Origin of the sequence: Actinomadura formosensis NBRC 14204, assembly GCF_001552155.1 — a bacterium.
GTDB lineage: Bacteria > Actinomycetota > Actinomycetes > Streptosporangiales > Streptosporangiaceae > Spirillospora > Spirillospora formosensis.
Window position 1 is genome coordinate 1 of sequence record NZ_BCQQ01000052.1, and the last position, 42,183, is coordinate 42,183.

The 42,183-nt window shown below is 69.8% G+C and carries 40 protein-coding genes; 18 read left to right on the forward strand and 22 right to left on the reverse strand.

Annotated elements, in window-relative coordinates; translation table 11 throughout:
* The coding region (locus AF1_RS15565; protein ID WP_303621240.1) for a type ISP restriction/modification enzyme at nucleotides 1–1,248 on the forward strand (1,248 nt) is incomplete at its 5' end.
* Between the two features lie 236 nt (nucleotides 1,249–1,484).
* Here the strand turns inward: AF1_RS15565 and AF1_RS34425 are convergent.
* Complete coding sequence (locus tag AF1_RS34425) at nucleotides 1,485–1,751, reverse strand: hypothetical protein (protein ID WP_131732840.1); 267 nt, start codon at nucleotides 1,749–1,751, stop codon at nucleotides 1,485–1,487.
* A 660-nt stretch (nucleotides 1,752–2,411) separates the two neighbouring features.
* On the opposite strand from AF1_RS34425, the gene AF1_RS15575 reads away from it, so the two are divergent.
* The gene (locus AF1_RS15575; protein WP_131732841.1) at nucleotides 2,412–2,921 is read left to right on the forward strand and encodes an Lrp/AsnC family transcriptional regulator; all 510 of its coding nucleotides are present in this window, start codon (nucleotides 2,412–2,414) and stop codon (nucleotides 2,919–2,921) included.
* On the opposite strand, the gene AF1_RS15580 is transcribed toward AF1_RS15575, so the two are convergent.
* The 7 genes from AF1_RS15580 to AF1_RS36385 all read right to left on the reverse strand — a co-directional run bounded on the left by AF1_RS15580 (nucleotide 2,900) and on the right by AF1_RS36385 (nucleotide 11,508).
* Nucleotides 2,900–3,628 carry a gamma-glutamyl-gamma-aminobutyrate hydrolase family protein gene (locus AF1_RS15580; protein ID WP_067798775.1) on the reverse strand — a complete coding sequence of 243 codons (729 nt, stop codon included), beginning with the start codon at nucleotides 3,626–3,628 and terminating at the stop codon, nucleotides 2,900–2,902. The two genes, AF1_RS15575 and AF1_RS15580, sit on opposite strands and share 22 nt — an antisense overlap.
* A 38-nt stretch (nucleotides 3,629–3,666) precedes the next feature.
* Nucleotides 3,667–5,139: an APC family permease gene (locus AF1_RS15585; RefSeq protein ID WP_067798778.1), complete on the reverse strand. Its 1,473-nt coding sequence runs from the start codon at nucleotides 5,137–5,139 to the stop codon at nucleotides 3,667–3,669.
* Nucleotides 5,140–5,164: 25 nt separating this feature from the next.
* Nucleotides 5,165–6,442 (reverse strand): YlbE family protein, encoded by a 1,278-nt coding sequence (locus AF1_RS15590; RefSeq protein WP_207394142.1) that lies wholly within the window; start codon nucleotides 6,440–6,442, stop codon nucleotides 5,165–5,167.
* A 10-nt stretch (nucleotides 6,443–6,452) separates the two neighbouring features.
* Nucleotides 6,453–7,796: a hypothetical protein gene (locus tag AF1_RS15595; RefSeq protein ID WP_067798783.1), complete on the reverse strand. Its 1,344-nt coding sequence runs from the start codon at nucleotides 7,794–7,796 to the stop codon at nucleotides 6,453–6,455.
* A 382-nt stretch (nucleotides 7,797–8,178) separates the two neighbouring features.
* A complete protein-coding gene (locus tag AF1_RS15600; protein WP_131732842.1) occupies nucleotides 8,179–9,480 on the reverse strand; it encodes a hypothetical protein in 1,302 nt (433 codons plus the stop codon).
* A gap of 109 nt (nucleotides 9,481–9,589) precedes the next feature.
* Nucleotides 9,590–10,264 (reverse strand): LuxR C-terminal-related transcriptional regulator, encoded by a 675-nt coding sequence (locus AF1_RS15605; protein WP_242608943.1) that lies wholly within the window; start codon nucleotides 10,262–10,264, stop codon nucleotides 9,590–9,592.
* Nucleotides 10,261–11,508, reverse strand: a complete 1,248-nt coding sequence (locus AF1_RS36385; RefSeq protein ID WP_067798795.1) for an ATP-binding protein — start codon at nucleotides 11,506–11,508, stop codon at nucleotides 10,261–10,263. Before AF1_RS36385 ends, AF1_RS15605 begins: the two co-directional genes overlap by 4 nt.
* A gap of 142 nt (nucleotides 11,509–11,650) precedes the next feature.
* On the opposite strand from AF1_RS36385, the gene AF1_RS15615 reads away from it, so the two are divergent.
* Nucleotides 11,651–12,280: a hypothetical protein gene (locus tag AF1_RS15615; protein ID WP_067798797.1), complete on the forward strand. Its 630-nt coding sequence runs from the start codon at nucleotides 11,651–11,653 to the stop codon at nucleotides 12,278–12,280.
* A 116-nt stretch (nucleotides 12,281–12,396) separates the two neighbouring features.
* On the opposite strand, the gene AF1_RS15620 is transcribed toward AF1_RS15615, so the two are convergent.
* Nucleotides 12,397–13,188, reverse strand: coding sequence for an SAM-dependent methyltransferase (locus AF1_RS15620; protein WP_067798800.1), 792 nt, complete (start codon nucleotides 13,186–13,188; stop codon nucleotides 12,397–12,399).
* 687 nt (nucleotides 13,189–13,875) lie between these two features.
* Between AF1_RS15620 and AF1_RS15630 the strand changes: the two genes are divergently transcribed.
* Nucleotides 13,876–15,237, forward strand: a complete 1,362-nt coding sequence (locus tag AF1_RS15630; RefSeq protein ID WP_067798806.1) for a M28 family peptidase — start codon at nucleotides 13,876–13,878, stop codon at nucleotides 15,235–15,237.
* A 126-nt stretch (nucleotides 15,238–15,363) separates the two neighbouring features.
* Here AF1_RS15630 and AF1_RS15635 read toward each other — a convergent pair whose 3' ends face one another.
* From AF1_RS15635 to AF1_RS15680, 11 genes are all read right to left on the reverse strand, one after another.
* A complete protein-coding gene (locus tag AF1_RS15635; RefSeq protein WP_067798809.1) occupies nucleotides 15,364–16,524 on the reverse strand; it encodes an MFS transporter in 1,161 nt (386 codons plus the stop codon).
* Between the two features lie 126 nt (nucleotides 16,525–16,650).
* Nucleotides 16,651–16,932: an HAD family hydrolase gene (locus AF1_RS15640; RefSeq protein ID WP_131732843.1), complete on the reverse strand. Its 282-nt coding sequence runs from the start codon at nucleotides 16,930–16,932 to the stop codon at nucleotides 16,651–16,653.
* Nucleotides 16,892–17,779, reverse strand: a complete 888-nt coding sequence (locus AF1_RS15645; protein WP_067798816.1) for a YdcF family protein — start codon at nucleotides 17,777–17,779, stop codon at nucleotides 16,892–16,894. Before AF1_RS15645 ends, AF1_RS15640 begins: the two co-directional genes overlap by 41 nt.
* 19 nt (nucleotides 17,780–17,798) lie before the next feature.
* Nucleotides 17,799–18,623 (reverse strand): NAD-dependent epimerase/dehydratase family protein, encoded by an 825-nt coding sequence (locus tag AF1_RS15650; protein ID WP_067798819.1) that lies wholly within the window; start codon nucleotides 18,621–18,623, stop codon nucleotides 17,799–17,801.
* 715 nt (nucleotides 18,624–19,338) lie between these two features.
* Entirely contained in the window at nucleotides 19,339–20,790 is a 1,452-nt protein-coding gene (locus AF1_RS15655; protein WP_084262965.1) for a glycine hydroxymethyltransferase, read from the reverse strand.
* 126 nt (nucleotides 20,791–20,916) lie between these two features.
* Nucleotides 20,917–22,272, reverse strand: a complete 1,356-nt coding sequence (locus AF1_RS15660; protein ID WP_207394143.1) for an aldehyde dehydrogenase family protein — start codon at nucleotides 22,270–22,272, stop codon at nucleotides 20,917–20,919.
* Nucleotides 22,269–22,826 carry a cupin domain-containing protein gene (locus tag AF1_RS15665; RefSeq protein ID WP_067798825.1) on the reverse strand — a complete coding sequence of 186 codons (558 nt, stop codon included), beginning with the start codon at nucleotides 22,824–22,826 and terminating at the stop codon, nucleotides 22,269–22,271. Before AF1_RS15665 ends, AF1_RS15660 begins: the two co-directional genes overlap by 4 nt.
* Nucleotides 22,823–23,077, reverse strand: coding sequence for an indolepyruvate ferredoxin oxidoreductase subunit alpha (locus AF1_RS15670; protein ID WP_067798828.1), 255 nt, complete (start codon nucleotides 23,075–23,077; stop codon nucleotides 22,823–22,825). The genes AF1_RS15665 and AF1_RS15670 overlap by 4 nt, the downstream gene beginning before the upstream one ends.
* Before the next feature lie 6 nt (nucleotides 23,078–23,083).
* Nucleotides 23,084–23,449: a Rieske 2Fe-2S domain-containing protein gene (locus AF1_RS37045; protein WP_084262967.1), complete on the reverse strand. Its 366-nt coding sequence runs from the start codon at nucleotides 23,447–23,449 to the stop codon at nucleotides 23,084–23,086.
* Nucleotides 23,353–25,074, reverse strand: coding sequence for a hypothetical protein (locus AF1_RS15675; protein WP_131732844.1), 1,722 nt, complete (start codon nucleotides 25,072–25,074; stop codon nucleotides 23,353–23,355). Before AF1_RS15675 ends, AF1_RS37045 begins: the two co-directional genes overlap by 97 nt.
* Nucleotides 25,061–25,606, reverse strand: coding sequence for a hypothetical protein (locus AF1_RS15680; RefSeq protein WP_131732845.1), 546 nt, complete (start codon nucleotides 25,604–25,606; stop codon nucleotides 25,061–25,063). Before AF1_RS15680 ends, AF1_RS15675 begins: the two co-directional genes overlap by 14 nt.
* Before the next feature lie 260 nt (nucleotides 25,607–25,866).
* Between AF1_RS15680 and AF1_RS15685 the strand changes: the two genes are divergently transcribed.
* The 11 genes from AF1_RS15685 to AF1_RS15735 all read left to right on the forward strand — a co-directional run bounded on the left by AF1_RS15685 (nucleotide 25,867) and on the right by AF1_RS15735 (nucleotide 37,249).
* Nucleotides 25,867–26,118 carry an acyl carrier protein gene (locus tag AF1_RS15685; protein WP_067798837.1) on the forward strand — a complete coding sequence of 84 codons (252 nt, stop codon included), beginning with the start codon at nucleotides 25,867–25,869 and terminating at the stop codon, nucleotides 26,116–26,118.
* Between the two features lies 1 nt (nucleotide 26,119).
* A complete protein-coding gene (locus AF1_RS15690) occupies nucleotides 26,120–27,289 on the forward strand; it encodes a ferritin-like domain-containing protein (protein ID WP_084262969.1) in 1,170 nt (389 codons plus the stop codon).
* A complete protein-coding gene (locus tag AF1_RS15695; protein ID WP_067798840.1) occupies nucleotides 27,270–28,058 on the forward strand; it encodes a hypothetical protein in 789 nt (262 codons plus the stop codon). The genes AF1_RS15690 and AF1_RS15695 overlap by 20 nt, the downstream gene beginning before the upstream one ends.
* A 13-nt stretch (nucleotides 28,059–28,071) precedes the next feature.
* Nucleotides 28,072–29,082: an alpha/beta hydrolase gene (locus AF1_RS15700; protein ID WP_067798843.1), complete on the forward strand. Its 1,011-nt coding sequence runs from the start codon at nucleotides 28,072–28,074 to the stop codon at nucleotides 29,080–29,082.
* Between the two features lie 19 nt (nucleotides 29,083–29,101).
* The gene (locus AF1_RS15705) at nucleotides 29,102–29,332 is read left to right on the forward strand and encodes a phosphopantetheine-binding protein (protein ID WP_067798846.1); all 231 of its coding nucleotides are present in this window, start codon (nucleotides 29,102–29,104) and stop codon (nucleotides 29,330–29,332) included.
* Nucleotides 29,322–30,935 carry an AMP-binding protein gene (locus AF1_RS15710; protein ID WP_067798849.1) on the forward strand — a complete coding sequence of 538 codons (1,614 nt, stop codon included), beginning with the start codon at nucleotides 29,322–29,324 and terminating at the stop codon, nucleotides 30,933–30,935. Before AF1_RS15705 ends, AF1_RS15710 begins: the two co-directional genes overlap by 11 nt.
* On the forward strand, nucleotides 30,932–32,146 hold the full coding sequence (locus AF1_RS15715) for an aspartate aminotransferase family protein (RefSeq protein ID WP_242608945.1): 1,215 nt from the start codon (nucleotides 30,932–30,934) through the stop codon (nucleotides 32,144–32,146). Before AF1_RS15710 ends, AF1_RS15715 begins: the two co-directional genes overlap by 4 nt.
* Before the next feature lie 47 nt (nucleotides 32,147–32,193).
* Nucleotides 32,194–33,600, forward strand: a complete 1,407-nt coding sequence (locus AF1_RS15720) for an MFS transporter (protein WP_067798852.1) — start codon at nucleotides 32,194–32,196, stop codon at nucleotides 33,598–33,600.
* Nucleotides 33,601–33,618: 18 nt separating this feature from the next.
* Nucleotides 33,619–34,617, forward strand: coding sequence for an acyl-CoA desaturase (locus AF1_RS15725; RefSeq protein WP_067798855.1), 999 nt, complete (start codon nucleotides 33,619–33,621; stop codon nucleotides 34,615–34,617).
* A 39-nt stretch (nucleotides 34,618–34,656) separates the two neighbouring features.
* A complete protein-coding gene (locus AF1_RS15730; RefSeq protein ID WP_067798858.1) occupies nucleotides 34,657–36,267 on the forward strand; it encodes an AMP-binding protein in 1,611 nt (536 codons plus the stop codon).
* Between the two features lie 94 nt (nucleotides 36,268–36,361).
* The gene (locus tag AF1_RS15735; RefSeq protein WP_207394145.1) at nucleotides 36,362–37,249 is read left to right on the forward strand and encodes an SAM-dependent methyltransferase; all 888 of its coding nucleotides are present in this window, start codon (nucleotides 36,362–36,364) and stop codon (nucleotides 37,247–37,249) included.
* 61 nt (nucleotides 37,250–37,310) lie between these two features.
* On the opposite strand, the gene AF1_RS15740 is transcribed toward AF1_RS15735, so the two are convergent.
* Together AF1_RS15740 and AF1_RS15745 are read right to left on the reverse strand one after the other, a co-directional pair.
* Entirely contained in the window at nucleotides 37,311–38,606 is a 1,296-nt protein-coding gene (locus AF1_RS15740) for a condensation domain-containing protein (RefSeq protein ID WP_067798860.1), read from the reverse strand.
* Nucleotides 38,607–38,672: 66 nt separating this feature from the next.
* Nucleotides 38,673–39,470 (reverse strand): AfsR/SARP family transcriptional regulator, encoded by a 798-nt coding sequence (locus AF1_RS15745; RefSeq protein ID WP_131732846.1) that lies wholly within the window; start codon nucleotides 39,468–39,470, stop codon nucleotides 38,673–38,675.
* Between the two features lie 1,003 nt (nucleotides 39,471–40,473).
* Here AF1_RS15745 and AF1_RS15750 point away from each other — a divergent pair.
* From AF1_RS15750 to AF1_RS15760, 3 genes are all read left to right on the forward strand, one after another.
* Nucleotides 40,474–40,911, forward strand: a complete 438-nt coding sequence (locus AF1_RS15750) for a hypothetical protein (RefSeq protein WP_067798866.1) — start codon at nucleotides 40,474–40,476, stop codon at nucleotides 40,909–40,911.
* Nucleotides 40,908–41,831: a hypothetical protein gene (locus tag AF1_RS15755; protein ID WP_067798869.1), complete on the forward strand. Its 924-nt coding sequence runs from the start codon at nucleotides 40,908–40,910 to the stop codon at nucleotides 41,829–41,831. Before AF1_RS15750 ends, AF1_RS15755 begins: the two co-directional genes overlap by 4 nt.
* The coding region (locus AF1_RS15760) for a hypothetical protein (RefSeq protein ID WP_217999824.1) at nucleotides 41,818–42,183 on the forward strand (366 nt) is incomplete at its 3' end. The genes AF1_RS15755 and AF1_RS15760, both read left to right, overlap by 14 nt.

A 42,183-nucleotide genomic window follows, 5' to 3' on the forward strand; every position in this document is an offset into this window, starting at 1 on the left:
AGTGATCTCATGCCTTGGCGCTCCCGAGGCGTCACCCCAGGACGGACCTGGGTCTACGCACCCACAGCCGACCTGCTACGAGACCGCTGGCGCGCGTTTCTGGCCGCTCCGGCCGGGGAGCGCCGTGAACTCTTCCGGGAAGGCCGGGACCGAACCTTGCACAGCAAGGTCAAGCCGCTGCCCGGCTTCCCGCGCCCCCTTCGACCGCTGGCAGAAGAGTTCGGTTCCTGTCCCGAACCGGTCCAAGTGGCCTACCGCTCATTCGACCGGCAGTGGCTCATCCCCGACAACCGGCTCCTGGTCATGGCCCGCCCCCCGCTCTGGCAGGTCCGATCCGAGCAGCAGATCTATGTCTCCGAGCAGGACGCCCACCAGATCGAGGACGGCCCGGCATTGACCTTCACCGGACTCGTACCGGACCTCCACCACTACTGTGGCTGGGGTGGCGGAGGGGTGCGCCCGCTCTGGCGCGATCCCACAGGCAACGTTCCCAACATGACCGGCAAGTTGCTCAACCATCTCAGCGGCGTATTGGGGCTCTCCGTCTCCGCGCCGGATGTGCTGGCCTACATCGCGGCTGTGACCGCCCACCCCGGGTACACCCACCGGTTCAAACAACAGCTACGACAGCCAGGCGTACGAGTCCCGATCACCGCGGACCCGGCGTTGTGGGGCGACGCGCTGACCATCGGCCACGAGGTCCTCTGGCTCCACACGTACGGCAGCCGCCTCAGTGATCCCGCCATGACGCTTAAACGCTCCGAGCGTGCCGTCGTCGAGCGCTTCGGCATCAAGTGCCTGGCTCCCGTGAGATCACTCCCCGAGCGGCTTCCCGAGCACCTCGCCTACGATCCGGATGCACAAACGCTTTACGTCGGCAGCGGAGCCTTCGCACCCGTGCGGCAGGAAGTCATCGACTACACGGCCTCCGGTCGGCGTGTGGTGTGGCGTTGGTTGAACGACCGGACCACCCGCCCCCGGAACAAGCGCAGGTCGTCAGAGCTCGACGACATCACGCAGACCGCCTGGAGCCGTACCCTCACGTTCGAGTTCCTGGCACTTCTCTCCGTCTTGACAGGATGCGTACTCCTGCACCCGGAACAGGAACGACAGCTAGACGAGATCTGTGCAGGTCCGCTGATCAGCAACAGCGACCTCAGCAACGCCGGAGTCCTCCCCGTCCCCCTCGCCGCCACAAAGCCACCGACATCAGCACCACCCAACTCCTCTCCCCTCCCCGGCAGCTGACCTCGGTCCTCGCCTCACCGCATGGTTCCCCGCCCGCTGTGACCCACTTCGTCCTCACGCCCCGGTGGTGGAGCCGGGCCGCACGATCATCAGCACCACCACGACCGCCCAGAGCAGGTTGAAGATTCCCGTCAGCATGGTCAGTCGCGTCGCTGCCGCACGCGCCGTCTCGCCGGCAACTCCGTCAGCCGCTCGGTGGGCCTCGATCTGGGCGAGCAGCCTCCGCTGCTACGAGCTCACCGGCGCGGGACGCCGCCGCCGACTTGACCCCCCGACAGCCCTCCGGCGAGCGCGCCGCCCGCCAGGCCATCGGCCAGTTCGGCACGGTCGCCGAGCTCGCACCGCACTTTCAGCGCGAGCTCACCATCGCCCAAGCCCGGCACACCGCGGGCGCCATCGCGGTCCTGGTGCCGTTCCTGTTCGCCTGCTGGCACTCGGCGGAGCTCGCGGACGGCTCCGCCGACGGGCGGCTCCCCGAGCTCGTCCAGCTGACGGCCGCGCACCTGGGAGGCGTGGCGGCCACCACCGCGCCCGACTCTCGCCGCGCGGTGGCGTCGCGGGGAAGCAGGGCGAAGCTTGACCGAACCCCGCCGGCCCGCCGATCTCGCTTTCAATCCGTAGGCCGTGGGCTTGAGCCCCACGCGAACGGTTTGGGGTTGGTGTTCCTCTGCTGGGCCCAGGCGCGGACGCCGGCTTCGAGGGCTTGGACAACTCGGCCGCGCGGTGCCGGCGGTGCAGATCTCTCTTGAGCCCACTCTCGCCGGCGACTGCGGTCGGCACGCACGCCGGTGAATGAGCCAGCCGGAGGGCGGCAGGTGCAACTGGAGCGACCCCGGCCACAGCCTTGTTGATCTTGGCTGCAGACCGCGATCAACGCCACCGATCCAACAAGTTGGATGCCTCTCCGCTCGCCGCCGCTTGACGCAGAGAGGTGCCTTTAACTGGGCAGGCCACTGCAGTTGGTCAGACCGAGGGCGGATCGCGGGGGGGGGACCGGCGTCGGACGCTTCGCAGCCGAATCTGTTTGGGTGCAGTTCCATGAAGTGAGCACGGTGATCAGACGGTGAGTGCGTACTCGTCTTGGCGGTGGGTGCGTTCATGCTCGCGGCGCACGTGGAAGGCCCAATAGTGGTCAAGGTCGTTGTTGGCGATACCCTGGGCGAGTGGGTGGCAAGGAGGATTCTCAGGGCGGCATGAGGCCGGGACATATCGCCCCTTCACTGTCAGTGCTGGACAGCACCGATCGTGAGATCCTTCGGATCCTCCAGAAAGACGGGCGCACGTCGAACTCCGCGATCGCGAGGCGGCTGGGGATCACCGAGACGACCGTGCGTAAGCGCATCGCGGCGATGCGCGACCGGGACCTCATCGAAATCGTCGCGGTGCCCACTCCCCGGCTGGCCGGGTACAACATCTCGGCGATCATCGGGCTCTCGGTGAGCCTCACTCACCTTCGCGAAGTGAGCCAGAAACTGGTCGAAGCGCCGGAGGTCCGCTATTGCGGTCTGTCCACGGGGCGTTTCGACGTGATGATCGAGGCTTTCTTCTACGACAAGGAGCACCTGCTCCGATTCACCACCGAGGTACTCGGAGCGCTGCCGGGAATCACCGCCGTGGAGACCTCGCTCATCCTCAAGATCGAGAAGTTCTCCTACGAGTGGGAACTCGGCTGAGCGGTCCGGCGCACGGCCGCCACACCGACGAACTGCTCGAACAGCCCGGTCATTCCGCTCTCCTCCGCGTGGCCCTGCACCCCGCAGGCGAAGGTCCGGTCACGAACCTCGATACCCTCGATGATCCCGTCCTCGGCCCACGCCGACTCCACCACTCCCCGGCCGAGGTCACCGACCGCCTGATGGTGGTGGGTGGCGATGTCGGCGCGTTCCCCGAGCGCGGCGTGCAACCTGCTGCCGGGCCGGGTGGTGATCGGGTGCTTTCCGAACCCTGAACGGACCGGCAGATGCGTGTCGGTATGGACGACATCGGGAAGATGCTGGATCAGGGTGCCGCCGCGTACGACGTTGAGCAATTGCATGCCCCGGCAGATGCCGAGGATGGGCAGGTCGGCGGCCAGGGCGAAGCCGGTGAGCCGGATCTCCCACTCGTCCCGCAGCGCGTCCGCCGCGCGCACGGACGGATGCGGTCGCGCCCCGTACCGCCGGGGGTCGATGTCCCCTCCCCCGGCCAGCACCAGGCCGTCGAGCTTCTCGACCACGTCGGATGCCGCCCCCAACTGGGGAGGGAGGACGGCGGCGAGGCCGCCGGCGGCCAGGACCTGCTCGTGGTAGGCCACCGGAAGCACGACCGCTCGCCGCCGCCGGACATCCCATGCGGATTCAGCCAGGTCGGCGCTGATGCCGATCAGAGGCTTGCCCGTCACGACTACCTCGCGGTTGGCGTTCCGTACCGGCGGAACGCTCAGAAGACCTCGGTCTTGGTCAGCCGGGCGTAGACATCCGGGTGGCCCTGTTTGAGCTGCAGCGACCGCACGGTTCCGGCGAGGAACGCCAGCGGAATGAAGCTGAGAAGGAGGAAGTTCACCCAGTCGGTGCGGCCCGACAGCAGCTCGAAGTTGCGCGCCACCAGCCACGACGCGACGCCCAGTCCGGCGAGACTGAGAAGTGGCGCCACCGTTGTGCTCCACACGCTCAGCCCATGCGTGGTGTTCACCCGGTTGAAGTAGACCGCGATCGCGAGGGAGCACAATGCCTGCAGGACGATCACGGCCAGCACGCCCGGCGCCACCAGCAGCAGGAACACCTGAAGGTAGGGGTCGGCTCCCGCGAGCACGAACGCGGTGACCGCCACCAGGCCGATGGCCCCCTGGACGGCGCTGGCCACGTACGGCGAATGGTGGTCGGGGTGGACACGGGCGAGCTTGCCGGGCAGCATCTTTTCGCGTCCGAGTGTGAACAGGTACCGCGACGCGGTGTTGTGGAAGGCCAGCGTGGACGCGAACGCACTGGTCACCAGCAGGATCTCCATCACGACCACCGCACCGTGCCCGACGTACTTCTCCGTCGCGGCGAACACCAGCCCGACCGGGTCGGCGGTGGCGGCGTCCACGATCGACGCCTTGCCGTAGGCGACGTAGACGATCCATGCCATGAACGTGTAGAAGAGGGCCAGGAATCCCACGGCCAGGTAGACGGCCCGGGGGACGGTCCGCTCGGGGTCGCGGGCCTCTTCCGAGTAGATCGCGGTCGACTCGAACCCGATGAACGCGCCGAACACGATGGCGAACATCGCGCCCGTGCCGCCGCCCGCGAAGATCGCCGATGGGGAGAAGGAGTGCAGGTCGAGACCGTCCGCGCCGCCCTGCCAGAGCACCGGCGCGGCGAGGACCAGCAGGATCGCGGCCTCCGACAGCAGGGCGACGCCGAGCACCTTCGCGCTGAGCGAGATCTGCCGGTGGCCCAGGTAGACCACGATGGCCAGCGCGGTGAACGAGAACACCGGCCACGGCACGTCGATCCCGAGGGCGTCCCGGACCGGCACCGCGGCGAAGGCCCCGACCGCCCCGAGCTGGCCGATGGCGATCACCGAGTACGCCGCCATCGCCAGCGTGGCCGCCCCGCCGCCGACCGGCCGGCCGAGGCCCTGCCCGATGTAGGAGTAGAAGGCGCCGGCGTTCTTGATGCGCAGCGCCATCCGGGTCAGGCCGACCGCGAACAGCAGGAGCACGATGCCCGCGACGAGCTGGGCGCCGGGGGCTCCGATCCCGCCGATCATGAAGGCCAGCGGGGCGAAACCCGCGACCACCAGGAGTGGCCCGGCCGCGGCCACGACGAAGAAGGCCAGCTCGAAGGGGCCCATTCGGCCCTGGATCAGGGGCGCGGACGCGTTCGCCGCTCTGCCGCCGACGGTGTTCGCCTGCTCCGGGTTCGTCATGGCTGTCTCCAGGGGTGCATCGTGGTCAGGAAGCGATCGAGGTCGGGTAGCGCTCCGCGTAGGCGGCGGCCGCGGCGGTGAACGCCTCGATGCGGGGCCGCAGGACGCCGGCGCCGATCTGGCCTCCGGACCGTCCGGCCAGGCCGCCGTCGATCAGCGGAGTGACGCCGGTGGCGACGACGGCGTGCAGGTCGATGCCCACCGGCGTTCCGCGGAAGTCGAACGCCGGGATCCGGTAGGTGGGATGCTCGGCCGAGGTGATGGCGTACATCGCCTCGTTGTTGGCCATCATCGCCTGGAAACTGCCGCCCTGGTAGTCCATCAGCGACGGGGCGCACGCCTGTGCCATCCCGCCGAGGCCGACGGTCTCGGTGACGCAGCTCTCTCCGCCGATCCATTCGGCGTCGGCCGCGGTGAAACCGTCGAAGAACCGTCCTTGAAGCTCGGGGTGGCCGCCGCGGAACCACTCCTGGCCCAGACCGCTGACGCGGAGCGCGAACTCGCGGCAGTTGATCGCCATTCCCGTGACCAGGCTGCTGTGCTCGACGCCGTGGGCGGCGTCCGCGGTGGCCTTGGCCGCGGCCATGCCGAGTCTCAGGAAGGTGTAGTCGTTCGCCAGGAAGAAGTCCATGACCTCCTCCACCCGCGTCCGCCACTCCGCCGCCGTGGCCAGTGCGAACAGCCGCGGGGTCAGCTCCCGCTGCAGCAGCAGGGTGGCCGCCGTGTTGCGGCTGTGCAGCTCGTCGCCCAGCCGCAACGCCCGGGCCATCATCGGCTTGAGCGGGATCGGGTCGCCGGCGAGGCACTCGGCCAGCACCGGCGCCATGGTCGACTCCAGCCACCGCAGCCCGTCGGCGACTTCTTGGTCGTAGGACCCGTAGTTGAGCCGGTAGCGGCTCTTGCCTTCGTAGAAGTTGCAGAAGGCGAGGTTGCCGTGGACGTCGTCGCGGACGATGAACACCGGCATCGAGGCGGTGTAGATGCCGGCGACCGAGCCTATGCAGTCGTGCTGCTGGGTGGAGCGCACCTGGATCTCGCCGCGATCGAGCTTGGCCTCGGCGTCCTCGGCGCTCCCCGCCAAGCCCTCGTAGACCGCGCCGTAGAGGATGGCGCGACGCTGGCCGCCCGTGTACTCGGGCCATTCCAGCGGTGCCCCGGAGGTCAGGATGGTGGTGGGCGTCATCCTGGGTACGACGTCACCCGCCGCGGCCACGCCCACCAGCATGGGCTCGGCGCCGACCATTCTCGCCGATGCCTCCGTGTTGGCCCGCAGGCGGCGCGCTTCGGCCGAGGTCTCGTTCACGGTGGGCATCTCAAAGCCTCTGCAGGTAGTTCCGGGTCTCCCAGTCGGTGACCACCGATCCGTACTCGCGGCACTCCGCCCGCTTGTAGTCCAGGAAGGTGCGGTGGAACTCCTTGCCCATGACCCGCTCGGCGAGGCCGTCGGCCTCGAACAGGTCCAGCGCCTGCTCCAGCGAGCGCGGCAGCGCGAGGTCGCCGTATCCGGCGAGTTCCTCCGCGCTCATCCGATAGGTGTCGCGGTTGAGCGGCTCGCCCGGGTCGAGCTTGTTGGCGACGCCGTCCAGCCCGGCGGCGAGGATCAGCCCGATGCCGAGGTGGTAGTTGACCGAGGCGTCCACGGTGCGCACCTCAAGGCAGTACCGGTTCACCGGCATCCGGCACATCAGGGTCCGGTTGTTCTCGCCCCAGCCCCGGTAGACCGGGGCCCAGGAGATCTCGTCCATGAACCCCTTGCTGGTGAACCGCTTGTAGGAGTTGACCGTCGGCGACGTCACCGCGCAAATGGCGCCCGCGTGGGCCAGCACGCCGGCCACGAAGTGGCGGGCGGTGTCGCTGTAACCGCCGCCGGACCCGGCCTCGAAGACGTTCCGGCCGGTCTCCTTGTCGGCCAGGCTGATGTTCACGTGCGACGCGGAGCCGAAGTCGTCCTGGAACGGCTTGGCCATGAACGTGGCGATGCAGCCGAGTTCGCGAGCGACGTGCTTGGCCATCAGCCGGAAGATCACCATGCGGTCGGCCATGGTGAGCGCGTCGGTGTAGTCGAAGTTGAACTCGTACTGCCCGTCGCCGCCCTCGTGGTCGAAGGAGTAGACGCCGTAGCCGAGCTGGTTCATGTACTCGACCATCGGCCCCAGGAAGGGCTCGGCCAGCACCGTGGTCTCCAGGTCGTAGCCCCGCGTCGGCGCGTCCAACCGGTCCTGCGGCACCAGCGGCTCCCACCCCTGGCCGGTCTCGCGCACGACGTAGAACTCCGGCTCGATCCCCACGTTGGCGACGAAGCCCATCTCCGCGGCCTCGTTGACCTGGCGGAGCAGGAAGTTGCGCGCCTCCTGCGGGTAGAGCCCGCCGTCGAGGTGCAGGCTGGTCGGCACCACCGCGAACTCCGGCTTCCAGGGCAGGATTACCAGCCGGTCCAGGTCGGGGATGCCCGCGCACTCGTCCTCATGCGGGCCGAGGTCGCCCATGCCCTCCAGCGCCCCCACGGTGTACAGCTCCGAGCCCTTCGCCATGGAGGGCAGCGACTCCACCGGGACGCACTTGCTCTTCGGCACCCCATGGATGTCCACATAGAAGCCGAACACGTACTTGACGCCCTGCTCGATCAACCGGTCTCGGAGGACTTCCAGCTGTGACACAAACCACTCCTCTGCTTGATTTCGACCCATAGTGGGGTTCTGTGGATCGAATGTCAACACTTCAAGGTCGCATAAGTGCATGATTTCGATTCCAGGCGTCAGGGCGTTGGGACGACGGAGGGCATGCCTGATGCCGCCTGAGGCTTCGGTAAGCCCCTGCGGACGATGCGCGATCGGGGTGGCGGCGGGGTCCACCGCTCACCGTGCGCGGCGACGCCTCATCGAGGACACGACTCACCGCGAACTGCTGACGCCTGCCTGCGAAGTACCGGCCGGAAGGTCTACGTGATCAATCCACTCGCCGGCACCGGCTATCGCGAACGGCGCACCACCGTTCGCCCCAGGGCGATCCCCCTGACACATGCGGGTTTCGGCCGGCGGCTCAGCGTTTGAGGAGGTAGGCCAGCATGGCGGCGGTCGTGAAGGCGACCAGGATGTAGAACATGACGTAGGCCATCAGCGCGACCGCCGCCAGGACGAGGACCGCGAACACGACGATCGAGATGACGGCGACGGCGGCGCTCCCCACGATGAAGGCCGACACGTTGGCGGCGGTGCCGTGCGCCAGCGTCAGCGCGGACGTGCCCGGCATGCCCCGGGGCGCGGGCAGCAGCACGGACACGAGGGCGAGCGCGCCGAACGAGACCAGGCCCGCCTGCGTGGCGAAGAACTCCAGGACCGTCCACAGCACGGACACCGGCCACTGCAGCGACCAGGTGTGCACCGCGTCGTTGAGCCAGTGCGTTTTCACCGCGAACGGCCCGGCCGCCACGGCGGGCGCGTGCTTGTAGATCTCTCCCCAGATCACCAGGACGGCGAGCACGGCGCCGAACAGCCCGGCCCGGCCTGGACGGCCGTGCGGCATGACGTCCGCCCGCATCAGCCTGGTCATGAGGAATGGGTAGCCGATCATCAAGGCGATGCCGAGCAGCAGGACGAGCAGGTACAGCGGGTACAGGAACGTGACGAGGATGGCGTTGTGCTCCATCCCGACACGGGGGATCGCATAGCCGAAGGCCAGGTCGGCGAACAGCGGGACCCAGGCGACCAGGCCGATGACGGCCGCCGCGACGCGCACCTTCTTGGGCAGCGCCGCCGCGCCCCACACCAGCAGTGCGGCGCCGCCGAGGAAGCACAGCACCAGGACGGCGGCGAGCCAGGTGGGCGAGGTGTGGGCGTCGTCGTTGCTCGCGCACTGGTCGCCGGTGGAGTCGAAGCAGGTGAAGAACGTCCTGCGGTTGCCGGTGGCGTCACCGCGGACCCAGCGCCGGTCGACCGACTCGTACCGGACGCCGAGCTTGAACTCCTTGGAGAGCCTCCGGCGCCCATCGCCCGACAGTACCGCCCGGTACGTCTCGTCACCGTCAACGCGGTCGAGGTGGAAGGCGAACGAACCGCCCTTTCGCGTCGTGGCCGACGCGGCAGGCTCCCATTCACCGCCGAACATGCCGCCCTCCCGTTGCAGCAGGACGTCCAGGCCCGAGGCGGCGCCCTGGAACCTGCCGCTGATCGTCACGGGTTCGCGGTTGGTCGGGTGTGAGGGGGTGGCGTGCAGCGACGGGGCGTCGGCACGTGCGCCCGGTGCGAGGACGCACAGGAACGCGACCACGAGCGTCGCTAAGGCGAGAAGACCGCGGAAGCGGGTGGTGCCGGGCTGTGAACAGGGAGGGGCTGAGAACGGCATGCGGCTCCTTGTGCGATCACGGTCCGCGCAGACGAGTCGGCGGCGGTGGCGGTGGCGGTGGCGAACGGGTGGGAGCCGGTGGACGAAGCGGTCGGGGCGCTGCGGTGGGTCAGGGAGGCGGGTCGCGCGGATACCGGTCAGTGAGCCCGGCGGGTTCCAGCCCGAGCGCGCGCTCCAGATCCGCGGGCGAGTGCTCGCGCAGGTAGGCGGCGAATTTATGCTTGACCTGGTCCATGTATCCGGACGCGGTCTTCTCGGTGATGAACAGGCGTCGCGCGATGCTGCGGAACGATTCGCCGCGGGCTCGTCCCGCCAGCACGTCCCGTTCCCGGGGTGACAGGCCGGGCAGCCGGCCGCGCCGTCCGGCCAGCTCCGCCAGCCCGGTCAGGGCTTGGGTGATGACGATCCGGCCGGCCGCGACATCGGCGGCGGCATCGGCGAGCACGGGCAGCGGCTCGGCCTTGTGCACGATGCCGCGCGCCCCCGCGTTCAAGCATGCGACCAGGACGGCGCGGCGCCGCTCGTTGGTGTAGACGAGGACGCGCCACCCGTCCGCGGCGAGCGCCGCCACCGCGTCGGGCCCCTGGAGGACGGGATCGGTTCCGGTGCCGGTCAGCGTGAGGTCGAGCAGGACGACCTCCGCGTGTGGGCGGACGGCCAGGAACTCCGCCACGTCCTGGCACGCGGCCACGACGTCCAGGCCCGGCACCAGGACCCGGAGGCCGTCCCGGATGAGGGTGTCGTCGTCGATCGCCGCCACCCGCACGCGGGGTTCGCCCGTCACGACGCGACCTCCGGCTCGACGGCCCCCCGCAAGGCGGGTCCGCCGGGCAGGGGTCCGCGCAGCGTGACCCGCGTACCGTCGCCGGGGACCGAGTGCACGTGCACGGCGATCCCGTGGGCGGCCAGAGCCTGCTCGACCTGGACGCGCAGCCCGAACCCGCGCGGCGTGGCGGCCGGGTCGAACCCGCGGCCGTCGTCGGCGACGGTCACCTCCCATTCGCCTTCGGCGGGATCGGCGTCGGCGTGCACGACGACGTTCGAAGCGTCCGCATGCACCCGCACGTTCGCCAGCAGGGTGCCCACGGCCGCGCGGACGGCCCCGGCGGCGGGTTCCGGCAGGCGGACACCGCCGGCCAGGTCCACGCTGGCCTCCACGGGCAGGTCGCGGTAGTCGCCGACGGCCGCCCGCAGCACCGAGACCAGTGGCGGGTCGCCCGCGTCCGCGTCCACCGGCGGGTCGGCCGCCGGGTCGTCCAGGAACGCGCGGACCCGGTTGGCCAGCGCCATCGCCTGCGCACGCAGCGGCCCGTCCAGCTCCTCGGGGACGCCGCCTCCGGCGAACAGCCGCAGCACGCTGATGTTGTCGTGCAGCAGCAGCCGCTGCCGTTCCCGCTCCCGCAGCCGCGCCGCCTCGGCCGCCGCCCGCGCCGCCTCCTCCCGCGCGCGCTCGACGTCGCCGGCCAGCCGCCGCAGGTAACCGATCAGCAGCCGGGCCAGCACCGCGAACCCGGCATAGGCGAACGCGTTGCCCAGCGCGGTCGCCGCCGCGCCGTCCGCTGCCCCCGGCAGGGTCGCGGCCAGGTAGCACCCGGCGAGGACGGCGACCGCGGCCGCAATGTGCCGCCGCCGCGTGAACACGACCGCCGCTCCCACGGCGGAGCTCAACGTGCAGGCGAACCCCCACGCCGTCCAGCTCCCCGTACGGTCGGACGCGGCGGTGAACAGCGGCTGGGCCAGCAGCACCGCACCCGCGGTCACCGTGTCGGCCCAGCCCCAGCGGCGGTCACGGTAGGCGCGGGCGCCGACCACGACCGCGCCGACCGCCACCGACTCGGCCAGGTAGCCGCCGAGGACCACCAGCAGCAGGACCGGCGAGGTCGCGTGCCGCAGGGCGACCGGCGACGCGACGGCGAACTGCGCCAGGTTCACCGCGCGCACGCCTGCGAACACCGCCACCGCGCACAACTCCACCCCCGCCGGAGTCGTCGGCAGCGCGGGCCGCCGCAGCCCGCCGATCAGCTTCATGCCCGCATGATCCCCGACCCCGTTCCGTCCGCACCACCCGGCATTTCCCGGGATTGTCCCGCCTTGATCGCGTGTGCGATCGTCTAGGGGCGGCCGCCGTGCACGCGGTGCTCCCAGGCCCGCGGCAAGGCAGGACGGTGACGTGTCCGACTTCGATGATCTGGTGTCGGCCGAGCGGCGCAGGCTCGACGAGCAGGCGGCGGCGCGCGCCGCGAGCGAGAACGCCCGGCGGCACGGCGAACTGCCCGAGTGGCAACAGGTCGTGGCCCGCGTCCAGGATCTGCTGTCGGCCTCGGCGCGCCACCTTCGGGACGCCGCCGTCCCGTCCGTCCCCGTGCTGGAGGCGCGCAAGCCCAACGAGCGGTTGGAGCTCTGGGGGTTCGTGCTCGCCGGCCGCGTCATGATCGTCGGCCGCCGCTGGCCGCTCGGGGCTTTCGCCCTGGACCCCGAGGGCCACGCCTACCCGATGGCCCGTACGGAGCCGCTGGTGCCCGCCTACCCGCTCTCGCAGAGCCCTCCGCGCAACAAGAAGCTGCGCAAGGCGCGGCTCCGGACGGGCCTGGCGGCCGACCAGCAGGTGATGTGGGCGAACAAGGATCCGTACATCCTCGACCCGGTCATGGGCGTCGAAACCGGTCGCATCGCCTGCTTCGGCAAGGGCGAGGACGGCACTCCGCTGCTGCTTTCGGCCGACACCGCCGTCGGCCAGCCCCTGGAGCCCTTCCTCGCGAAGGCCGTCGCCCGATGCGTCGCCCAGAACGGCCGCCGCTGACGCGGGAGTCGCAGACCTTCTTCCGGACGCGGGCGCCGCCGGGACACCCGCCTTTCTCCATCAGTGCGGAAAGGAGTTGGCCGGCACCACCGGGTTCGCCGGGGAAGCGAGGGTGGTCACGGCTTGCGCCCGATACCGGCGTACCCGTCGACCGGGTCGCCGGTCAGGGCCGGGTGGACGGGCCTCCACTGGGTGATCTCGACCAGGCCCGGATCCACCGGCTCCAGCCCGCGGAAGAACATGGCGATCTGCTCCACCGAGCGGGCCGTCATGGGGGCGGTGCTCTCGGCCTGGTTCCACATCTCGATCGCCCGGTCGGTGCGCTCGCCGTGCACCACGTTGGTCGTGGCGTACAGCGCCAGATACGACCCCGACGGCAGCGCTGCCACCAGACGGTCGACGATGCCGAAGGCCTGCTGGTCGTCGGGGATGAACTCGGTGACGCCCATGAGCATCAGCGCGATCGGCTCGGTGAAGTCCAGCGTCCGGCCGGCCTGTTTCAAGATCGTGTCGGGGTCGCGCAGGTCGGCGTGGATGTAGTCGCAGGCGCCCGCGGGATGGCTGGTCAGCAATGCCCGGGCGTGCGCCAGCACCAGGGGGTCGTGGTCGACATAGACGATTCGCGTCTCGGGCGCGGACCGTTGCGCGACCTCGTGGGTGTTGTCGACCGTGGGCAGACCCGTTCCGACATCCAGGAACTGCCGGACCCCGGCCTCTTCGACCAGGTAGGACACCGCCCGGTTGAGGTACTGGCGGGACTCGCGGGCCAGCCGGGCCACCTCCGGCAGCATCTGCATGGCCTGATCACCGGCCTCCTGGTCGGCCGGGTAGTTGTCCTTGCCACCGAGGATGTAGTTCCACACGCGCGCGGAGTGCGGGACATCCGGGTTGATGCTCGGTTTGTTCATCAGGGCCTCGATATGAGAGGAATATATCGGTTTACACCGTAGGAGCCGCTGAGGGCAGTAGAGAGCGGAACGGGGGCACCGGACCCGGCCAACTGTGGTCATGACGGGACGCGGACCATTGGTCAGAGTGCCCCTGGCCGGGAACGTCCCCAAGGATCATCCGCAACCGGCGCCCGCGTCTCCACCATCGCGGTGACCGAAGTGGACCCACACGCGAAGCTCGGACTGAAGGTGACGTACTACCCGCAGAGACAACCAGTGGAGGCCAGGCAGTCCCGGCTTCACATGTGCCAATGGTTTGTTCTGAGGTCGGTTCAAGACTAAAAACTCAAATCCAATTCCATTACACGCTGTACCGCAGCCGCATAGCGGTGGTCGCGCACATGCGCGGTCGACGCCGTCGAGAGCCGGGACGAGCGGAGACGTGCTGTCACCTCCCTGACGTGCTTGATCATCGCACCGTCCAGGGAAGGGGCGCACAATGTGACGCCGGTCCACTCGCTCTCGATCAACATGATCAACATTTATCACGATTCGGTTGCGGAATGTCGGGCCATTATTGTCGGTGTTGAGGTGATTTCGTAGATTCGCGCGAACGGGGGCATAGTTCCTTGCCGCGCCGTCGTTCGCCACCGGCTCGCGATCCGAGCTCGGCGGGCACGGCCTCTATCTCCCTGAGGAGACGCCATGTCCGAGGTCAAACGCCGTGACCTGCTGGCCGGAGTCGCGGCCTTCGCCGGGTTCGCGACCGTCGGCCTGCTCCCCGGTACCGCCGCCGCCGCGACCCGGCAGCGCCCCGGTGCCACCCTGCCGCCCTCCCTCACCGCCGGCGACAAGGCCGTGGTCGCCCGCGTCGACGCCCGCCGGGCGCTGCGGCACCTGGAGGTGCTCAGCAACGAGATCGGCTGGCGCGTCGCCGGCACCCCGGCCGAGCACCGCGCCGCCCGCTACATCGCCGAGTATCTGCGCGACCTCGGCTACAAGGTCGAACTACAGCCCTTCCCCGTCGCCGACAAGTACCTGGCGGAGATCCACGCCCGAGGCGAGCGGCCCTGGCAGTGCAGCGCCTCCCCGCAGGGCGCCGTCGCCTCTGTGCACGGCGAGGTCGTGGACGTGGACCGGGTCACCGAGGTCACCGGCGATGTGCGCGGCAGGCCGGTGCTGTTCGACCGCGTGGTCGGCATGGAGACCGAACAGGCCAAGGCCGCCGCGGACGCGGGCGCCAGCGCGGCGCTCATCATCAACGCACGCTCGGTCACCTATCCCGAGCGCAAGCCCGGCTCTTTCACCCCGAACCTGAAGGCGCCGGTCGCGATCCCGGTGCTGGGCCTGGCCGAATACCACGGCGAACGGATCCGCGCGGGCGCCCGGCAGCTGTCCTTCGAGGTCACCCATCACTCCGGGCTGACCTCGTACAACGTCCTGGCCGAGCGGAAATCGTCGCTGCCCAACCCCGAGGGCAAGGCCGTCATCGTCAGCGCACACTACGACAGCGTCCCCGGCTCGCCCGGCGGCAACGACGACGGCAGCGGAACCGCACTGTGCCTGGAGTTGGCGCGCGTTCTGAAGCGGCTCCCCACCCAGCAGGCGATCCGCATCTGCCTGTGGGCCTCGGAGGAGTACGGCCTGATCGGCGCCCGGCACTACGTGAAGCAGCTCGACGAGGCGGGCGTCAAGCAGATCACCGGCTGCTTCCAGAACGACATGGTCGCCACCAGCCATCCGCCTGCGGAAACGTACTGGCTGCTGTCCGTGGACGGCGCGGACAACACCACCACGGCCGCGGTGAACGCCGCCGCGCGCCGGCTCGGCTACGTCGACCAGACCGAGGGCCCCACCGCCCGCGGCTCCAGCGACCACGAGGCCTTCCACGAGCGCGGCATTCCGGCGGGCAACTTCAGCTGGCGCGGCAATGAGGCGCCCAGCCAGCTCGAACCGCTCTACCACACCCCCGAGGACACGATCGCCCAGAACGTCAGCCTGGAACGGCTCCAGGTGTCCCTCGAACTGATCGGCTGCGCCGCGTACGACGTGGCGCGCCGCAAGTAACAGCGGACGTGTGCCCGCCGCCCGCGGGCCTGCCTCCGGGCGGCGGGCACCCCGCGTCCCCGAAACGGATCCGCCGTTCGTCGGCGCCCTCGTCGGTGTGGGGTGTCCCCGGGTGAGGTGGCGTGGTCACCGGCGAGTCGACGGCGCCGACCGCCATGCCCAGGAGGCTGCGGCTATGGAGAGGACGCCGACCGCGGAAAGGACCAGGGGAATGGTCGCGGGCGCATGAGTGACGGGCCAGTTGATCAGGATCGGTAGCAGGGTACTTCCGACCATCGACGACGCTGACGCCATGCCGACGGCACGCCGGTCTCCGCCGAGCCGGACCAGCCAGGCGAGGCCCGTCGGAAAGACCGGGCCGAGTGCGAGGCCCGTGGCGGCGTAGGCGATGACGGATGCGTGTGGCACCGCGGCCAGAGCCAGGGCCATCGCCGTGCCGGCCAGCCCGAGGAGGATGATCTTTCTCTCCGGGGTCCTGGCCGCGTAGCAGGGAACCGCGAACTTGGCGACGGCGGTTCCCGCCCAGAAGGCGGCCAGGATCCGGGCGGCGTTCGCCGCGGAGAATCCCTGGCTCTGGAGATGGGTGGCGGCCCATCCCCCGACGCCCGTTTCCAGAACTCCGTAGCAGAGGTAGAGCAGCAGGAACGGCGCGATGAACCGCGAGATGGAGGTGCCGGACGAGGCACCGGGCGGCCGCGATTCCCCGCCCGCAGGCCAGCTATGCAGGCGCGAGATCCGGTAGCAGAAAATCACACCGAGCGTCACCGCCAGGAACCCGTACGGTCTTCCCGTGCCGATCGACCAGCCCGCCGCCAGCGGGCCGACGATCGTCCCCGCGGCGAACATCCCGTTGAGCAGGTTGATCAACGACACGCCCCGCTCCTGCCGGGCGAAGGCGGTGTTGGTGTACAAGGCCAGACCGCCCGACGCGAAGCCGGTCACCGAGGCGGATGCCACCGCGGGCTCCAGCCATGGCGAGAGGAACAGTCCCGCGTTTCCGGCCGCGTAGAGCGTCAGGGAGAACGGGAAGAACCGGCGTCCCGGCAACCGGATCAGCGACGCCATCAGCATGACCAGCAGTGACCCGGTGAAGTACCCGGTGATGAGCAGCGAGGACCGCGGGGTGTCCACGCCGAACCTGTCGTTGTACAGCGGCAACAGCGGGCCGAAACTCGCCTGCGAGACGCCGATGAGGAACAAGATCATCAGAGCCGGTGCGAACCCGGGCCGGCCGCCGGACCGCCGGCCGCCCTCCGCCGGGCGCGCCATGGCCGCTGGTTCGCCCATGGTCACCCCGTGACCAGCTCTCCGGCGGAGATGTCCTCGGCAATCACCAGGCAGTTGGGCATGGGCGGGGACACCGCGCCCAGCCCTCCCGTGACGGCGGCGCGCACCTTGGCGGGCACCACGGGCCTACCGTCCGGGTGGCACGGCGTCGCGGAGAGCGGCGGCGCCCGGGGTCGGACGCAGCCCGGCGAAGTCGTGTTCCTCGCCCTCGGCATCCAGGCGCGGCGCCACCAGCGGGACGGCATCGATGTCGCGGCGCCCGCGCAAACCGGCGAAGGGAAGGTCGGTGTCGGCGGGCCGTTCTGCAGCCCACGTCCGCCGGTTGCACTCGATGGGCGGCAGCGAGTCGGCGAGCACACCGCCGAGGTCAAAGAGGGGGTGGGCGCAGTACATCCGGGTCGTTTGCATGACCGGGGCGCCTTTCGAGTGGGGTCGGCAGGAAGTCGGGACCGAAAAGCAGGGTGGCCGCCACAGTTCGGGCCAGCGCCTCGGACTCGTGATCGGAGAAGGTCTTCTGCCGTTCTGCGGGCAGCTCTGAATGCTGGACTGCCACCACTCGGCATTCCGGAAGGACCAGCTTGGCGATGTAACGCACTCGGTCCGCGTGGTAGGCGGAGGTGATCAGGTAGGCGTCCGCGAAATCGTGATAGTCACGCAATTCCCGCAGGAAAAGAAGGTCGTCGTAGGTGTGGCGTGTCTCCAGGCAGGCGAGGATGTCACTCAGGAGGACACCCTGCGGTTCCAGCCACCGCAGGCAGTGTTTCCAGTGTGGTTCGCGGGTCGTATTGAACTGCCGGCCGAATCCCCCCGTCAGGACGATCCGGGCCCCCGATGTCCGGCGTGCGACGTCGACGGCCGTTCGTGTCCGGTCCTTCGCCATGACGCTGAGGCCGCCCCGGTCGTCGTTCGGAGCCGCCAGCACGACGACCACCGCCGGGATCCGCCCCGCGGCGACGGCCCCCTCCGCCGCGGGAGGCGACATGGTACGGGCCAGGCACGGCCGGAAGCCGGGGCCGCCCACCGCCCGGGTGAGCGCCGCGAGACCTCGCCGGTCGCCCTCGATGGCGACACAGCCGGACATCACGACCGAGGTCCCGGTGGCCTTGCCCGCGCGCACCAGACCGGGGACCGGCTCGGGAACGATGATCCGCACGTCCGCCGACGCCGGATGGTCCGTCCGCCAGTGCGCCGAGCAGGCGCCGTCGACGACCAGGGTGCAAGCGCGAGACGGACCGCCGTCGCGCTCGACGACCACACCTACCGTGAACAATGTGTCAGGCTTCTGAGAACTGCCGGTAGTGCACGATGGTGCGTTCTAACTCCTCCGCGCGGAACTCCGGATGCCAGCCCAGGGCGTCCCATCCTTCGCCCTCTGCCACGAGATCCGATGACGCGGTCTCCCCCTTGCGCATGGGAAGGTACTCGACTCCCGCCCTGGACCCTGTCACCTCAAGGACCCACTCCGCGACCTGGTTCACCGTGAAGGCCCGTCCCGTGCCGCCGTCGAAGACCTGCCGGTCACCGAAGCCCAGGGCATCGACGAGCATGCGGCCGAGATCCGCCGAGTGAACCAGGTCGATGGTCTGGGTGCCGTCGCCCCAGATCGGGATGGGCCGTCCGCTCCAGGCGCGGACTGCGAACGTCGGGACGATCTTCTGGACGCCGTAGTGCTTCTGGCCCGGGCCGAACGCGTTGAACGCCCGGACATGACTCACCGGCACCCCGAAATTGACATTCCACGCATAGGCAAGGTCCTGCCCGCACCGTTTGGTCGCCTGGTACACGTTGTTCCACACCTGCGGCATGGTGATGCCGACGAACCTGGCGCCGTTGTCACGGCATGCTTCAAGAACCCGGTACGTGCCCTTGACGTTGACGTCGACGGCCGCCTCGGTCGATCCGAACAGCTCTTCGGTGCCCAGGATTCCGGCCAGGTGGATCACTCCGTCCGTCCCACGCACCGCGGGGCCCAGCTTGTCCTCCAGAATGTCGACACCGGAGGCACGGTCGATCGAGAAGGCTTCATGGCCGCGGTCTCGGAGATATTGAACGGCGTAACGGCCAATGAATCCGTCACCGCCGGTCACGGCGTATCGCATTTCATTTCCTTCCGGGTCGGGTTCAGCTCGCGCATTGGCCAGGAGGAGGCTGCCCTATTCATGGGAAGGGAGCTGCTCATGTCGATGAAACGATGGGGGCACATCTTGCCATCGCCGCGTCCGAGCGCTGGAACGCATACCCGGGCACGATGTCCCCGTCGCCGGGGCCGACATCCAGTTCGGCATCGCGATACTTCCGTCGCTGGCCGCCAATGACACAGAACGAGACTAGTAGTCAATATCTTGTAGACAAGATGTGCCCGTGTCCGGAATCGGCCACTTAGGCACGCAAAGGCCGACGAGCTGCGCAGATCACGGAGAGTTTCCACGGGTGTCGTTGACGATTGGGTGCACCCGCCAATAGCTTCGCCGGCCAGGCGGCCAGACTAGTTGCAGCCAAACAACATTCGGACACTTACCAGCATGCACTAGTCACTTCGTCGACCGTATGCCGATAAATTTCATCTGAAGCATTCAGTCCACTTCTACCGAGGGATCACGCCTTTCGGCCGCTCCCCCGGCCATGATGACCGGGGCAGCACAGCCGGCAGCATCCGGTCCCCGTCGTCCGGATCAGGCCGGTCGATCTGACGGCGCAGCACCGCGGTCTCCGGTTCCCTCGCTCGGTCACCGCACCCGAACTCCGCACCCCGCAGGCTCATGCAGCGCGTGGTGCGCCCGGAGCCCGGCCGGGCTCCGGGCTCGCGTTGATGGTCTACCGGCCGCCCAGATCGACCTCCGGGTAGAGCGGGAAGCCGGCGAGCAACTCGGTGACACGGCCGCCGGCCTCGGCCGCGACGCCCTCCTGCATCACGTAGCGCACCTTGGAGGGTGTTCCGTCCGCGTCGGTCCCCGGGGCGGTCTGCCGCAGGACGGTGTCGATGAGGTCCGCGATCTCGGCCATCTCCGCCGTGCCGAAGCCGCGGGTGGTCAGCGCCGGGGTTCCCAGGCGCACACCTGAGGTGTACCAGGCGCCGTTGGGATCCTGCGGGACCGTGTTGCGGTTGGTGACGATGCCCGCGTCCAGCAGCGCCGCCTCCGCCTGCCGGCCGGTAAGCCCGTAGGGGGTGACGTCGAGCAGGACAAGGTGGTTGTCCGTTCCACCGGTGACGGGCCTGGCACCGTGGCCGAGCAGCCCTTCGGCGAGGGCGACGGCGTTGTCCACGACCTGACGGGCGTAGGCGCGGAACTGCGGCTGCCGCGCCTCCGCCAGCGCGACGGCCTTGGACGCCATGACGTGCGGCAGCGGCCCGCCGAGGACCAGCGGGCAGCCTCGGTCGACGAACGGGGCGAGGTCGTCGTCGCACAGCACCATGCCGCCGCGCGGGCCGCGCAGGGACTTGTGCGTCGTCGTGGTGACGATGTTGGCGTGCCGCACGGGGTCGAAGTCGCCTTCCATGACCTTACCGGCCACCAGCCCGGCGAAATGCGCCATGTCCACCATGAGGGTCGCGCCGACCTCGTCGGCTATCTCGCGCATCACCCGGAAGTTCACCAGTCTGGGGAAGGCCGAATATCCGGCGACGAGGATGAGCGGCCGGAATTCGCGGGCGATCTCACGCACCTGGTCGTAGTCGAGCAGTCCCGTCTTCGGGTCGGTCCCGTAATTACGCTGGTGGAACATCTTGCCGGAGATGTTCGGCCGGTAGCCGTGGGTGAGGTGACCGCCGGCGTCCAGCGACATGCCCAGCAGTCGCTGATCGCCGAGGGAGGCGCGCAACGCGGCCCAGTCCGACTCACTGAGGTCGTTCACGTTGCGGACACCGGACCGGATCAACGCCGGCCGTTCCACCCGCTGCGCGAGAATTGCCCAATACGCAACGAGATTGGCATCGATACCGGAATGTGGTTGCACATAGGCATGTCCGGCACCGAACAGTTCGCGGGCGTGCTCGGCGGCGATCGTCTCCACCGCGTCGACGTTGCGGCAGCCCGCGTAGAACCGCCGGCCCACCGTGCCCTCCGCGTACTTGTCACTGAGCCAGTTGCCCATGGCCAGCAGCACGGCGGGCGATGCGTAGTTCTCGCTCGCGATCAACTTCAGCGAATTGCGCTGACCATGGAGTTCACTCTCGATGGCAGCGGCGATACGAGGTTCGATTCGCTTGATCACCTCTAGCCCGCTGCGGAAGGCGAGTGACTCCGGCAATTGTCCGGATATGGTCATGAGCGTCCCCTCTCAACCTGACTGGCGCGGTCACCACAGTAGCGGTCATCACGATCGGTCCGCCGAGTGAAGGGTGGGGGCGACTTTCCCGGACGAGTCCCGTCCGAGTTCCGAACGAGGCGTTCTTCACGGAAGAGGTGACGTCACCGACAAATCGACGGTGACCGTCTTGGGCCGCTGATATTCCGCCAGGGCGAGCACGCTCAGATCCGTGCCGTTGCCTGAAGCGCCACGCCCGCCGTGGGGGAGTTCGGCACTCTGCACCAGGTGGCAGTTGACCCATACCTCCCCGGCCCGCAGGCCACGTGCGGTGAGCAGCGCCGAGGAGATGTCCGCGGACCAGACACTGGCGGCCAGCGCCTGGGGCATGCCGTTGGCCAGTTCGAGCGCCTCGGCGGCGTTCGAGGCGCGCTGCACGGTCAGCACCGGCGCGAACACCTCCTCCGTGATCGCCGGGTCGTCCGCCGGCAGATCGGCCAGCACACATGCCGGTCGCCAGAACCCGCCGCCCGGTCCGGCGACGGTGCCGGCCTTCCGGATCCCCGCCTTCGCGCCACCGACGAGCCGGTCGTAACGGTCCGCCTGGTCGGGGTTGTTCAGCGGTCCGAAGTCGCGACCCGCGGTCCGCTCGGCCAACGCCGCTGAGAGCTGCTCGACGACGCCGTCGTAGGCGGAGCCGATCGCGATGACCCGGGCCGGGGCGGCGCAGCTCTGGCCGGCGTTGTAGGTGACCGCGTCGGCGAGCGCATCCCATGTCCGGTAGGGGGCGTCGGGGAAGACGATCACGGGGCAGTTGCCGCCGAGTTCGAGGCTGATCCTGCGCAGGCCCGCCCGCCGCGCGACGTCCGTGCCTCCCCGCACACTGCCGGTGAAGGCGATCGCGTCCACGTCCGCCTCGACAAGGAGCCGGCCGCACTCCCGTCCGCCGGTCACCGTCCGCAGTACGCCTGGCCCGAGGCACTCGGCCGCGTCCTCGGCCAGCAGCAGGGCGGAGTCCGGGGTGGTCTCGGCGGGTTTCAACACGACCGTGTTCCCGGCGGCAAGCGCCGGAGCGCACCGCCATGCGGCCATCAGCAGCGGGTAGTTCCACGGAACGATCGCGGCGACCACCCCGCACGGCTCCCAGCGAACCCAGCTCTCATGGCCCGCTATGAGCTGGCCACCGGCAGGAGCGAGATCACCGCGGATCGCGCCCCCGTAGAAACGGAACAGGTCGGCCGCCTGACTGATCTCAGGCAGCGCCTCACCGCCGGGCTTGCCGGTGCCGGCCCGCTCCGCATCGCCGTAGGCGGCGGCCCGCTCCGCCACACGTGCCGCCAGCCTGGCCAGCCGCTCCGCCCGTTCCCGTGTGGTCAGCGCCGACCATGTGGTGGCCGCCCGGCGGGCGGCCATGACCGCCTCCGCGACGGCACTCGCGTCCCCGTCGGGGCAGGTGCCGCGTACCGAGCCGGTGCATGGATCGACGAGGTCGAACGTCGTCACGTCACCCCCACGCAGGCTGCGCATGGGCAGTGCACGCAGCGCAGAGTGTGCAGCCGCTCCGGGAGCCTGGCCGACACACCGCAGATCGTGCAGTCCAGATCGCCCTCGGGCGCCAGGACCTCGGTGTAGGGAACCAGATCCATTCGCTCGGCCGAGTCGACCCTCTTGTGCGGGGCGCCGACGGCCAGGATCAGATGGTCACTGATCGCGCCCACCGCGTGCGGGACCGAGCCCTCGATGAGGAAGATCTGGCCCGCCTCGGTGCGGTAGACCCGGCCACCATAGGTGATGGTGCCGACACCTCCGATGACGGCGAGCACATGGTGGCCGGGGTGGGTGTGCGGCGCGAATCCGGCTCCGGCCGCCAGCCTGATCACGTCGGCACCGATGGTCCCGTTGGACACCAGGGCCTGCCCGGTGGCATTGACCGCGCCGACCATCTTGACGGCCCGCTCGTCGTGCGGGATCGACAGGCGGGTGAGGTCCGCGCCGATGTCACCGTCCGCCCAGGACAAAATGGCGAGTTCGGGCCGGTCAGTATTCGCCGTCGTCATTCGGCCCCCTCGGGGAGAAAGAAGTCCGCGTTCTTGGTGACGTAGGGCCGCCACTCCTCGGGCACCTCGGACTCGGGATAGATCGCATCGACCGGGCAGACCGTGACGCAGACGTCACAGTCGATGCACCGCTCCGGGTCTATGAAGTACTGGTTCGCGGCATCGTCGGTCTCGATGCAATCGGCGGGGCAGACATCCACGCACGCCCCGTCCTTCACTCCCTCGCAGGGCTGGGTAATGACCAACGCCATCAGCTGTTACCTTTCAGATTCGCCACTCGACCCCGATTGGCTGAGATCGGCTTGGAAGAGATCCGGCTGAGGGAGATTCGGGCAGGCGGGTCCGCGCAGCCGCTCGCCCGTGCGAACGTCGAACGTCGCCCCGTGCCAGGGACACCGCAGGAACGGTCCGTTCACATATCCGTCGGCAAGCGGCGCGCCACGGTGCGGGCACGCTTTGGGGATCTGGTAGTCGCGTCCCTCATGCCGGACGATGAGGCGGCCGTCGGGCAGGCGCTGCGGCGAACTCAACGGTGCTCCTCCAGTTCGGTCAGCTTCTTGCCATACTTCGCATCGAATTGCAGGTTCCGTTCGTACACGGCGTCGGCGATCCATCCGAGCCATTCGGCGAGCCGGTTGGCCAGCGGCACATCGGACGGCCGGAACTCCTGGTGCTCCCGGTAGAACGTGCGGTTCAGCCGGATGTCCGCGAGGCCCTTCCAGGTGATTCCCTCGTGGTGGACGTACGTGGGGACCCGGCAGCTCATCCGGATACCGGCGGCGCGGTGGCCTTCATGGTTGGCGTCCTCGGCCACCGCGATGTCGGGCAGGTTGAACGACTGCGCCTTGAAACGGCGCACCAGCGTGTAGTTCTGCGCCTTCTTCACCACGTTGTAGCGGAGCCGCTGGCCGATCGCATTGGCGATCCTGACAAAGTCGAACGGCACGCCCTCCGCTCTCCAGTCGAACTGGTCACTGAAGGCGGTGTAGCAGAAGACATCCTCGTAGTTCAGGGTCCAGGGCGCGTCCAGTTTGGCCGCCGACATGGGCGCGGTGAAGATGGCATAGTCGACCGGCAGCGCACTGTCCTCGGCCGCCCAGCGGCCCAGCGTCTTGATGACGTCGGTCGGGGTCCGGCCGGCCGCCACGGCGTTGTCCACGGCCCTCGCCCACGCCTTCGGCCCCTCGCCGACGATCGGGGCGTCGAAGGCCACCTCCAGTTCGCGCCGCAGGCCCGCGGGCAGGGGCACCAGTTCGGTGCACGCCGGCCTCGGGACCAGGAACTCGCGGCGTTCCCAGTTGCTCCCGTCGAACTGCAGGCAACGCAGATGGCCGAGTTCGACCGCGCACCGCAACCGGGCGTAGAGCCGCCCGAGTTCGGCCGGCCTGTCCGGCAGGGAGGCCGGGGCCTCGCCGAGCAATTCCTCATACGAGCGAAGGCGGCGGACCACGAAGTCGACCACCAGCGGCAGCGAAATGATCGACTGGTTCAGTTCCTGGATGCAGAACCCGGCCTCCCGCCACAGCAGCACCGCCGTGACGACACCGAGCGCGGAGTCGCTCCAGGTGCCCGGATCGCTGCGTGCACACCCGAGCAGGACGGCTCCGACCTGGCGGTTGCTCACCAACTCGCCGCCGACGAAGAACCTGACCTGTTCGAGAGCTTCCATCCGCTCCTTGAACTCCAGCAGCAGCGTAGGGCGCTCTTCTTCGCGCATGCCGCTCCACACCGCGAGCGCCCGCCGCCGCAGGTTCGCCCGCCAGGGTCGCGGTTCGGCGCACCAGAACGGCGCCTTCTCCAGCACCGCCGTCATGAACACCCGCTCATTGCCGTCGCGGATCGGCCCGCTGAGCCCGAGTTCGGTGAAGACGTTCTCGGGGTCCTCGGTTTCCAGCCGTTGAAGCAGGTCGGCGTGCAGGTCCACCGCCGCGGACAGGTCGCCGGAGGTACGGCCGAACGCAAGCGCCAGGATGTACCAGGACCCCAGATCCGCGTCACCGAACGGAATCTTCAGGCGGTACCACGCGTCGTACATGACCGCGCGGTGCTCACCGGCCGCATCGAGCACCCGATCGATGACCGCACGGTCCAGTTCGGGTCCCGCCCGCTCCGGGAGGTCGCACAGGCCGGCGGCCAGCAGGCCCAGGGCCACCGCCAGGTCGTCGTGCAGGGCGTCGCCACGGATCAACCGGAGGCGGTACGCCACATCCGTGTCCACGCCGGCCAAGGGCAGTTCAGTCTTGATCACCGCTCGCCTCCGCAATCAGCGTCTTGATGATGACGGTGTCGAGGTAGAACACCGAGAACTCACCGGCACCGGCCAGGCCGTCCGGATTCTCCAGATATCCGGTGAACCTGGGCTGCAGGCCGCTGCTGCGCACGACCTTGTTGATCCCGATGTTGCGCGTACGGGTCTCAAGGACCAGTCCGTTGATCGGGTATTCGGCCAGCACGTGGCCGGCGATCACCGGCAGGCTGTTCCAGAGAACGGCGCTGAGAATCCCCTGCTTCCTCGCCGACGGATCGGTCAGATGGACGTGCACGTAACCATCCGGCCGGCCCAAAATGTTGATATTGGTGAAGCCGATGATCGCGCCGTTGCGGCAGAACGTGAAGCCCACCGCGACATCGCGTGGCCCGTGCCGCCGGCAGAACTGGCGGAATCGCGCACGCGTGTCATCCCGGCTTCCCAGCTTGGCCCGGTCGATGCCGAGGAAGTCGAGGTCGGCGATGCCGTCGTGCCAGTAGGACACGAAGGTCTCGATGTCCTCCTCGATCATGTCCCGGACGGTCAGCCGATCGCCCCGCAAGTCAAATCCAAGCAGCTCCATGTCGTTCCGCAGTCCCCGCCTTCTCAATGGACCGATCCGTACGCCACACCCGGCGCTTCCAGTTTTCGGCATCGCGGTCCGCAGCCGGTCCTAGGGTGATCCAGCCTCGATATACCGCCGGTACACGCCGATCCGGACAGCCTTGTCCGCCTCGGGCGGGCTCCCACATACTCGCTGCAGACAGCGCGGGCTCCGAACAGGCGGTTGATGTGATCACGGTCGACGAAGTGCTGGAAATGATCCGGAAGAAGATGCGCAACAAGCTGCCGGCCAGCCTCGTATTGGACGGTGACACGGAAGTCGATCGCCTCGGCCTGTCCAGCCTGCAGATCGCCGACATCGTGTTCACGATCGAGGACAGGTACGATTTCGAGTTCGATCTTGAGCGGGCGTTCGACGTCGTCACGGTCAAGGACATCGTCGATGTGATCAACGATACGCTTTCCGAATTCCAGAAATAACATGGCGGACTCCACGGGCGGCACGGAGCACTCCACGGGCAAAACGGAGCGACCAGACGGGAAGAAGCCTGAGGAGCCGGCACGCCTCGCCGGCCACTGGGCCATCCCGGTGACCGGCGACTCCCTGTTCACGTGGGATTATGACTCGGACTCCGACCGGCTGCTGCGCCTGTACGACAAGGGCAAGCGCCTGCAGTGGGATGCCGCCACGGCACTCGACTGGAGCCGGCCGGTCGATCCAGGAGACCCGCTGGGAATGCCGGACGAGCTGATCTGGATCGCGGACTCCGAGCTGTGGGACCGGTTGCCCGAGTCCGAACGGGCCGTGGTCCGACGCCATACGGCGGCCTGGATGTATTCGCAGTTCCTGCACGGAGAACAAGGCGCCCTGATATGCGCTGCGCGGGTGGTGCAGACGGTGCCGGGAATAGACGCCAAGTTCTTCGCCTCCACGCAGGTGATGGACGAGGCACGGCACGTCGAGGCCTACGACCGCTACCTGCGGGAGAAGATCGGTGTCCGGTACGACATCACGGCCTCACTGCAGGGTCTGCTCGACTCGATCGTGCGCGACAGCCGCTGGGACATCACCTATCTCGGCATGCAGGTGCTGATCGAAGGGCTGGCGCTGGCCTCGTTCGGCATTCAGCGGGATCTGATGAAAGATCCCCTGGCGAAAGCGTTCAACGCCTATGTGCTGAAGGACGAGGCCAGGCATGTCGCGTTCGGCCAGATCGCGCTGCGCGACCACTACCGCGACCTCACCGACGCAGAACGGCGCGAGCGGGAGGAGTTCGCGCTTGAGGCGTGCTGGGTTCTGCACGCGCGTTACAACGGCGAGGAGCTTTGGCGCAATCTGGACTATGGCGCGGAGGAGTGCATCGAGCTGACCAAGCGCTCCGCGTCGCTGCGGGTCTTCCGGTATCGGCTGTTCTCCCGGATAGTGCCCGCGCTGAAGAGCATCCACCTGTTCGGTCCCCGGATGCGGGACGGGCTGGAGAAGCTCGGCCTGCTGCGTTTCGCGGCGATGGACATCAACGCGATTATGGAGGCTGACAGCCGGGCCGCCGACGAGATCGAGCTCGCCATGCGACGGCAGCAGATCGAGGCGGCCATCGAAATCGGCCGATCCGGCCGGACAGGGGTGCAGGATGACCGACCCGCAGGTTGAATCCCCGGTACTGCGATCGGCGGACGAGCTGACCTATTTCGGGATTACCGGACGCGGCACGCTCCAAGCCAAGGAGCTCTACCGTTTCATGGAGCACACCGGCCCTCAATGGTGGCTGCCGATGTCCGGAATGACTCGCGAGGAGTTCTGGCGGTCCCGGCAGCACGCGCTGGTGGCCCGCAGCACGGTCGTCCGGATACTGGCGGGCGGCTGCCGCCCGAGCGACCCGGTGAGCGTCGAGCACGCGATCACGCATGGCCGGCGGGAACGGCGTGGCCGCGGCGACGCCGAGTACGGGTTCCTGGACGTGCTCTCGGTCCGCAGGGACTCCGACGGGGCCGTCCTCGCCGACCTGGCCACGCACACCGTGTGGGTCGACTTCCGCGGCGGTGGCCGCAAGGTGGCGGCCGCGCCGCCCGACGGCCTGGCCTGCCCGCTGGAGGAACTGCCACCGCTCGAACCGTTCCCGCGGCTCGGTGAGCCGGCGGCGGTCGCGGAGTTCACCTGGACCGCGCGGGAGGCGGAGGTCACCAACAGCCACGTATCGTTTCCGAGCTATGCCGAGCGGGCGGAGAACGCGCTGTTCGACGCCGGTCTCCCGATGCCCGAGCTCCCGCGGTGGCAGGGGTGGTACCGCCTCGACTTCCTGACCGGTGACCGGGCCGCGGTGAAGGTCTGCCAAGACGCAGACGGATACCTGTTCGGGTTCTGCCCGGCGGACGATCACCGGCCGCGGGTCTGCCTCCGGCTGAGCAACGCCGGGGCATGAGCGGGGCCGGGGCATGAGCGGGGCCGGGGACGTGATCGAGCGGGAACGGCCGCTCGATCCCGTCGTGAAGGCGATCTTGATGCTGGCCGGCCGGTCGCCCGCACCGCCGGGGCCGGGCAGGACCGGTTCCGCCGACGAGGACGGGTTCACCCCGGAGCAGGCCCGCGCCGCCTTCCACGCGTTGACGGTCACCGCGCGGTCGGCCGGCTCGGTGGCCCCGGTGGGTGCCGTCGAGGAGGTCCGCGCGGCGGGGTTACCCGCCCGGGTCTATCGGCCGGCGGCCGCCGGGCCCGCGCCGACGGTCGTGTTCTTCCACGGCGGCGGCTTCGTGACAGGGGATCTGGACACCCACGACAACCACTGCCGATGGCTGTGCCGGGAGACCGGGGCGGTGGTGGTCAGCGTCGGTTACCGGCTGGCGCCCGAAGCGCCCTTCCCCGCCGCCGTGCACGACTGCCTCACCGCGATCCGGTGGGCCGCCGGCGAGATCGCCGGGCTCGGCGGCCTGCCGGAGCGGCTGGCGGTCGCCGGTGACAGCGCGGGCGGCAATCTCGCGGCCGTGGCGGCGCAGGTGTGCCGGGACGAGGGCGGCCCGCCGCTGTGCGCCCAGCTGCTGGTGTATCCGGTGGTAGATCTGAGCGCACACCCCTATCCGTCCCGGCTGGAGTACGGCGAGGGCTATCTGCTCACCGCCGACACCATGCGCTGGTTCGTGTCCTGCTATCGGCCGGACGAACGGTCACCGCTGGCCTCCCCGCTGCGGGGAACGCTGACCGGCCTGCCGCCGGCGGTCGTCGTGACGATGCAGTACGACCCGCTCCGTGATGAGGGCGAGTCCTACGCCGCCGCATTGGCGGCGGCGGGCGTGCCGGTCGCGGCGCACCGCTTCGGCGGTCTCGTGCACGGCTCCTTCGAACTGCCGATCCTCGGGCCCGCCACCGTCGAAGCGATGCGGACCGCGTTCGGGTCGTTCCGGAAGCTGCTGATTCCCACCTCGGAGCTGTCGCGTGAACCTCTTTCGTGAACGTGGAACCCGCCGGCGGGTGACGAAGCTGCTCGCCCAGATACGGCCCGACGTCGCCGCCATGCCGATCCACGGGGGCCTGCGGCTGGAGCAGGAGCTCGGCCTGGACTCGCTCGCCATGGCCGCGCTGGCGGTACGGCTGCACGAGGAACTGAAGGTCGACCTGATGGCGCTCGCCGAGCGGCGCCAGCAGATCCAGACGATCGACGATCTGGTCAAGGTCGTGGAGGAGCTGACCAATGGCGCCTGACACCGGTTGCCGGCGGCTGGCGGACCTGGTGCCGAGGCTGGCGGAACTGCCCGATGCCGCCATCCTGCATCTCGCCGGGACCGAGCTGGTGCGCACACCGTTCCCCGAACTCGGCGCCGATGTGCGCCGGGCCCAAAAGAGGCTGACGGACGCGCAGGTCGAGCCCGGGACCAGGGTCGGCATCTGGGGCGGCAACTCGTACGAATGGGTGGTCTACGAGCTGGCGCTGCTGGACCTCGGCTGCGTCACGGTCACCCTGCCGCTGGCGGAGTTCGCCGGCGGCTCCGCGGCGGAGCTGGCCGACAGGTACCGGCTCGAACTGCTGCTGGCCGACCCGGACCGGTGCGCCGAGCCGGCGGACTGGCTGGTTCCGCTCGCCTTGGACTGGCCCGGCGATCGTGAGATCCGGCTGCGGCCCCGTCCGGCCGGGCTCGACCCCGACGTGTTCTCGATCGTGTTCTCCTCGGGCACGACCGGTGCGGTCAAGGCCATCCAGATCAGCAGAGCGGCCACCGAGGACTGCCTGGCGGAGTTCGCCGATCATTACCGGTTCAGCGCCGACGACAGGATTCTGGTCGCACTGCCGTTGTCCACCTTCCAGCAGCGCATCATGCTGTACTGCGCGATCTGGTACGGGTTCGACGCGGTCGTGGTGGATCCGTCCCCGCTGATGCTGGTGGTCATGAGGCAGGCGAGGCCCACCATCATGGGGGGTCCGCCCGCCTTCTACGAGCTGCTCGAGAACCGCTTCGGCAGCCTCTCCGCCCCGAAGAAGGCGCTGCTTCGGCTGCTGTCACGGGTGATCCGCTCCGTACTGCCCGCCGGCCTCGCGCAGCGCGCGCTGCGCTTGGTGTTCCGCCAAGCCCATGAGGCCTACGGCGGGCGGATGCGCCTCATGCTCAGTGGCTCGGCGCCGCTGCGCAGATCCACCGCCGACGTCTTCGCCATGGTGGGGCTGCCGCTGTTCCAGCTCTACGGCCTGACCGAGTCGGGCTTCATCGCCTGGAACCGGCCCGGGGCCAACCGGATCGGGTCTGTGGGCCGGCCGGTCTTCAAGGGCTCCGTCACCATCGCCGGGGACGGCGAGGTCCTCGTTCGCTGGCCGCGCCCGCAGAGCCCCGGCTACCTGGGCGAGCCGCCCGAGGTCGAGCGGGCGACCTACCGCGGTGACGGCTCGATCGCCACCGGCGACCTCGGCCGGTTCGACGACGACGGCTTCCTGTACCTGATCGGCCGCAAGAAGGACGTCATCATCACCCGCGCCGGCTACAAGATCGCCCCATCGCCGATCGAACAGCGGATCCTCACCGACACGGCCGCCGACCAGGCCGTGCTCATCGGCGGCGGCGACCTGGACTACGTCGGGGTGGTCATCGCGCTGCGGGCACACGCGGACGAGGACGCCGCGGACCGGATCGACAAGCACATCGAACAGATCAACGCCGGGCTTCCCGAGGCGTCGCGCATTCTGCGGGTTCTGTTCACGAGGGAAGCCTTCACCAGGGAGAACGGGCTCATGACCACCACACTGAAGATCAATCGCAATGCGGTGGCACAGCGTTATCGCCCTGCTCTCGACAGGGGCGAGCGTTGGTCCCGGTGAATCCCGCCACGCCGTTCAAGACGATCCGGCGGCACATGTCCCCGGGGGTCGCCACCGTGTACCGGGCGGCGGGCCGTGGTTCCCACGAATCCGAGGCCGCCGGCGCGACCGTACGGCTGGCCGACGGCCGCGAGGTGGTCGACTTCGGTTCGTACGGCATGGCGCAGCTCGGCCATCGCTGCCCTCGCGTCGTCGAGGCCGTGGCGGCCCAGCTGCGCACGATGCCGACGGCGACCCGGGCGCTCGCCAACCCCGCGGTGACCGAATTCGTCCGCGAACTCACCCGGCGATGCGGCCCCGATCTGAACCGGGTGTGGCTGGGCAGCGACGGCGCCGACGCCGTCGAGGTCGCCACGAAGCTGGCGATCCGGGTGACGGGCCGCACGCGCCTGCTGGCCGTGCGGGGCGCCTTCCACGGAAAGACGCTCGGGGCGCTGGCGCTCACTCACGCGCCGATGTTCCACGAGGGGCTCCAGCCCCTCCTCGGCCACGTCACCCATCTCCCGCCGGAGGATCCGGACGCGGTCGCGCGGGAAGTCGCCGAGGGCGACATCGCCGCCCTCGTCTTCGAACCGATCCGCGGTGAAGGCGGAGTCCACCCGCTGGCTCCCGATGTCGCAGCCCGGTGGGCGGCGGACGCGCAGGCCGCACATGCCTTTGTGATCAGCGACGAGGTGCAGGTGGGGCTGCGCCGCTGCGGCGAGTTCTCGATCGCGGTGGCGCGGGGCTGGAATCCGGACGCCGTGCTGTTCGGGAAGGCGCTCGGCGGCGGCGTCATGCCGATCTCGGCGATGGTCGCGACGTCAGCGCTGTTCCAGCCGCTGGCCCAGGACCCGAGCTGGCACACCTCCACAGCGGGCGGCCATCCGCTCGCCTGTGCCGCGGCGACCGCGGCGCTGGCCGCCATCGACGAGCACGAGGAGCGGGCCCGCGAGGTGAGCGCCGGTGTTCAGGCCGGGCTGCGGACGCTGAGCAAGACGCATCAGGACCTGGTCGCGGAGGTCCGCGGAACCGGACTGCTCTGGGGGGTCGATCTCCGGTTGCCGAGTGCCCACGGGGTGATCGCCGAGCTCGCGGCGGCGGGGCTGCTGGTGTCGCCCTGTCTCAGTTCTCCGCCGACCATCCGGCTGCTCCCGCCGATGGTGGCGACCGACGACGAGATCACCCGCGCGATCGAAGTGCTCGACACGGTGCTGACCGAAGCGAAGTGATCATGGATACACAGGAGTCCGCAGGAGAAGGCCGGAGGGGCGACGTCATGCGAACCGGTGCCGCGCAGCGAGAAACCACCGGGATCATCGTGTCGCTGGTCGCCGTGGGCGCGGCGTTCCTCGCGATGTTCGACGCGACCGTGATCAACCTCGCGATCCCCGCCCTGGGCGAGGACTACACGTCGTCGTCGGTCGCCGCCCTGACGTGGACGATCACCATCTACGCCATCATCTTCGCGGCGCTGCTGGCGCCGGCGGGCCGGGCCGGCGACGTCCTCGGCTGCCGCGTCACCTATCTGGGCGGGATCGGGCTCTTCACGGTCGCCTCGGTGGTGTGCGCGGTGTCCCCGAACCTGCCGGTGCTGTTCGCCGGCCGGGGGCTGCAGGCGGTGGGGGCGGCCGCCATGGTCCCCGCGTCGCTGGCCATACTGTTGCGCAACAGCAGGCCGGAGCACCATGCGAAGGCCATCGGCATGTGGGGTGCGGCGAGCGCGGCGGCGGCCGCGATCGGCCCGAGCGCCGGTGGCCTGCTGGTCGACAGCCTGCACTGGCGCTCCCTTTTCTGGATCAATCTGCCGATCGGCCTGGCGCTGATCTGGTGCATCCGGGCAATTCCCCGCACGGGCGGCGCGGGCGGGGCGTGGCCGGACCTTCCCGGGACCATCCTGCTCGCGGCGGGGATCGGCGCCATCGTGCTGGGTGTGGGCGAGGGACCGGCCTGGCACTGGACAGACCCCCGCACCATCGGGTCGATCGCCGCCGGTGGACTGATGCTCACGGTGGCGTTGCGCCGATCCGTCCGTCATCCGGTTCCCGCCGTCGAGACCACGCTGTGGCGCAGCCACCGGTACGTGCTGGCCAACCTCGCATCGTTCTGTTACGGCGCCGCACTGTTCCCCTGGCTGCTGGTCGGCATCCTCTACCTCACCCAGGTGTGGCACTACGACGAGTTCGAGGCAGGACTGGCGCAGAGCCCGGGGGCGATCACGGCGGCGCTCAGCGCCATGCTCGCGCCCCGTCTCATCAGAAAATACGGTCCCCAGGCAGCGATCATCGCCGGCGCGCTCATCATGGCCGTGGTGGTGCTCTGGATCCATCTCGGGCTGACCGTCCACCCCCGGTTCCTCGCGTTCTGGCTGCCGACCGGTCTCCTCGTGGGGGTCGGGATGGGAGCGCTGGCCAACGGGGTGGCCAGCGCCGCCGCGATGTCGGTCCACCCGCGGCAGTTCGCGGGGGCGGTCGGCCTCAACACCGCGGCCCGGCAGGTCGGTGGCGCCCTGGGCGTCGCCGCCCTCGCCGCGATCATGTCCGTCAGCGCGCCGGCGGTGCTCGGCGACTACCTGAACGTCTACCTGTTCTGCGGGGTGTCGGCCCTGGCCGCCGCGGCGGCGGGCGTCGCGATCGCCGCCCGCGGCTCCGCCGGCAGTTCCACCACCGAGACCGTCCAAGGCTGAACGACAGAAGGGTTCGCCATGAATGGCAAGGAGCACCGGCTGTTCATCGTGGCGGCCTCGGTGGTCCCGCTGCTCGGGACGGTCGCGGCGATGGCCATGCTGTGGAACCGGGCGTTCGGTGTCACCGACCTTGTCGTCCTGGTGGTCATGTACACGATCGCCGGACTCGGCATCAGCACCGGATTCCACCGGCTGCTGGCGCACCGGTCGTTCAGGACCTACCGGCCGATCTACGACGCGCTCGCCGTCGCGGGCAGCATCGCGGCCCAGGGGCCCGCCATCATCTGGGCCGCCCATCACCGCCGCCACCACCGGTTCGCCGACCGCGACGGCGACCCGCACAGCCCCTACCACGGGGGAAGGCAGACCCGGCTGGCGGTCCTCCAAGGGCTCTGGCACGCACACCTCGGCTGGCTGCTGGACGAGAAGCTGACCTCAGAGCCGATCCGCTACTGCCCGGACCTGGTCCGAGACCGCCACCTGCGCTGGATCAGCGGGCATTTCGTCGCGCTGGTCCTCACCGGGCTGGCCGCTCCCGCCCTGCTCGACTACCTGCTCAGCGGCGGCCGGCCGATGGCCGCGGCCACGGGTTTCCTCTGGGGAGGGCTGGTGCGGATCTTCCTGCTCAACCACACCACCTATGCCGTCAACTCCATCGGGCACGCCTACGGCCGGCGCCGGTTCAGCACGGCCGACGAGTCGCGCAACCTCGGCTGGCTGGCCCTGCCGACCTTCGGCGACTCCTTCCACAACAACCACCACGCCTTCCCCCGGTCGGCATCGCATGGGATGCGCTGGTACGAGATCGACCTGAGCGCCCTCTTCGTCCGCGCACTGGCCGCCGCAGGACTGGCCTGGGACGTGATCCACATCGATCGGGAACGGCAGGCCGCCCGGGCGGCGGGACTCGCCCGGGTCGGCGGCGGGCGCGGCGTCCCGCACGCGCCCCCGGCGCCGCTCGGCGAAAGCCGGAGGGGCAAAGCGGCGCAGGTCGCCGACGCCGGTGACATCGAGTAGGTGAGTCGAGCGGGCGGAGGAGCAGATGGGGGGCGACACATGAGCACACTCTGGGAAGCGCTGCTAGCGGCCCGGAACGGCCGGTTCCGCTGCTGGACGGGGGACGGCTTCACCGAGGTCGGCTGGGCGGAGGTGGTCACCGGCGCGCGTGAGACGGCGGCGGGGCTGCGGACGCTGGGCGTACGCCCCGGCGTGCGGGTCGGCACCATCCTCACCAACACGCCACTGGCCGTTCGGGGGACGCTCGCCATCTGGCTGGCCGGCGGCACAGTCGCCTCGCTGCCGGTCCCCGCACGGGGCATGGGCGCGGACGAGTACGCCGAGCAGATCGTCGGGCTGTGTGATCTGACCGGTACACCGATCCTGCTCACCGATGCCCGGGTACTGCGGGCGCTGCCCGAGCGGCTGCGGAGTCGTGGCACGGCCTGGGAGTCGGTTCCGGCCCGATCGCCGGGGGCGGAGGAACCGCCCGGCCCCGACGAGCCGGCGTTCATCCAGTTCTCCTCCGGGAGCACGAGCATGCCGAAGGGCAGCGTGCTCACTCCCCGCGCCATCGCGGCGCAGCTGGACATCATCCTCGACATGACCGACGCGGTCCCCGGCGCGGAGGTGGTCGGCTCCTGGCTGCCGCTCTCGCACGACATGGGGATGTTCGGGTGCCTGCTGTTCCCGTGGGCGTTCGACATGTCCCTCGTGCTGTCCACCCCGGAACGGTTCGCCTTCGGCGGACGGAGCTGGTTCGGTGACCTCTCCGCGTTCGGCGCGACCATGACGGCGGGCACCAACACGGCGCTGCGGCTCGCCGCGCGGGCTCAGCGCGGGCGGCTCGGCAAGCCCCTGAACCTCCGTACCGTGATCATCGGCGCCGAACGGGTCGAACGCGGATCGATGCTCGCGGCGGTGGACGCGTTCCGGGATTTCGGCCTGTCCCCGGCGAACCTGATGCCCGCGTACGGCATGGCGGAGGCGACGCTGGCGGTGAGCGCCGCCGCACCCTACGAGGAGCCGCGCTTCCTCGCGGTGGACGGGATCGCGCTCGCCGACGGTCGTGCCGTCCCGGCGGATCCGGACTCCCCTGCGGCGACCTGGCTCATCGGGTGCGGGAAGCCGTGCCGTGGGGTCGAGGTGACCTCCTCGGATCCGGACGTGGTGGGCGAGTTCGTCGTTCGGTCGCCGAGCCTGGCCACCGGCTATTTCGGCGAGCCGGAACGTACGCGGAACCACTTCACTCCGGACGGGCTGCGCACCGGCGACCTGGGGTTCGTCCACGACGGGGAACTCTTCCCGGTGGGACGCCTGGACGATGTGATCTCCGTTGGCGGCCGCAACGTCAACACCCGCGAGATCGAGCTGGCGGTCGACGCCCTCGAACCGGTGCGGACCGGGTGCTCGGTCATCGTCAACACCGGGCGCCTGGTGCTGGTCACCGAGCTGCGCAGGCACAACGCCGACCTCGGGACCATAGCGCGCGCAGCCGGCCGGGCCGCCATGGCGAAGGCGGGCATCGCCCTGGACGAATGCGTCTTCGTGGAGCGCGGCTCGGTGCCCAAGACGCCCAGCGGCAAGATCCAGCGTTACCGGACCCGGCAGCTGATGCTCGCCGATCGGCTGCCGACGATCGCGACCGTCAGCGTGGACGGCGCGTCGTGACCGGCCGCCGAACGAATCCCACGCGTCGCTCCGCCGCCGTCCGGCCGTCCTTCCGTGCTCATCCCAACCGAACCGAACGCAAGGGAGACAGCCCGTGACACTGTCCGCCCGGACTGCCGAGCAGGACCGCTACCAAGGCGCGTCCGACACCGCCATCCGGCACCACTACGACCTCGGCAACGAGTTCTACGAGCTGTGGCTGGATCCGAGCAGGACGTACTCCTGCGCGCTCTGGGAAGGTCCGGACGACGACCTCTTCAGCGCGCAGCAGCGCAAGCTGAACTACATGGCGACGGGTGCCGGGGCCACCGGCGCCGGGCGCGTTCTGGACATCGGCTGTGGCTGGGGCAGCATGCTCCGGCATCTCGTCGAGGTGCAGAAGGTCCGCCAGGTGGTCGGGCTCACGCTCAGTCCCGCTCAGGTGGAGAGCATCCAGACCTGGGCGGACGACCGTTACGACGTACGCGTGCAGAACTGGGCGGACCACGGGGACGGCCGCTACGACGCCATCGTCTCCATGGGCGCTTTCGAGCATTTCGCTCAGCACGGTATGAACCGTGAGCAACGGCTGGCGGCCTACCGGACATTCTTCAAGCGTTGCCACGACTGGCTGCCGCCCGGCGGCCGGCTCGCGCTGCAGACGAACATCGCCGGCCGGGCTCGCGCGGTGGACCGGCGAACGGTTCAGGAGATGCTCTTCATCATCGAGCGGATCTTCCCGGAGTCGGTGATGCCGCCGTTGAGCGAGATCATTCAGGGCGCCGAACGGGAGTTCGACGTGGTAACGGTCCGTAATGACCCCGACCACTACGCCCGGACCTGCCAGACGTGGTACGACACCCTCTCGGCCCGGCGGGAGCAGGCGCGCACGGTGGTGGGCGATGAGGTCGTCGACGACTACCTGCAGTACCTCGCGGCCTGCGTGCGCCAGTTCGAGCGCCGCAACCTGGGACTGGCCCGGATCATCTTCGAGCGGGTCTGACCTGCCGAAGGACCCGGGTCGCGGGCGAAAGGGCCTGATCGGCGGGGTGATCCGGCACCGATCAGGCCCGTGCCGGCTCGACCGGTTCCTCAAGGTCGGACGCGTACGCCCGCAGGCAGCGGATGAACCCGTCGTGCAGCCGCTCCATCTGGGCCGCCGCCCAGCGCCGCCTGTCGAACATCAGCTCCACGGCCAGGCCGTCACCCACGTCATCGACGCTGAACAACGCCATCCCCGGCCAAGAGCAGCCCAGCATCGCGCGAGGTCCCGGGGGGAAGCTCAACTCGACGCCGTCGATCACATGCTCCAGCCCGGCCCCGATCCGCTGCGGCCGGAACTGCAGGAACATGCTCCGGAAGTGGAGATCCCGGTAGAGCCGGCCGACTTCAGGGACCCGGTCGGCCAACTCCGACAACCTGATCCCCTGGTGCATGTGGGTGATCCAGGCGTCCGTGGCGACCGCAGCCAGGTACCGCCTGCGGCTGGGGGCGCGCACCTGCCTTCGGAACGCGATATCGCAGATGAGCATGCCGACGGTGTTCTGGAGGTCGCCTTCCCCGCGGCCGTGGACCATGCACATGGTGGTGATGTCGGGCTCAGCGGTCTGCGTGGCGACCGCTTCCTCGAACGCCGCCAGGGTCAGGTGGAAGAGCGAACAACGTTCCTGCGCGCACACCTGCTGGAGCCGAGACCTCAGGTCGCCGTCGATCCGCTCGCGCAGGAACACCGTCCGGTCGCCCTCGGGCCGTCCTCGGGGCGGCCGGTCGAAGGGCGGGGGCCGCGAGCCGGAGAGCTTGCCGCTCCAGAAGGCCGCCGCGCGACTCCCGGTCCCGTCCTCGCGCCAGGTCGCCGGATCCGCGCAGACGAGGTCGCGGCGCCGGAGGTGGTCGGCGTGCTGCCGGGTCACCGGCAGGGCGGGAGCCTCGCCCTTGAGCAGTGCCGCGTAGCTCGTCATCAGCTCACGCATGACGATCTCGATGGCGGAGATGTCGGCCACCGCATGCGGCAACGAGAGATGCAGGGCCATCCGCCGTGCCGATTCGACGACGGCCAGCAGCCGGAAGACCGGCAGTGTGGCCGGGTTCAGCGGTGTCCTGGCGAGCCGGTCGACGGTCGGCATCAGCCCATCCGTGCTCGCTCGGTGGACGTGGAATCCCACGGCGTCGGCCCGGAACCCGTGGACCGTCTGCCGGTTCTCATCGAGGTCGACCGTGGTACGCGTCGCGTCGTGCCGGCGGCACACGACGTGTGCGGCCGCTTCGAGGACGCCGAGGTCGTACGGGCCATCGAAGATCACCGTGGCGTCGGTGACGATCGTCGGATCGGTGACCATCCGCTGCGTCAGCGAGATCGGCATTTCCACTGGCACCGCACCATCTCCCAGGTCGAGATTCCGCATGTCGATATGCCGCATGGAGCCGCGTCACGCTCGGCCCGCTCGCGGCCCCCGCGAGAACCGTGCGAGGCCATCGGGCGGGATCGCCTCTCCCGTGAGGATCTTCTGGTGCAGTTCGCGGAGCGCGCGTCCGGGTTCGAGTCCCATGGTGTCGACCAGCATCGTGCGGTACTTCAGATAGGCCGACAGCGAATCCGCCTGGCGGCCGTCGCGGTGCAGGGCGATCATGAGCAGCGACCATGACCGTTCGCGGAGCGGTTCGCGGCTCAGCGCCATCCGCAGGTAGTCGATCGCCTCGTCGTTGCGGTCGAGCCGCATCAGCCCCGCGGTGAGGTCCTGAAGCACCGAGACGAACTTTTCGTGCATCCGCGTGGCGGCGTCCAGGAGCGGCCCGCGGCCCGACGGCAGGTCTTGGAGCGCGTCTCCGCGCCAGAGCCTGATCGCCCGTTCGAGATACTCGACCTGGAGTTCGTCGTCACCCTCCCGCGCGGCCCGCGTCCCCAGGTGCACGTATTTGTCGAACAGCAGCTTGTCCACCGAGTCGGGATCGACCAGGAGCTGGTAGCCGCGGGGGACGGTCTCGATACGGCCGCCGGCGGTGGCGACAAGGGGCCGGATCGCGGAAACATAGGTCTTGATATTCGCCTTCGCGGAGTAGGGCGGGTTGTCCGGCCACATGCCGTCGACCAGCTGTTCCATCGAGATCGCATTGTTCGCCTGCAGGAGCAGCAGGGCCAGCAGTTGGCGGTGTTTCGTGCGGTTGAGCCGGATCCATGTTCCATCATGACCGCGCAGTTCAAGGCTGCCGAGTAGGAGGAATCTCATGCCCGCCCGTTCCAATCAACATCCATGCGAACAGCAAATGCATGTTCGGCATCCATGAGGAACCTGACCGCAAGAGTCACCAGACACAAGAGAAGAATATTCCGAAACGAATTCAGACATGGCCCCCTGCTCACCATTTTCTCAACTCAGTGATCTGTACGAATATTCACCCGCGCCCCTCCGCCGTCCAGTAGTCAACCGCAAAATTACAGTGTGACGAAGGCCGCCGTGTCCGCAAGGATCGCCCGGCCGCCGCGATGCGGACCGGCGTCAAGCCGCGGCCGGCGGTCATCCCGCCGCCCCACCCCGTGAGCCCCGTTCATCCCCGTGACCCTGCTCACCGGGCCGAATCAGGATCTCGGCGGTGGTGACAGCGGTCGAGCACTCACAACCGGGCTTCCGGTGGCCAAGTCCATGACGGACACTGCGGTGACCGGCAAGCGCGATTGGGAATTGACGAAACCTCCATGATCGATAATGGCCTGTAATCATCGTAGTCAAATCAACCTGACGATGGCAACGGGTAAGTCCCGGGTTACCACCGGAATGCGGCGCCTTCCCTCCGCGCCGGAGCCCTCCGACGGCGCCGCCCCCGGCTCCCCCGCGCACTTCAACACCCCCGCCGCCACGTTCCTGGCCGCCATTCCTGCTGGCGTTGCAGGTCGTCACGTCTATGGCAGCGCGTCTACGGCACCGCGCCCCGGGACCAGCCGGGCTGGAGCGATCTCCTAACGGTCCTGTCCGGTTCCGGACAGCGCAGAGACGTCGACCACGCCGAAAAGGCTCGGTCCATGACCGGGCAGGCCGCGTTCGACGAAACCCAGACCGATGCCGGCCGGCGCCCCGAGCGGCTGACCAGCGCTGAGCGGGAGGAGCCCAAGCGGCTGCGCAGGCCGGTGGCCTCATCGGGACTTTCGTCCCCTTCGGGGCGGTCGTCCGGCTCTTGGGACGGACGGCGGGCGCCGCCGAGCATGGAGGGTGAGCGCGATCCCTGGGAGGCGCCGTGCCCGACATACGTGTTTTTCTGGAGCGGTTCCGCCCGGCGGGGGCGCCGGGGGCGGCCGCCGCCGCCGTGCCCGCCGACCGGCGCACCGCACTGGCCGCCGAACTCGAACCGGTGTTCGCCCTGCTCGACGATGCCGAGGAGGAGTGCCGGCGCCTGCTGGACGAGGCGGAGACGCGGGCGCAGAGCATCCGCCGGGCCGCCGGGGACGAGGCAACGGCCCTGGTCGAGCGGGCGCACGCCGACGCCGCCGTGGAGCGGGCGGCGGCCGCGGCCGCCGTGCGCAAGGCGGCGGAGGAGGACCGGGAGGCCCTGGTCGCCGCCGCCGAGGAGGAGGCACGGCGCATCGACGCCGTCGCCGGGGAGCGGCTGCCTGGCCTGGTCGCGCGGGCCCTGCGGTCCGTGGACCCGGGCGGGCGGACCGGGGAGCGGGCGTGAGCGCCAAATGGGTCGCCGGGCGGGTCCGGGCCCAGGCGCTGGCGCGGCGCCGGCTCGGCCCCGGCCGCGCCCGGATGCTCGCCGGGTCCGCCTCGCTGCCGGACGCGCTCGCCTCCCTCGCGGCGACCCCGTACGGGCATGCGGTCACGCGCGACCAAGGGCTCGCCGAGGCGCAGCACGCCGTGGCCGCCACGCTGCTGTGGCATCTGCGCGTGCTCGCGGGCTGGCTGCCGCGTGACGGCGTGACCGTCCTGCGGGCGGCGGCCGGGTGGTTCGAGCTCGCGAACGTGGACGGCCTGCTCCAGCGGATGGAGGGCCTCCCGCAGGAGGAGCCCTATGCGCTGGGAGCGCTGGAGGCGTCCTGGGCACGGCTGAGCGACGCACCGGACGCGGCGGGCCTCCGCGACCGCCTGGCCGCGACGCCATGGGGTGATCCGGGGGCGGCCGACCCCTACGCGATCCGGCTGTTCCTGCGGCTGTCCTGGGCGTCGCACGTGTCCGCGCTCGGCGGCCGCGCGGCCGGCTGGGCGGCGGGCGCGGCGGCGGCGCTGGTGGCGGGTGAGCGGTTCGGTGCCGGGCGCGACCTTCCCGCGGCGGCGTCCGCACAGGCGGAGCGGCTGCTCGGCGCCGCGCCCATGGACGCCTCCACGCTCCCGGTCATGGCCGCCCGGCTGGGCCGGGACGCGGGCTGGGCCCTCGACGGCGCCGACGACCCCGCGGAGCTGTGGCGGGCGGAGGCGCGCTGCTGGAGCCGCATGGAGCGGGACGGCGAGGCCCTGCTGCGCGGCTCGGAGTTCGGCGCCGGACCGGTCCTCGGCGCCGTCGCCGTGCTGGCGGCGGACGCCAGGCGGGTCCGGGCCGCGCTGGAGACCGCGGCGCGCGGCGGCGGACCGGCGGGAGCCTACGATGCGGTGGCCTGAGACGCTGCGGCCGGTGCGGATGGCGCGGATCGCCATCGTCGCGCCGCTGGACGGGCTGCGGGACGCGCTGGCCCGCGTCGCGGACGCCGGAGTGGTCGAGTTCGACCTGCCCCCGATGGACGGGGGCGGGCAGGGGAAGGCGGCGCGGCTGCTGCAGCGCGAGGGCGGGGAACGTCCCGAACCGGCGCTCCTGCCGTCCGCCCCCGACCTGGACGAACTGGCCGCCGCCGGACGGACGGACCTGCTCGCGGGCGAGGCGGAACTGGAGGACCGCGCGGCGGCGGCGTTCCGGCGGGGCGAGGTCGCCGCGCTGGCCGGCTGGACGCCGCGGACCGCGCGTTCCGGCCTGGCC

Coding starts and splice junctions, on each gene's coding strand:
- AF1_RS15585 (WP_067798778.1), bottom strand. CDS start 5,139: ATGACGAACCCGGAGCAGGCGAACACCGTCGGCGGCAGAGCGGCGAAC.
- AF1_RS15600 (WP_131732842.1), bottom strand. CDS start 9,480: ATGCCGTTCTCAGCCCCTCCCTGTTCACAGCCCGGCACCACCCGCTTC.
- AF1_RS36385 (WP_067798795.1), bottom strand. CDS start 11,508: ATGAAGCTGATCGGCGGGCTGCGGCGGCCCGCGCTGCCGACGACTCCG.
- AF1_RS15620 (WP_067798800.1), bottom strand. CDS start 13,188: ATGAACAAACCGAGCATCAACCCGGATGTCCCGCACTCCGCGCGCGTG.
- AF1_RS15630 (WP_067798806.1), top strand. CDS start 13,876: ATGTCCGAGGTCAAACGCCGTGACCTGCTGGCCGGAGTCGCGGCCTTC.
- AF1_RS15635 (WP_067798809.1), bottom strand. CDS start 16,524: ATGGGCGAACCAGCGGCCATGGCGCGCCCGGCGGAGGGCGGCCGGCGG.
- AF1_RS15640 (WP_131732843.1), bottom strand. CDS start 16,932: ATGCAAACGACCCGGATGTACTGCGCCCACCCCCTCTTTGACCTCGGC.
- AF1_RS15650 (WP_067798819.1), bottom strand. CDS start 18,623: ATGCGATACGCCGTGACCGGCGGTGACGGATTCATTGGCCGTTACGCC.
- AF1_RS15655 (WP_084262965.1), bottom strand. CDS start 20,790: ATGACCATATCCGGACAATTGCCGGAGTCACTCGCCTTCCGCAGCGGG.
- AF1_RS15665 (WP_067798825.1), bottom strand. CDS start 22,826: ATGACGACGGCGAATACTGACCGGCCCGAACTCGCCATTTTGTCCTGG.
- AF1_RS15670 (WP_067798828.1), bottom strand. CDS start 23,077: ATGGCGTTGGTCATTACCCAGCCCTGCGAGGGAGTGAAGGACGGGGCG.
- AF1_RS37045 (WP_084262967.1), bottom strand. CDS start 23,449: ATGGCTCGGATGGATCGCCGACGCCGTGTACGAACGGAACCTGCAATT.
- AF1_RS15680 (WP_131732845.1), bottom strand. CDS start 25,606: ATGATCGAGGAGGACATCGAGACCTTCGTGTCCTACTGGCACGACGGC.
- AF1_RS15690 (WP_084262969.1), top strand. CDS start 26,120: ATGGCGGACTCCACGGGCGGCACGGAGCACTCCACGGGCAAAACGGAG.
- AF1_RS15695 (WP_067798840.1), top strand. CDS start 27,270: ATGACCGACCCGCAGGTTGAATCCCCGGTACTGCGATCGGCGGACGAG.
- AF1_RS15700 (WP_067798843.1), top strand. CDS start 28,072: ATGAGCGGGGCCGGGGACGTGATCGAGCGGGAACGGCCGCTCGATCCC.
- AF1_RS15710 (WP_067798849.1), top strand. CDS start 29,322: ATGGCGCCTGACACCGGTTGCCGGCGGCTGGCGGACCTGGTGCCGAGG.
- AF1_RS15720 (WP_067798852.1), top strand. CDS start 32,194: ATGCGAACCGGTGCCGCGCAGCGAGAAACCACCGGGATCATCGTGTCG.
- AF1_RS15725 (WP_067798855.1), top strand. CDS start 33,619: ATGAATGGCAAGGAGCACCGGCTGTTCATCGTGGCGGCCTCGGTGGTC.
- AF1_RS15730 (WP_067798858.1), top strand. CDS start 34,657: ATGAGCACACTCTGGGAAGCGCTGCTAGCGGCCCGGAACGGCCGGTTC.
- AF1_RS15740 (WP_067798860.1), bottom strand. CDS start 38,606: ATGCCGATCTCGCTGACGCAGCGGATGGTCACCGATCCGACGATCGTC.
- AF1_RS15745 (WP_131732846.1), bottom strand. CDS start 39,470: ATGAGATTCCTCCTACTCGGCAGCCTTGAACTGCGCGGTCATGATGGA.